Origin of the sequence: Vagococcus martis, from assembly GCF_002026305.1 — a bacterium.
In the GTDB taxonomy this organism is placed as follows: Bacteria; Bacillota; Bacilli; order Lactobacillales; family Vagococcaceae; genus Vagococcus; species Vagococcus martis.
Genome location: NZ_MVAB01000001.1, coordinates 1,445,858 through 1,503,528 on the forward strand (window position 1 = coordinate 1,445,858; position 57,671 = coordinate 1,503,528).

At 33.4% G+C, this 57,671-nt stretch carries 55 protein-coding genes, 1 tRNA gene, 1 pseudogene and 1 other annotated feature (2 of these 58 running past the window's edge); of the genes and pseudogenes, 15 read left to right on the top strand and 42 right to left on the bottom strand.

Annotated features, from left to right (window positions below):
• The 6 genes in view from allC to BW731_RS07065 are tightly spaced (at most 27 nt apart) and all read right to left on the bottom strand, a layout consistent with a single transcriptional unit that may run on beyond the window.
• Window positions 1–712 carry the 5' portion of an allantoate deiminase gene (gene allC / locus BW731_RS07040; RefSeq protein WP_079346864.1) on the bottom strand. 518 nt of this gene lie to the left of the window's left edge, so the window shows 712 of its 1,230 coding nt (coding positions 1–712); the start codon lies at window positions 710–712; its stop codon lies off the left edge, out of view.
• A gap of 21 nt (window positions 713–733) precedes the next feature.
• Window positions 734–1,099 (bottom strand): cupin domain-containing protein, encoded by a 366-nt coding sequence (locus tag BW731_RS07045; protein WP_079346866.1) that lies wholly within the window; start codon window positions 1,097–1,099, stop codon window positions 734–736.
• A gap of 12 nt (window positions 1,100–1,111) precedes the next feature.
• Window positions 1,112–2,251, bottom strand: coding sequence for a glycerate kinase family protein (locus BW731_RS07050; protein WP_079346868.1), 1,140 nt, complete (start codon window positions 2,249–2,251; stop codon window positions 1,112–1,114).
• A gap of 20 nt (window positions 2,252–2,271) precedes the next feature.
• On the bottom strand, window positions 2,272–3,231 hold the full coding sequence (locus tag BW731_RS07055) for a D-2-hydroxyacid dehydrogenase (protein ID WP_079346870.1): 960 nt from the start codon (window positions 3,229–3,231) through the stop codon (window positions 2,272–2,274).
• 22 nt (window positions 3,232–3,253) lie between these two features.
• A complete protein-coding gene (locus tag BW731_RS07060) occupies window positions 3,254–4,150 on the bottom strand; it encodes a sugar phosphate isomerase/epimerase family protein (protein WP_079346872.1) in 897 nt (298 codons plus the stop codon).
• A gap of 27 nt (window positions 4,151–4,177) precedes the next feature.
• Window positions 4,178–5,848: a thiamine pyrophosphate-dependent enzyme gene (locus BW731_RS07065; protein WP_079346874.1), complete on the bottom strand. Its 1,671-nt coding sequence runs from the start codon at window positions 5,846–5,848 to the stop codon at window positions 4,178–4,180.
• Between the two features lie 168 nt (window positions 5,849–6,016).
• Here BW731_RS07065 and BW731_RS07070 point away from each other — a divergent pair, with 168 nt between their 5' ends.
• Window positions 6,017–7,621, top strand: a complete 1,605-nt coding sequence (locus tag BW731_RS07070) for a PucR family transcriptional regulator (RefSeq protein WP_079346875.1) — start codon at window positions 6,017–6,019, stop codon at window positions 7,619–7,621.
• Between the two features lie 104 nt (window positions 7,622–7,725).
• On the opposite strand, the gene BW731_RS07075 is transcribed toward BW731_RS07070, so the two are convergent.
• Window positions 7,726–8,388: an HAD family hydrolase gene (locus tag BW731_RS07075; protein WP_079346877.1), complete on the bottom strand. Its 663-nt coding sequence runs from the start codon at window positions 8,386–8,388 to the stop codon at window positions 7,726–7,728.
• Window positions 8,389–8,877: 489 nt separating this feature from the next.
• Between BW731_RS07075 and BW731_RS07080 the strand changes: the two genes are divergently transcribed.
• From BW731_RS07080 to BW731_RS07100, 5 genes are all read left to right on the top strand, one after another.
• A complete protein-coding gene (locus tag BW731_RS07080; RefSeq protein ID WP_079346879.1) occupies window positions 8,878–10,263 on the top strand; it encodes an ISNCY family transposase in 1,386 nt (461 codons plus the stop codon).
• A gap of 363 nt (window positions 10,264–10,626) precedes the next feature.
• A complete protein-coding gene (locus tag BW731_RS07085; RefSeq protein WP_079346881.1) occupies window positions 10,627–12,945 on the top strand; it encodes a hypothetical protein in 2,319 nt (772 codons plus the stop codon).
• An 18-nt stretch (window positions 12,946–12,963) separates the two neighbouring features.
• Window positions 12,964–13,494 (top strand): hypothetical protein, encoded by a 531-nt coding sequence (locus BW731_RS07090; RefSeq protein WP_079346883.1) that lies wholly within the window; start codon window positions 12,964–12,966, stop codon window positions 13,492–13,494.
• A gap of 23 nt (window positions 13,495–13,517) precedes the next feature.
• A complete protein-coding gene (locus BW731_RS07095) occupies window positions 13,518–14,201 on the top strand; it encodes a hypothetical protein (RefSeq protein WP_079346885.1) in 684 nt (227 codons plus the stop codon).
• Window positions 14,202–14,228: 27 nt separating this feature from the next.
• Complete coding sequence (locus BW731_RS07100) at window positions 14,229–14,456, top strand: LPXTG cell wall anchor domain-containing protein (protein ID WP_079346886.1); 228 nt, start codon at window positions 14,229–14,231, stop codon at window positions 14,454–14,456.
• Between the two features lie 60 nt (window positions 14,457–14,516).
• On the opposite strand, the gene BW731_RS12530 is transcribed toward BW731_RS07100, so the two are convergent.
• From BW731_RS12530 to BW731_RS07155, 12 genes are all read right to left on the bottom strand, one after another.
• Window positions 14,517–14,654 carry a FeoB-associated Cys-rich membrane protein gene (locus BW731_RS12530; protein ID WP_143592750.1) on the bottom strand — a complete coding sequence of 46 codons (138 nt, stop codon included), beginning with the start codon at window positions 14,652–14,654 and terminating at the stop codon, window positions 14,517–14,519.
• A gap of 10 nt (window positions 14,655–14,664) precedes the next feature.
• Window positions 14,665–16,809, bottom strand: a complete 2,145-nt coding sequence (gene feoB / locus BW731_RS07105; protein ID WP_079346888.1) for a ferrous iron transport protein B — start codon at window positions 16,807–16,809, stop codon at window positions 14,665–14,667.
• A 2-nt stretch (window positions 16,810–16,811) separates the two neighbouring features.
• A complete protein-coding gene (locus BW731_RS07110) occupies window positions 16,812–17,282 on the bottom strand; it encodes a FeoA family protein (RefSeq protein ID WP_079346890.1) in 471 nt (156 codons plus the stop codon).
• A gap of 200 nt (window positions 17,283–17,482) precedes the next feature.
• Window positions 17,483–18,925 (bottom strand): glycoside hydrolase family 1 protein, encoded by a 1,443-nt coding sequence (locus tag BW731_RS07115; protein WP_079346891.1) that lies wholly within the window; start codon window positions 18,923–18,925, stop codon window positions 17,483–17,485.
• Window positions 18,926–18,937: 12 nt separating this feature from the next.
• Complete coding sequence (locus BW731_RS07120) at window positions 18,938–20,818, bottom strand: beta-glucoside-specific PTS transporter subunit IIABC (RefSeq protein ID WP_079346893.1); 1,881 nt, start codon at window positions 20,816–20,818, stop codon at window positions 18,938–18,940.
• Window positions 20,819–20,822: 4 nt separating this feature from the next.
• Window positions 20,823–21,683 carry a BglG family transcription antiterminator LicT gene (gene licT, locus BW731_RS07125; protein WP_198931931.1) on the bottom strand — a complete coding sequence of 287 codons (861 nt, stop codon included), beginning with the start codon at window positions 21,681–21,683 and terminating at the stop codon, window positions 20,823–20,825.
• 229 nt (window positions 21,684–21,912) lie between these two features.
• Window positions 21,913–21,986, bottom strand: a tRNA-Arg gene (locus tag BW731_RS07130).
• Between the two features lie 62 nt (window positions 21,987–22,048).
• The gene (locus BW731_RS07135) at window positions 22,049–22,372 is read right to left on the bottom strand and encodes a PTS sugar transporter subunit IIB (protein WP_079346895.1); all 324 of its coding nucleotides are present in this window, start codon (window positions 22,370–22,372) and stop codon (window positions 22,049–22,051) included.
• 21 nt (window positions 22,373–22,393) lie between these two features.
• Window positions 22,394–23,689 carry a DEAD/DEAH box helicase gene (locus BW731_RS07140; protein ID WP_079346897.1) on the bottom strand — a complete coding sequence of 432 codons (1,296 nt, stop codon included), beginning with the start codon at window positions 23,687–23,689 and terminating at the stop codon, window positions 22,394–22,396.
• Between the two features lie 3 nt (window positions 23,690–23,692).
• On the bottom strand, window positions 23,693–24,721 hold the full coding sequence (locus BW731_RS07145) for a Gfo/Idh/MocA family protein (RefSeq protein WP_079346899.1): 1,029 nt from the start codon (window positions 24,719–24,721) through the stop codon (window positions 23,693–23,695).
• 197 nt (window positions 24,722–24,918) lie between these two features.
• A complete protein-coding gene (locus tag BW731_RS07150) occupies window positions 24,919–26,682 on the bottom strand; it encodes an ABC transporter ATP-binding protein (protein WP_079346901.1) in 1,764 nt (587 codons plus the stop codon).
• On the bottom strand, window positions 26,679–28,409 hold the full coding sequence (locus tag BW731_RS07155) for an ABC transporter ATP-binding protein (protein ID WP_079346903.1): 1,731 nt from the start codon (window positions 28,407–28,409) through the stop codon (window positions 26,679–26,681). The genes BW731_RS07150 and BW731_RS07155 overlap by 4 nt, the downstream gene beginning before the upstream one ends.
• Before the next feature lie 385 nt (window positions 28,410–28,794).
• Here BW731_RS07155 and BW731_RS07160 point away from each other — a divergent pair, with 385 nt between their 5' ends.
• Window positions 28,795–29,010, top strand: a complete 216-nt coding sequence (locus tag BW731_RS07160) for a DNA-directed RNA polymerase subunit epsilon (protein ID WP_071457585.1) — start codon at window positions 28,795–28,797, stop codon at window positions 29,008–29,010.
• A gap of 2 nt (window positions 29,011–29,012) precedes the next feature.
• On the top strand, window positions 29,013–30,692 hold the full coding sequence (gene rnjA, locus BW731_RS07165) for a ribonuclease J1 (protein ID WP_079346905.1): 1,680 nt from the start codon (window positions 29,013–29,015) through the stop codon (window positions 30,690–30,692).
• A 47-nt stretch (window positions 30,693–30,739) separates the two neighbouring features.
• Here rnjA and BW731_RS07170 read toward each other — a convergent pair whose 3' ends face one another.
• From BW731_RS07170 to BW731_RS07235, 15 genes are all read right to left on the bottom strand, one after another.
• Window positions 30,740–31,177 (bottom strand): GNAT family N-acetyltransferase, encoded by a 438-nt coding sequence (locus BW731_RS07170; RefSeq protein ID WP_079346907.1) that lies wholly within the window; start codon window positions 31,175–31,177, stop codon window positions 30,740–30,742.
• Window positions 31,174–31,713 (bottom strand): DUF2179 domain-containing protein, encoded by a 540-nt coding sequence (locus BW731_RS07175; RefSeq protein WP_079346908.1) that lies wholly within the window; start codon window positions 31,711–31,713, stop codon window positions 31,174–31,176. Before BW731_RS07175 ends, BW731_RS07170 begins: the two co-directional genes overlap by 4 nt.
• A 141-nt stretch (window positions 31,714–31,854) precedes the next feature.
• On the bottom strand, window positions 31,855–32,055 hold the full coding sequence (locus BW731_RS07180; protein ID WP_071457588.1) for a cold-shock protein: 201 nt from the start codon (window positions 32,053–32,055) through the stop codon (window positions 31,855–31,857).
• A gap of 155 nt (window positions 32,056–32,210) precedes the next feature.
• A complete protein-coding gene (gene radC / locus BW731_RS07185) occupies window positions 32,211–32,903 on the bottom strand; it encodes a RadC family protein (protein WP_079346910.1) in 693 nt (230 codons plus the stop codon).
• Between the two features lie 52 nt (window positions 32,904–32,955).
• Window positions 32,956–33,621 (bottom strand): HAD family hydrolase, encoded by a 666-nt coding sequence (locus BW731_RS07190; protein ID WP_079346912.1) that lies wholly within the window; start codon window positions 33,619–33,621, stop codon window positions 32,956–32,958.
• A 3-nt stretch (window positions 33,622–33,624) separates the two neighbouring features.
• Window positions 33,625–34,911, bottom strand: coding sequence for a bifunctional folylpolyglutamate synthase/dihydrofolate synthase (locus tag BW731_RS07195; protein ID WP_079346914.1), 1,287 nt, complete (start codon window positions 34,909–34,911; stop codon window positions 33,625–33,627).
• A 19-nt stretch (window positions 34,912–34,930) separates the two neighbouring features.
• Complete coding sequence (locus tag BW731_RS07200) at window positions 34,931–37,573, bottom strand: valine--tRNA ligase (protein WP_079346916.1); 2,643 nt, start codon at window positions 37,571–37,573, stop codon at window positions 34,931–34,933.
• A gap of 58 nt (window positions 37,574–37,631) precedes the next feature.
• Window positions 37,632–37,827: a binding site (T-box leader), on the bottom strand.
• 42 nt (window positions 37,828–37,869) lie between these two features.
• Window positions 37,870–38,361, bottom strand: a complete 492-nt coding sequence (gene tpx / locus BW731_RS07205) for a thiol peroxidase (RefSeq protein WP_079346918.1) — start codon at window positions 38,359–38,361, stop codon at window positions 37,870–37,872.
• Window positions 38,362–38,439: 78 nt separating this feature from the next.
• Window positions 38,440–39,102, bottom strand: a complete 663-nt coding sequence (locus BW731_RS07210; RefSeq protein WP_408645936.1) for a redox-sensing transcriptional repressor Rex — start codon at window positions 39,100–39,102, stop codon at window positions 38,440–38,442.
• 73 nt (window positions 39,103–39,175) lie between these two features.
• Window positions 39,176–40,663 (bottom strand): helix-turn-helix domain-containing protein, encoded by a 1,488-nt coding sequence (locus BW731_RS07215; RefSeq protein ID WP_079346920.1) that lies wholly within the window; start codon window positions 40,661–40,663, stop codon window positions 39,176–39,178.
• A gap of 59 nt (window positions 40,664–40,722) precedes the next feature.
• Window positions 40,723–40,872 carry a hypothetical protein gene (locus BW731_RS12620; protein ID WP_158080176.1) on the bottom strand — a complete coding sequence of 50 codons (150 nt, stop codon included), beginning with the start codon at window positions 40,870–40,872 and terminating at the stop codon, window positions 40,723–40,725.
• A 91-nt stretch (window positions 40,873–40,963) separates the two neighbouring features.
• Window positions 40,964–42,439: a helix-turn-helix domain-containing protein gene (locus BW731_RS07220; protein ID WP_079346922.1), complete on the bottom strand. Its 1,476-nt coding sequence runs from the start codon at window positions 42,437–42,439 to the stop codon at window positions 40,964–40,966.
• 116 nt (window positions 42,440–42,555) lie between these two features.
• Window positions 42,556–43,569, bottom strand: a complete 1,014-nt coding sequence (locus BW731_RS07225; protein WP_079346924.1) for a sortase domain-containing protein — start codon at window positions 43,567–43,569, stop codon at window positions 42,556–42,558.
• A 452-nt stretch (window positions 43,570–44,021) separates the two neighbouring features.
• Window positions 44,022–44,720 carry a hypothetical protein gene (locus BW731_RS07230; protein WP_079346926.1) on the bottom strand — a complete coding sequence of 233 codons (699 nt, stop codon included), beginning with the start codon at window positions 44,718–44,720 and terminating at the stop codon, window positions 44,022–44,024.
• 31 nt (window positions 44,721–44,751) lie between these two features.
• Window positions 44,752–45,804 carry a hypothetical protein gene (locus tag BW731_RS07235; RefSeq protein WP_079346927.1) on the bottom strand — a complete coding sequence of 351 codons (1,053 nt, stop codon included), beginning with the start codon at window positions 45,802–45,804 and terminating at the stop codon, window positions 44,752–44,754.
• Between the two features lie 299 nt (window positions 45,805–46,103).
• On the opposite strand from BW731_RS07235, the gene BW731_RS07240 reads away from it, so the two are divergent.
• Window positions 46,104–47,162 carry an IS30 family transposase gene (locus tag BW731_RS07240; RefSeq protein ID WP_079346507.1) on the top strand — a complete coding sequence of 353 codons (1,059 nt, stop codon included), beginning with the start codon at window positions 46,104–46,106 and terminating at the stop codon, window positions 47,160–47,162.
• Between the two features lie 57 nt (window positions 47,163–47,219).
• Here the strand turns inward: BW731_RS07240 and BW731_RS07245 are convergent.
• Window positions 47,220–47,750, bottom strand: a pseudogene (locus BW731_RS07245) (ClbS/DfsB family four-helix bundle protein).
• Between the two features lie 388 nt (window positions 47,751–48,138).
• Here BW731_RS07245 and cysK point away from each other — a divergent pair.
• Together cysK and epsC are read left to right on the top strand one after the other, a co-directional pair.
• Complete coding sequence (cysK, locus tag BW731_RS07250) at window positions 48,139–49,071, top strand: cysteine synthase A (protein ID WP_079346929.1); 933 nt, start codon at window positions 48,139–48,141, stop codon at window positions 49,069–49,071.
• Between the two features lie 10 nt (window positions 49,072–49,081).
• The gene (epsC, locus tag BW731_RS07255; RefSeq protein ID WP_079346931.1) at window positions 49,082–49,828 is read left to right on the top strand and encodes a serine O-acetyltransferase EpsC; all 747 of its coding nucleotides are present in this window, start codon (window positions 49,082–49,084) and stop codon (window positions 49,826–49,828) included.
• Between the two features lie 13 nt (window positions 49,829–49,841).
• Here the strand turns inward: epsC and BW731_RS07260 are convergent, their stop codons facing one another.
• The 3 genes from BW731_RS07260 to spxA all read right to left on the bottom strand — a co-directional run bounded on the left by BW731_RS07260 (window position 49,842) and on the right by spxA (window position 51,712).
• Window positions 49,842–50,363 (bottom strand): GtrA family protein, encoded by a 522-nt coding sequence (locus BW731_RS07260; RefSeq protein ID WP_158080177.1) that lies wholly within the window; start codon window positions 50,361–50,363, stop codon window positions 49,842–49,844.
• A 58-nt stretch (window positions 50,364–50,421) separates the two neighbouring features.
• Window positions 50,422–51,114 (bottom strand): adaptor protein MecA, encoded by a 693-nt coding sequence (locus BW731_RS07265; protein WP_079346935.1) that lies wholly within the window; start codon window positions 51,112–51,114, stop codon window positions 50,422–50,424.
• A 199-nt stretch (window positions 51,115–51,313) separates the two neighbouring features.
• Window positions 51,314–51,712, bottom strand: a complete 399-nt coding sequence (gene spxA / locus BW731_RS07270; protein WP_071457601.1) for a transcriptional regulator SpxA — start codon at window positions 51,710–51,712, stop codon at window positions 51,314–51,316.
• A 318-nt stretch (window positions 51,713–52,030) separates the two neighbouring features.
• On the opposite strand from spxA, the gene trpS reads away from it, so the two are divergent.
• A complete protein-coding gene (gene trpS / locus BW731_RS07275) occupies window positions 52,031–53,050 on the top strand; it encodes a tryptophan--tRNA ligase (RefSeq protein ID WP_079346937.1) in 1,020 nt (339 codons plus the stop codon).
• Between the two features lie 67 nt (window positions 53,051–53,117).
• Window positions 53,118–53,687, top strand: a complete 570-nt coding sequence (locus BW731_RS07280; protein WP_079346939.1) for an ATP-dependent Clp protease proteolytic subunit — start codon at window positions 53,118–53,120, stop codon at window positions 53,685–53,687.
• A 43-nt stretch (window positions 53,688–53,730) separates the two neighbouring features.
• Here BW731_RS07280 and BW731_RS07285 read toward each other — a convergent pair whose 3' ends face one another.
• From BW731_RS07285 to BW731_RS07300, 4 genes are all read right to left on the bottom strand, one after another.
• Entirely contained in the window at window positions 53,731–54,198 is a 468-nt protein-coding gene (locus BW731_RS07285) for a low molecular weight protein-tyrosine-phosphatase (RefSeq protein ID WP_079346941.1), read from the bottom strand.
• A gap of 58 nt (window positions 54,199–54,256) precedes the next feature.
• Window positions 54,257–54,514 carry a Veg family protein gene (locus BW731_RS07290; RefSeq protein ID WP_071457605.1) on the bottom strand — a complete coding sequence of 86 codons (258 nt, stop codon included), beginning with the start codon at window positions 54,512–54,514 and terminating at the stop codon, window positions 54,257–54,259.
• 143 nt (window positions 54,515–54,657) lie between these two features.
• Window positions 54,658–55,200 carry a sigma factor gene (locus tag BW731_RS07295; RefSeq protein WP_079346943.1) on the bottom strand — a complete coding sequence of 181 codons (543 nt, stop codon included), beginning with the start codon at window positions 55,198–55,200 and terminating at the stop codon, window positions 54,658–54,660.
• A gap of 141 nt (window positions 55,201–55,341) precedes the next feature.
• Window positions 55,342–55,782 carry a MerR family transcriptional regulator gene (locus BW731_RS07300; RefSeq protein WP_079346945.1) on the bottom strand — a complete coding sequence of 147 codons (441 nt, stop codon included), beginning with the start codon at window positions 55,780–55,782 and terminating at the stop codon, window positions 55,342–55,344.
• 144 nt (window positions 55,783–55,926) lie between these two features.
• Between BW731_RS07300 and BW731_RS07305 the strand changes: the two genes are divergently transcribed.
• Together BW731_RS07305 and BW731_RS07310 are read left to right on the top strand one after the other, a co-directional pair.
• Window positions 55,927–57,402 carry an MDR family MFS transporter gene (locus tag BW731_RS07305; RefSeq protein WP_079346947.1) on the top strand — a complete coding sequence of 492 codons (1,476 nt, stop codon included), beginning with the start codon at window positions 55,927–55,929 and terminating at the stop codon, window positions 57,400–57,402.
• Window positions 57,399–57,671: the 5' end (the start) of a DUF4811 domain-containing protein gene (locus BW731_RS07310; protein ID WP_079346949.1), read on the top strand. The gene runs 444 nt beyond the window's last position; the window shows 273 of its 717 coding nt (coding positions 1–273); it begins with the start codon at window positions 57,399–57,401; the stop codon falls past the right edge of the window. The genes BW731_RS07305 and BW731_RS07310 overlap by 4 nt, the downstream gene beginning before the upstream one ends.

Below are 57,671 nucleotides of genomic sequence, written 5' to 3' on the forward strand. Positions count from 1 at the left end.
AAACAGCATCTCTTCTATAATTCATTGGTGTGGTTCCAGCATGATTGGCTTCACCTGTTAATGTCACCGTGTAACGCTTTTGTCCAACGATATCTGTGACAACACCCACCGATTTTTCTAATGTCTCTAAAACATTCCCTTGTTCGATATGTAATTCAACAAACGATTTAATATCTGTGCGACGATCAGTTGATTGTTTAAAATCAAATCCTGCTTTATTCATAGCTTCAGAAAAAGATACGCCGTCAATATCTTTTGCATCTAAAACATCTTCTTTTTTGGCTAGACCCCAAACATTTTTACTTCCCCAAAAAGCATAAGGAAATCGACTTCCCTCTTCTTCTGCGAGTGATATCACTTCTAGACTACGCAGTGGTTGTCCGTAATTATTTTTCAAATAGTCTAGTGCTAAATATGCCGCAATTACCCCAAATTGCCCATCTAATTTTCCACCTTCAACTACTGTATCTATATGCGAACCTGACATGATGGTTTCATCGGGATATTTACTACCTTCTAATCTACCAAATAAATTTCCTACTTCATCATAAGTAGCCTCAAGCCCTATCTTTTCAAAATGCTCTTTTAAATTATTTTGCGCTGTTATCCATTGATCATCATACAAAAGTCTAGTGATACCACCTGACTTTGTCCCACCTATACTAGACAACCACAATATGTTTTCTTCTACTTGTTGTTGCAGTTCATCCATACCCTTACTCCCTTATACATATTAGTCTTCGTGAACGATTAAATCCATTGGATGTGGGCCTGCTACTCCAACAAAAATAAATCGCTCATTCCCTGTATTTTCCATTCCATGTTGTTCTCCGGGTCGTGAAATGATCATATCACCTGGCTCAATGTTTATCGCTTCACCGTATCCTGGATAAAAAGTTCCTTTACCTTGGATACAAATCCATAAATCATCTGATGTAGTATGAGAATGTTTAAAAACAGATTGTCCTGGCTCTAAACACCATAAGGCTCCTGCTGTTTTTTCTGTCTCATAAAAGAAAGTTTTTTTGCCTTCAGATGAATCAAAACTGGCAATTTCATCTATTTTAAATAATCTTTCTTCAATATTTGACTTTGACATTGTACTTTCTCCTTACTTATTTTTTATTGCTTGATAAAATCGGCCTAATTGTTCAGCTGCTTGTTCTAAACTAACCAATGTATTTGATTTACTCAAAATCGTTTCTTCATCTGCTATTTGTCGAATAATAGGAAAAAAAGCATCTATTCCATGTTCATTACACTGTCCCGCATCATCTGAAACACTCCCACAAATTGCAAGCAATGGTTTATTTGATTGTTTAGTTAACTCAGCTAGAGCTGATGGTACTTTTCCCATGACAGACTGAGCATCAAGTCTTCCTTCACCTGTAATGACCATATCAGCTTTTTTCACTTTATTTATAATGTTTTTTTCTTTAGCTAATAAATCAAATCCCGAAAATAGCTCCGCATTTAAATATGACATGAAGGCAAATCCTAGTCCTCCTGCTGCACCAGCTCCTGCTGTCATCATAAAATCATTATTAAGGTATGAGCTACTCATCACACCAAACTTTTCAATTAGTTTATCTAACGTATTAACATCTGATTTTTTTAATCCTTTTTGTGGACCAAAAACGGCAGTCGCTCCGTTCTTTCCGACTAAAGGATTGTTAACATCACTCGCTATAATAAACTGACATTCTTTCAATTGATTGGATACTTTTGAGTCATCTATTTTCGTTAAGTTACTTAATTCACAAATGTTTTCATCTATAAACGAACCATTTTCTGTCATAAAACGATAACCCAAAGCTCTTAACATCCCGATACCTGCGTCGTTTGTCGCACTTCCACCCAAACCAATAATAAAACGTCTATAACCACTATTCATTAAACTCTCAATTAATTCACCTAAGCCATATGTTGTTGCCTTAAAAGGATCTAACTCTTCTTTGTTTACGAGAGTAATACCAGACGTTTCGGCGACTTCAATATAAGCTGTCTCTTTGTAAATACCATATTTAACATAAACTTCTTTTCCCAAAGGTCCTGTTACCTTTTTTATCATTGTTTTTCCGTCTGTTTTGTATAAAAAAGCTTCAACTGTCCCTTCGCCACCATCAGCCACAGGAACTATCTCCGTATGAGAAGATAGTCCTGATTTGCTTAATCCTTGACTGACAGCCTTTCCTGCTTCTAATGAACTGACACTACCCTTGAACGAATCCATAGCTATTAATACTTTCATTGCATTCCCTCGTTTCAGTTTTAAGGATTGACTACATTTGTTGGGGTTCCTTTTTTAAATTGTTGAACATTCTCTACTGCAATATCCATTAATCGACTGCGAGCTTCTTTAGATGCCCAGGCAATGTGTGGTGTAATCAATATATTATCTGCTTTTAATAACGCATTGTCTTTATTAATTGGTTCAGTTGACACAACATCAACTGCCGCTCCCCCGACTTTACCCGAATTTAAGGCATCTCTTAAATCATTTTCATTAATAAGTGGCCCACGAGATGTGTTAACTAAGAATACTCCATCTTTCATTTTAGCAATGGTTTCTTTATTAATCATGTTCTCTGTTTCTGGAAGTAGTGGACAATGTAGAGAAATCACATCTGCTTCAGCGTACATATCATCTAAAGAAACCATACGTGCGCCAGCGACAATATCGGACTTACTTCCACGATCATTTGCGATAACTTTCATTCCCAATGCTTGACAGATTTGCCCCACTTTTTGTCCAATACGACCAAATCCGATAATTCCAATTGTTTTACCTGCCAACTCTACTTGAGGGAAATGCCAATAGCACCAATCAATACTATTTGTCCAGTCACCTTTTTTGACAGAATTAGAATGAGAGCCAACATGATGACACAATTCTAATAACAACGCTACAGTATATTGTGCAACCGTATCTGTTCCATAAGTTGGAATATTCGTTACGACAATCCCTTTTTCTTTAGCCGCTTGCGTATCAATCACATTAAAACCTGTCGCCAATACGCCAATGTATTTTAAGTTAGGAACCTTTTCTAGTGTTTCTCTACTAATAGGTACTTTATTTACCAAAATAATTTCAGCGTCACCAATACGTTCAACAATATCTTTTTCGTCTGTTCTATCGTAAACAGTTAACTCTCCTAATTGTGCTAAACTATCCCAAGTTAAGTCACCTGGATTTTCTGTGTAACCATCTAGTACGACTATTTTAGTCATCCTTATCACCTATCCTTCTTTTTTATAATTGTGCCCAAGCTCGTTCGATAACACGTTTTGTATTGGCGACAATAATATCTGCATCTTCATCAGGACGAGGCAGTACTTCAAATGATAAAACCATTGGATTATTGCAATCTAATATATTTTCTTGTTTTAACACTTGGAAAAAGTCCAATAGTTCAGCAGTATCATTGGCACTATTTGGAAAACCAAATCTTGGATGTAAATCACCATATGCCTCACACCCTTCTTTTACTACGGCATTACCAATATGTAAATGAGTAATATATGGTTTTGTACATTGAATAGCAAATTTACTCGTTTCATATGTCGTTGGGAAATGAGATAAATCCATAATCAAACCAAAGTTAGAGTGTGTTAACCTAACATCGCTAGCAAATTGAGCTGCTAATGGTGCTGGACCAATCAGTGAACATTTATCCATATCAAAGTCAAACACTTCTAGTTCAACCATCATACCTTTTTTATACGCATATGAACAAACATTTCGCGTTGTTTTTAATAACTGTTGGTAAGCTTCATCTTTTGTTGCTTCTTCCCATTTACCAGATAAGAAGGCAATTCCTTTAGCCCCAAGATACTCTGCTTCATCTACTGCTTCAATCAATGTTTTTTCAGCTAGTAATCGTTTGGCTTCATCCAAATCATTTGGATTTAATCCTGGTCCAAGTAATCTAGGTTGTGCGCCATAACAAACTGTCATATGACTTTGAGCTAATAAATCTCTTGCTGCTTCTCTTTCTTTGTCATCATGGATTTGTGTCATTTCAATCGCATTAAAAAATGGATCTCTTGATACTTTGGTCACTGTATCTAATAATTCGTATCGTTGTGGTGGATAACTCATCCATTGAATTAATCCTAAGTCAAAATAATTGTGAATACTCTCTTGCATCTTTCTTCCTCCTAATTGTCATCTTTTTTATGCAAAGCTTTTGATTTTATCTAATGATGGTCCCATATCGCAAAGTTGTTCTTGCACACAAATGGCATCAATCACATAGGTTTTACCTGAATTTTTTGCTCTTTCTAACGCTTTTTCTAATTCTTCTGGTGTAAAGGCACGCTCAGCTTCACAGCCAAATCCTTCAGCCACTTTTATGTAATCCATTGTGCCATCTTGGTTATAAGGCATATCTACACCGTACTCAAAATCATAAGCACCGATTTGATTTTGTCGAATTAATCCTAAGTAAGCATTATTAACAATCACTACTATGATTGGTTTATTTAAAGCTGCTGCTACGGCGATTTCTTCTACCATAAATGTAAAGCCAAAATCTCCTAACACAGTCACTGAATGTACTGATGGGTCAGCCACTTTTGCTCCAAATGCTGCTGGAATTTCATATCCTAGTGTTCCTGCTCCACCTGAAGGTAAGTAACGACGAGGTTTATTAATCTCTTGTAATTGACCACTCCAGATTTGAGTAATACCACAGCCTGCTGTAAACATCGTATTATCATCAAAGGCTTTATTCATCTCATAAAATACTCTGTGAGGCATCATTGGTGTGTCATCGTAATCTGTTTTTCTAGATAATTCTTTGCGTAAGGTTGGTAGTTCAGCTGCTCTTTTGGTGTTGATTGGTTGGCTATTTCGTTTTTTAGCTTCTTCAATTAAAGCTAAAATCCCTTTTTTAGCATCTGTTACAATCCCTAAATCAGGCTCAAATACTTTTCCAATTTGCCCTTTTTCTATGTCCATATGAATGAATTTTCTTCCTTCACAATACACATCTAAACTTCCGGTGTGACGATCTGTAAATCGATTTCCAATACCAATTACCAAATCTGAATCTAAAAAGTATTTATTTCCAATCGGTTGTCCAACTTGAATTCCAGCATGGCCTGCATTTAACGGATGGTCTACTGGTATACCACCTTTAGCCATATAGGTTGTGATGACCGGAATCTCTAGTAATTCTGCAAATTCAATGAGTTCTTTTTCAGCATGAGATAAAATCACACCACCACCCATGATAATAACAGGTGCTTTCGATTGTTCGATTAAATCCATTGCTTCTTTAATTTTTGGTAACTCAGGTGTCACTTCTTCAATGATTTGTGGTTCATAATCATCTATATCAAATTCAATTTCTTGTTGTTGAATATCTAAAGGTAAATCAATTAAAACTGGTCCTGGTTTTCCAGAACGCATTAAGTAAAAAGCTTCTTTCATAACGTCAACTATTGTGCTACCGTCTAACACACAAAAGACTTTTTTACACACAGTTTCTGCAATACTGACCATATCAACACATTGGAAAGCATCTTGTTCCATTTGCCAACTATTGGCTTGACCTGTAATTGCTAACACCGGAATTGAATCAATATTTGCCGTATACAATCCCGTAACAAAGTTTGTAGCTCCTGGACCAGATGTACAAAGTGCCGCAGCTATTTTATGCGATGCGCGATAGTAGCCATCTGCTGCATGCATACAGGCTTCTTCATGACGCATACAAAAATGCTCGATTGGCGCGCCTTCTAAATATTTGTACACAGGATTAATACCAGCTCCAGGTATTCCAAATGCATCCGTAATTCCTTCTTTAACCATAATTTGAACAATTGCTTCAGCGACTTTCATTTTATCGACCTCTTTCCATTTCACTTAGTGATATTGTGTTTCACTTGAATTCATGTTAACTTATTCACATAAGATTATAAATGTAAGCGATTCACTTTTGTTTATCACATATTTTCTTTTGTCCATAATAGACAAAAGAAAACGACATCACTTTAAAGGGGGATTGACATGACAACATTAAAAGAAATATTGTCCATGGATTTTTTTTCAAACTTACAGCTATTAAATAAAAAAGGAAATTTAGAAAAATCATTAGATACGGTGGAAATAACCGAAACACCTGACGTTAGTAACTTTATATCAAAGAATGCTTTCGTTTTAACAACCGCTATGGCTTTTAAAAATAATAGCCAAGGTTTGTGTGAATTCATTCGCTCTTTATCTAATGCATCTGCTGCTGGTCTAGGCATTAAGGTGGGTAGATTTCTTCCGAATGTTGATCCGTGTGTCTTAGATTTAGCAAATGACTTAAACTTCCCTATTGTTCAAATTCCTACAGAAAATACACTAGGAGACATTGCTCATAGAATATTGGGTTATTTATGGGACAATCAACATGAACAGTTTTTTTATTCTCAAGAAACCCAACAAGAGTTAGTTAATCTCATGATTCACGGTGCTTCAGTTGATGAGTTGATTCGTCAATTAGGATTGATGACTAAGCAAACTATTTTTTTAATTGATCCTTGTGGTAATATTTCTTCTGCTTCTTTTCTAAAATCAGATAAAACCATGCCTAAAAAACAAAAAAAACTATTGGAAAAAATTAGACCTTATCAAACAGAACAAGTTACTAATAATTTTTCTTTTAGCTTAGAAGATGTGGACCAAACTATTGTTAATGCTTACCCAATTCAGTCAACTGTTTACTTTCCTTATATACTTGTAATTTTTAATGTTGAAAAAATGCCTTATCCATTATCTCAACTTGTCATTCAACAAGGCATCACTGTGTTGACCCTTACTTTATACAATGAGCATAAAGCTCGGATTAAACAGAAAAGGGAAAGAAAAGAACTGCTAAATTATCTACTACATCATGACTCAAACAAGAACGAATCAGAATGGCTAGATTATAAAAAGCATTTTCCTATACTCAATGCCACTTACTATCAAGTCATCACCATACAAAATAGTCAGTTTGGTAACAGTATCTCAAATAATCCAAACCTAGATGCCTTTATTTATGATTACTTACTAAACTATACCCAAAATAGTAAACATGATATTGCGCTATTTCCAACAGAAAATATAGATGAATTTATTTTTATTTTGTATGAAAGAATTCGTCTCACTGAAATTTTAGTTGCACTACATAAGGACATGTATGAACAATTTAATATATGGTTACGCTTTGGTATCGGGCACTCTGTCGCAACGATTGAACTTTTGCATTATTCATATGATGAAAGTAGACGATGCTTAGAAGAAGAGACTCACAAACAGTCCATTATGATAGAAAGTAGCGAAAATTCTTTTAAATCACTTTTAAAGGACATACCAAACAAAGACATCCATTATTTTTGCACCTCTGTCTTAAAGGGACTTGCGTTTCCAAAAAACCAAAGTGAATATGACTTGCGAAACACACTTGATGTGTATCTATCAAGACAATGTGAAATCACTAAAACATCAGAAGTGTTGTTTGTACACAGAAATACCGTTAAATACCGTCTAAAAAAATGTGAAGAATTGTTTAATCAGTCTATTCATGACCCAGATTTTTCGTTACAACTTCGTATTGCGTTGTATTTATCAGAAGAAATTAATTAATAATCATATATTGTTATTTTTAAGCTAAAATTTTAACGTTTTAACTTTTAATAACAAAAGAAAAACATCACGGGATTAGTTTAATAGACTAATCTCATGATGTTTTATGAAATAACTTGACCAAGATAGTGTGGTGTCAATATTCTCAAATCATCGGTTATGTTGTTTGCTTTTGATTGATCAATTCGATCGTATTCAGGATTTGAAAATGCTAAACAGTACATACCAGCATTTTTAGCTGCCAAAATCCCATTAGTTGAATCCTCTACAACTAAACAGTTACCAGGTGTTACACCAAATTCTTTTGCTGTTTCCAAAAATATTTTAGGATTAGGTTTTGATACCCCGACTTCTTCAGCTGATTTTATTAAAGAGAAATACTCTTTTATTCCTAGATGGGTCAAATGTTCTAAAATCAATTTTTTACTTGTCGACGAAGCAACTGCCATAGGGATATTTCCCTCTTTTAAGCCTGTTAATGTTTCTAAGACACCAGATATCAGCTTAACTGGTTCTGTTTCAAATAGATATTCTAACGATTTTTTACCTTGGGCTTTTAACTCATCAATACTTTCGGGTAAATCAAAATCAGATTTTATCCCACTCCAAATGTTTGTCTGAGTCATTCCACAATATTTTCTAAAATCACTGATACTGGCTTTTTTTCCAAAAGATTCGACCACACGTTGCTCACTTTTCATGTAAAACTTCTCTGAATCAACCAATACACCATCCATATCAAAAATAACTAATCGATTATTGATCATTGTCTTCCTCCTAGTAGTTACTCAATAGAATACTTGTTATATAAACTAAACCAATCATCTCTAAAGTCTGTTATCGCTTAATCCACAGATGACAACTTCATTCCACTGTCTAATATATCCGGTCCAATTGTAACAGCATGAGCGCCTGAATAAATAGCCGAATTCACCTGTTAAATATTTTTAAAACTGGCAGCTAACATTTTTGTTGATGATTGACTTGTTTTAATAACCTCACTTAATTCTAACAAGACATCACTAGATTGAACACCTAAATTTTCCATTCGATTATAGTAAGGAGCGATATAGGAAACTTCTATAATTATCCTGAAAACAACAAAATTTTTGTATGATACTCTAATCAATTAGAACTAAATACAGTTTAACAAGTAATTATCGCCTATCATTCGAAAGTGATAATGTCCTAAGTAGGTCGAAAGACAAAATGTCCCAAAATGATAAAATAACTTTATGAAAAGGATAAATCTAACAATGAATGAAACCAAAAAGTATCAAGTTATTAAAGCTGTCGCTGAAAATAAAAAACAAAAAAAAAGAGCTAGTGTTGAACTTAATTTATCTATACGACAAATTAACCGTTTAGTGAAATCATACAGGGAAAATGGTAAATCAGCATTTGTCCATAAAAATCGAGGGAGAAAAAATAAGCACTCTGTGCCTGAAAAAGTAAAACAACAAATAATCACTAGTTATCAATCGTTTAGTATTAAACCAAATATTAAGCATTTTACTGAAATACTGAAAAACGACCATCATATCTGTTATACAGATACTACAATTAGAAGCATCCTGTACAAAGAAAAAATACTTTCACCAAAGGCTCAAAAAAAGATAAAAAGAAGACTCAAACAATTAATAAAGCAAGAAGGTCAACAAACCAAACAATCAGAGAACCTATTGGTTCCAAGAGCTGAAGACTACCTAGAACTCCCTGAAAAGACCCATCCTAGTCGACCTAGAAAAAAATACAAAGGAGAATTAATTCAATTAGATGCTAGTTCATATAATTGGTTTGGAAATCAAATAACTCATCTTCATTTAGCTATTGACGACGCATCAGGTAATATTGTTGGCGCTTATTTTGACCAACAGGAAACGCTCAATGGTTATTACCATGTTCTTCATCAAATTCTGACAAAACAAGGGATTCCTGCCACTTTTCTAACAGATAAACGAACCGTCTTTGAGTACAACAGAAAATCAACAAAAGCTGTAGAAGAAGATACGTTCACGCAGTTTGGGTTTGCTTGTCATCAATTAGGTATTGACATAAAAACATCCTCTATTCCTCAAGCAAAAGGTCGTGTAGAACGTTTAAATGGGACAGTGCAATCAAGATTGCCTGTTGATCTTGAGATAGCAAATATACATTCTATAGAGGAGGCTAATCAATTTCTATCTGTATGGATTCGAAAGTTTAATCGACAATTTGGTCACAAAACTGCAGAAAGTGTTTATGAAACTTCTCCTACAACAGCTGAAATTAATTTATTACTAGCTACTGTCTCTCATCGTATAGTCGATAATGGCCATCATATTAAGTATCAAAATAAATTTTATCTTCCAACGGAAGGTGGTAGCGACAAATATTTTACAAGGAAAACGAAAGCATTAATTATAAAAGCTTTTAACGGGGAGATTTATGTTAATATAGCAGAAAAAATTTATCCTACTAGACGATTAAAAAACCACGAGACCTATTCAAAAGAGTTTGATGGGGTTTCTTCAGATATAAAAAAAGAAAGACGCAAGTACATTCCACCACAGTCACATCCGTGGAAACTTGAGTCTTTCAAAAGGTATCTTCAAAGTATTGACCGTACTATCGAAGAATATGAGGCTGAAAAAACAGCCTGAAACAAAAAGTACCTTATTTTACCAATAATGGTCACATTAGTGCAAGTTTTACGCAGTAAAGATTGCGCTAATGTGAGCCCTCATTTTGGGACATTTTTATTTTCGATTGACAAATACAGTTTAACAAGTAATTATCGCCTTGTATTGTTCTATAAAACGATTATTTAAAATACAAATAACCAAAATTATATATATAAATACCATTTTATTTAAGATAAAACATGGTATTTATAACAAATATCGTTTATAATATATTTCAAAACCATTTATTGTACTATTACAAAAAATATTTATAATTATAATCACTATACTTGGGATTATAACCAAAAAGGTCAGTTACAGATTGAAAGAGTGGTGAAAAAAATGAAAAAAATCATTTCCATTAGTTTACTTATCAATTTTTATATTCTTTGTCCGATATTTTCTTTTGCTGAAAATATAACTGACACAACTAGTACAGCAGATGGAAATACGTATTATTCTTCAAATAACTCTATGATAGAAACAAAAAATTCATTAACTACGGAAACAATTAATGATAAAGAATCTACCCTATCAAGTTCTTCTGATTATTTATCTAAAGAAAAAAAAGCTTATTTCGAACAAGCCAACCTAGTGATGAGTACATCTCTAACCGGAAACGGAACAGTAGCCTCACCGTTTAAAGTATATAATGCAGATCATTTAGCTACTGTAGCCAAGATGATTAACGACTCTAGCTATACAACTACCACTAATTCTGGTACTGTCTATATCAATCTAATGTCTGATATTACACTAGATGGAAACATGATTAACTTTATCAATAATCGCAACCCTATCATTATTGATGGAGCGACTAACCACAATAATGTAAATAATTTTTCAATATTTTTTACTGGTAACTCAACTTCTGGATACGGATTATTTTCATTAGGTTCAGCAAATATGACCATCACCTTCAAAAATATTAATTTTGGTTCTAAGGAATTTGCAAAAAATAACTACTATGGCTTTTGTCAAACAACAAAAGCAAATAATACAATAAATATTCAAGATGTTAATTACTACGCAGAAGAAGGTGGACAACCTTTTTATTCAACAGGATCAAATAGTGTACTTAATTTCATTGGATATAACACGTTTGTTGTCACATCTAATGGTGTTTCCAACCAGGAATTTGCAGAATTTTCAGGAGCTATCAACTTTAAAGAAGATAGCAAAACAGCAATTGTTCAAAAAACAAATACCTCTTTAGCTTTTATCTGGATACATTCAAACTTAACCATGAATGTAGAGTCAAATGCAGAAGTCTTTATACAATCGGGAAAAACGGAGCTGTTTTACCCAAGTAAACCAGCTAGCTTAAACATTGATAGCAAAGCAAAATTTACTTATTTATTTGATAATAAGCTGACATATATTGACCCTTCAACAGTTTTTGCTGATCCATCAACTTATCAGTATATTACAGTCACAGGAAACACAGGGGCCACATCAAATAACTTTTTCGATAGTAACAGCACTCTCGATATTTTTATAGATGAACAGGCTCAGTTGAACTTTATAACATCTAACCTACCTTTTCAGACAGGAAAACTTGTTATTAATTCCCAGGATAGTTCTAGTGTCAAATTTATGAATCAAACACAAACTAATCCAGCCTTAAATTCTAAAAATACAAGCATAGACATAAAAAATAGCACAACCAATAATACGATTTATAATTTTAGAAAGTCGCCTAATAAAAATGGAGATCCTATCAGTGAATTAGTCTTACCTAATAAAAGTAGTGAAACATTAACAAATAATTTATCTAATTATAATGTACTAGCTTTCGAACCGGCTGTTAAAGTTGGCGGAGTATCAGCAATGGGATCGTCTGGATTTGATGTCGAGTCTAAAACACCTTTTAGTAAAATTACAAGTCAACTAACCGATGTTTCAAGTACATTAGATTCACATTATACTTATAAAGCACAATATTATATAACTAGTGATACTAATAATATACTAAGTGATACCACACTTAATAATCTATATAAAGACACGGTACAAGTAGCAACTCATATAGATGGCAGTATTAATAAACCTGTTAATACAATTCCTTCTACACCAACCATAACAAGTGATAAAACGACATCAGCAACTTTAAATCATTTGTTTTCTGGGATGTATATAATATACGGTAGACTAGCTGTTATCAATACATCTGATAATCAAACTTTTTACACTACTTGGAATCATTTATCAACAGAAATTAAACCTTATCAAGCAGTGACACTGCCAACTTTAATTGATATAAATGCTGATGTTAATTATCGTTCTGTCAATAATAAACCAGAACTAATTTTCAATAACAAAACCACCTATCCAATCTCAAATCAAAGTAATCAAATTATAAATATTAAACCTACTTTATTAATTGAAAAAAATCAAAATAATATTGACATCGTACCTGATAAACCAAATATCAATAACGATAAGAAAAAATTGCAACTTCAACTAATATCAAATCCCTATAATCTTCAATGGAACTTAGGTGATTTAACATCTCTTCAATCATTGGAATTACAACCTTACTGGGATACATCACACAATAAAACAAATTTTAATCTAGGTGGAGCATACAGTGGTCCTTACTTAACCACTTCTCCAGCAACTCTCAATTATACTGTTGTATTTTCCATTAATCCAAAATAAATGAAAGGAGTTGGTTAAATGAAAAAAAAAAATAATAACAATAAAAAAAAATCTCTACTGATACTTTTATTGTTGTTATTATTTCTAATTAGTGGTTTTTTTGTCTATAAGATATTTTTTGATAAAAACACTGAGATTGCAACCGTCGTAGCAGGGGATTTTTTACCTGAGGGAAAAGATGCTTCAAAAATGACTGAAAAAGAATTAACTCAATATGCACAGAAAGCTGTTGATTCAACTAATTTTAACATGAGAATTGTTTCAGAAGCACATTTTAACAAAGAGACTATGGAAGGTGGATTAGCCATACAAAACCCACCTCAGAATTCTCAACCTATTAATGTCGTTGTTACTCTTAATAGTGATAATTCAATCATTTACGAATCTGGTGCTATACAACCTGGTGAGGAAATAAAAGAAGTCACACTCAACCAAAAATTGATTCCAGGAACCTATCCAGTGACTGCTACTTTTAATATTTACAACCAAAATACTAAAAAGAAGCAGGGAGAAGTTAAGGCAGTATTAACTTTAATAGTTGATAAATAAAAAATAAAAAGGAGAAAAACATCATGAAAAAAACATTATTTGGAGCATTACTATCAATCAGTGTCATAACACTGACACCTATAGTAGTCTCAGCTGATCAAACCGGAGATAATCTTAACACAAAGAATGGTTCTAGAACCTATATCGGCGAATCAGAAGCAACTGTTCCAGTACAAGGAACATTAGGTGTAGATAACACAGATCCTGATTCACCTATTGATGAAGGAGATGATGCTTGGATAAATGTCACTGTTCCGACACAAACTTATTTCTATTCAGCTGGTAAAACCGCAAATTCAAAAATCACATCTCCAAAATACACTATCACTAATAATTCTGCTAGACCTGTTAACGTTAGTTTTAACGGCTTGACCGAAGCAGAATCTCCAGTCCAAAGTGGTGGTAAAAAAATTAGTACCACAACAGAACAAAATAATGTCGTCGTTAATCTTAATGCAACAGGAGGAGTTTCAGCAACTGCTTCTACAAATATTATTAGTAATGGGAAACCTGTTTCATCTTTAACAAGCCTTTTAGGAAGGTTAGCTAATAATAAAGGCAAAGATTCTTTAAATGGCGCTGAAAATTCTGGTACTAATGCTTTAACATTTGATTATAGTGGTAATATTGGCAGTAATTTAGATGGTGTATACAGCAGTAACTATTCACTTGGTCTAACTTTCTCAGTTCCTAAAGATTGGAACTAACCAAATTTAGGAATGGAGGAATGATCTATGGCAAATCAAATTGATGTCATAGGAATTATTGGAGAAACGAACACTTCACAATCAGATAAAAATGATACTAATCCAACGAGTACCCCTTCCTCTACTTTACAAATTTACTACCAAGAACTTCCAAAAACAAACGACTATATGAATAGTTATTATTTAGGATTAGGTGTTACTATTATTCTACTTATAATGGTGATAAAATCGCTCAAAACAAGCTACTATAAATAAAATCAAAACCTCACCTTGACATATAAATGTTTAGGGTGAGGTTTTGATTTTTGTCATCACTTATTTTGATATTGTTTCTTTTTTTATCGGACACTCTGCTGAAGAACAATCACATGTTTTTTCTTTTTTTATACCATACTTATATACAACCCTAGCTACTCCTAAAAAAATAATTCCAGCTAAAATAATTGTACCCATACTATCACTCCTATAATATACTGATACCTTCTACACCGACTGATTTTTCTTTTCTAGGTTTTCTTGTTATTAATATAATCATCCCAATAACTAACATACTTGCTAACACTTGTCCGATACCAAACGTTCCACCTTCAAATAGGAAATGACCAAATTGATAGACAACTAAACTAACGGCATAAGCTAAAAGACATTGATAACTTATCGCCAGCGTTGTCCATCTCCAATCATTCATTTCTCGACGTATTGCCCCAATCGCAGCAAAACATGGTGCACATAATAGATTAAATAATAAAAATGAATATCCAGCTACTGGTGTTAAACTAGCACTTAATAATGGCCAATATTCTTTTCCAGTTTCTGAGACTTCTTGCAAATGACTATACAAAATACCAAACGTTCCCACTACATTTTCTTTAGCAATCAATCCTGTTATCGTTGCAACGGTTGTTCTCCAATTTCCCCATCCAAGTGGTACGAAAATAAATGAAATCGTTTGACCTAAAGACGCTAAAATACTTTGATCCGTTTCTACCATTTGTCCTCTAAAGTTAAATGAAGATAAAAGCCAAATCATAACAGAACTCGCAAAAATAATCGTCCCTGCTTTTTTTACAAAAGATTTTGATCGCTCGATCATTTGTCTAAAACTATTTTTAAATCTTGGCATGTGATAATCAGGTAATTCCATAATAAATGGTGCTGTGTCTCCGCTAAACAATGCTGTTTTCTTTAATATAATACCTGACAAAACAATAGAACCAATTCCCACAAAATATGCTGACGGTGCAACCCAAGAGCTACGTGGAAAAAAAGCACCTGCAATAAGACCAATAATGGGTAATTTAGCTGAACACGGCATAAACGTTGTGGTCATAATCGTCATACGGCGATCTTTCTCATTTTCTATTGTTCGACAAGCCATCACTCCTGGAACACCACAACCTGTTGAAATCAACATTGGAATGAATGATTTGCCAGATAAACCAAAACGTCTGAAAAATCGGTCCATGACAAACGCAATACGTGACATGTATCCACAATCTTCTAGTAAAGATAAACATAAAAATAAGACCATCAACTGTGGCAAAAATCCTAATACCGCACCTACTCCTGCAATAATGCCATCAAGAACAAGGGATTGTAGCCAAGGGGCAATAGCCAGCATCTCCATTAATTTTGTGACATTATCTGGAACAATTTTTCCAAATAATACATCATTTACCCAATCAGTCCCAATCGTTCCGATAGTTTGAATGGATAGATAATAAACTAACCACATCACAAACGCAAAGATAGGTAAAGCTAGCCATCTATTCGTTACTATTTTGTCGATTCGATCACTCATACTTAGTTTGTAATCTGTCTCTTTCACACAACACAAACTGACAACTTGACTGATATAATTATATCGTTCATTGATAATAATACTCTCACTATCGTCTCCAATAATTTCTTCTGTCATACTGATAATGTCTTCAATTTCTTTTTTCACGTTATCAGGCATGATGTTTCGTGAACAAACTGTTTGATCTCTTTCAAATAACTTGATACTGTACCATCTTTTTTGATGAATTGGTATACTATCTGGTAACAATTCACTAATTTCAGACAAAGCCACTTCTAAGCGATTATCATATAGAGGAAAATCCGGAATTCTTCCATGAACAAATAATTTATCTATTTCTACAAGGGCATGGGTTAACCCTTCTTTTCTGGCAACACTCATTTTTACTACAGGAACCCCTAAAGAGTATGACAATTTTTCTTCATTTAACCGAATCCCTTTTTTCTCAACGACATCCATCATATTTAATGATAGAATCATAGGAATGCCTAATTCTAACAATTGTGTCGTTAAATAAAGATTTCTTTCTAAGTTACTTGCATCAACGATATTTAACATACCAGAAGGGTTATCTTCCAACAGATAATCGCGTGCCACCACTTCTTCTGGTGTATAAGGTGACAAGGAATAAATGCCTGGTAAATCTTGTAACACTATATCTGTATTCTTTTTTAGTTTACCTTCTTTTTTTTCTACTGTCACACCTGGCCAGTTTCCGACTGATTGATTAGATCCTGTTAATTCATTGAATAAACTCGTTTTTCCACTATTAGGATTTCCGACCAATGCCATTTGTTTTTTTGTCATAGCTACACCTCTTTAACTAAAATGAGTGATGCTTCTTGTTTTCTCAAGCTGAGTTCATATCCTCTAACGGTAATTTCAATCGGATCACCTAAAGGAGCATATTGTTTCACCTGAATAAGTACACCCTTTGTTAATCCCATATCCATCAACCGACGTTTTAGTGCTCCTTTTACAGTAAAATCAACCACTTGTGCATGTTTTCCAATACCAATTTCATCCAATGTTTTAAGATTGGTAGAATTTTTTTCTATATCTTCACTAACTTGGATAAATTCTGCAATAGTATCATCTATTCCTATTTTTGTCCCTTTAAATAGAACAATAAATGGTTGATTTTTTTTATTCGATAATAAAACTATCTCTGTTCCTGGTAACAACCCCAAATTTTTTAAATGTTTCGCATGAGATTCTTGACCATTAAATGCAACAAATTGATAGACTTTATTCATTTGACAATCCTTCAATTTTTTCATTTTTTCACCTACGTTTATTTTTCCCTACTAACTAGCAATGAAAACCATTCTCATTTAATAAACTAATCATACACTCGTCAGGAATGAGCGTCAATCTATATTGTGAAAAAAATCATTTAAGTGTTTAAAAATACACCATACTAAAAAAATCCTATGAAACTGCTACTTAAATAGTAAGCAATTCATAGGATAATAATGAGTTACTCAAACAAACTGGCACCATTTGTTTCAATCACTTTTTCATACCAATAGTAACTATCTTTTTTATATCGTTTTAAGCTACCACCCTTTTCATCACGATCAACATATACAAAACCATAACGTTTTTGATACCCATTTAACCAACTTAATAAATCAGTAAATGACCATGTACAATACGCAATCACATCACAGCCTTCATCAATCGCTTTAATCACTTCTTTTACATGTTCTTCTAAGAATGAAATACGATACAGATCATGAATGCTACCATCACTTTCCAATGTATCAAAAGCACCTAATCCATTTTCCGAAATAACAATTGGCAAATTATAACGACTAGTAATTTCTTTACAGGCATAACGTAACCCTTCAGGATCAATCGTCCAATCCCAATCTGTTGTGGTTAAATAAGGGTTATTAGCTGTTTTATATACACCTGGAATACCCGTTTGTTCATTTGTTCCTTTAACACCAGTTGTATTCATTTTCGCGTATGGTGTTACACCATCTAAATCATTGTATTCACAAACTGTTGTCTGGTAATAGTTAACACCCATAAAATCAATTAAAGAAGCAGCTTTTTTAAATAAGCTTTCATCTTCTTTTGTGACAGATGGAGCAACGCCTTGTTTTTCTAGATAAGTCATAGCATTTTTAGGATAACGACCATACGCATAAACGTCCATCCACCAAAAGTTTTTCAAATTGTCAAAGTCAACTTTTGACATAGCGTTATCAGGATTACAATCTAGAGCATAACTTGGGCTATAAGCAAAACTTGCACCGATTTGTCCATCCGGTATAATCTTTTTAAACGCAATCACAGTTTTTGCATGTGCTAGAAAAGCATGATGATTGACTTGGTAAAATGTTTTTTGATCATCAAATTTTCCTGGTGGATGCATCGCTGTTAGCCATCCCAAAGAGGTAAAGATATTTTGTTCATTCATTGTAATCCAATATTTGACTTTTCCTTTAAATTGTTCAAATAAAAATGTCGAATAATCAACATAATCATCTATAACTTTTGGATTTTCCCATCCGCCATACTCTTCAACTAAAGCTTGTGGAATATCCCAATGATACAGTGTCACCATTGGTTCAATATTATATTTTAAGCATTCATCTATAATATTTTGATAAAACTCTAATCCTTTTTCATTTACTTCTCCTCGTCCTGCTGGAAAAATTCGGGTCCAAGCAATTGAGAAACGATAGGTTTTTAATCCCATATCGGCCATTAGTTTAATATCTTCTTTATAACGATGGTAATGATCAACTGCTGTTTCACCAGTTGATCCCTCGAAAGTTTTTCCTGGAATTTTAACAAATTCGTCCCAGTTTGACACACCTTTTCCATCTTCTAAATGTGCACCTTCGATTTGATAAGCTGCCGAGGCGCTACCCCATAAAAAATCTTTTGGTACTTGATACTTTGTCATGTTTTCACCTCATTAAATTATTGTCAATATTTTATCTGATTCATTAACTGAACCAGTTTTATCTACATTAACTTCTTTAAAATCATTTGAATTAGTAATTACTACAGGGGTTGTTGTATCATAGCCTTTTTCTTTTATTTTTTCTAAATCAAATGTTAGTAACACGTCACCTGTTTTCACTTTATCACCAACATGAACTTGTGGTGAAAAATGTTTGCCATTTAAGTTAACTGTTTCAAGTCCAACATGAATTAAAATGTCTAATCCTGTTATTGATTTTATTCCTATGGCATGTCCTGTTTCAAAAAAGACGTCAATCGTTCCATCACATGGTGCGACTACTTCACCTTTTTCAGGAATAATGGCAATTCCTTGTCCTAATAAATTATCTGCAAATGTTTTATCGTTTACTTTTGCTAACTCAATTGCTTCACCTTTTAAAGGACTAAATACGTCTTTAATTTGATTCAATGGTTCAATAGTTGCTTCTTCAACTTCTTCTTCATAAGAATCATCTTTAATGTCTTCAAACCCTAGTAAATAAGTAGCGATAAATGAAACAGCGATAGTCACACCCATTGTAATTAGTGCGTAAAGAATTGATGAACTGTTTCCTTTTTCAATGTATTGTGGGAACGTAATAATAGCTGGTGTTGCTATCCCGTAAGCTTTTAACTGAAATAATCCACCAATAATCCCACCAGTTGCTGCCCCAATACAAGCTCCTAGCATTGGACGTTTTAATCGAATGGTTACCCCATACAGAGCTGGCTCAGTAATCCCTGCAAGTAGCGCAGAAAAAGCTGAAGAACCGGCAACTTGTTTCAAATCTTTGTCTTTAGATTTAATGGCAACGGCTAATGACGCTCCACCTTGTGCTAAGTTCGAACATAATTCAGCAATACACATAAAAGCTTCATAACCTGTTGTAGCAATCATGCTTAACTTAATTGGCATAAAGACATGGTGCATTCCTACCATAACGATAAATGGGTAAACTCCTGCAACTAACCCTATTGCAATAAATCCTAGTTTATCATGAATAAAGTATATCACGTCTGATAAAACATTACCGATAATAGCCCCAATTGGTCCAACAATGACTAAAGCTAGTGGTGCTGTAATAAGTAATACTAGCATTGGTTTTAAGAAATTTTTTGTAATAGCTGGTGTAATTTTATCAACAAATGGTTCGATATAAGATAAAATCCATACGCTTAGAATAATTGGAATAACAGAGTATGCATAGTTTGCATAAGTCACTGGAATAATATTAAAAAACTTAACTGTTTCGCCCGCGTCTTTTGCAGTATTCATCAATGTTATAAAGTTAGGGTGAAGCATAATGGCTGCTAACGTCGCAGCGTAATAAGGATTGGTTTTAAATTTAGATGCCGCTGAAATTCCAATTAAAATTGGCATGAAAAAGAATGCTCCATCACCAATCACTGACAGTAATTGATACGTTTGACTGCCTTCATTTAACCAACCAAGCATTGGTAAAACAGTCAGAAGAACTTTTATCATCGCCGCACCAATCAGTGCAGGAATAACTGGTGCCATACATCCAGAAATGACATCTAATATTTTAGAAAAAATGCCTTCATCATTTTCTGGTTTAGGTGCATCATCATTGCTATCAGTTTTGAAGTTTCCTAATTTAACGATTTCTTTATAAACAGCTCCAACTTCATTGCCAATAATAATTTGATACTGTCCACCTTTTTTCATAATACCAAGAACCCCTTTTATACGTTCCACTTTGGCATCATTGACAATCGATTCATCTTTTAACACAAATCTTAGACGTGTCATACAATGAACCACACTAACAATATTTTTCTCGCCACCTACTTCTTTTAAAATTTCTGAAGCTACTTTCTGATAATCCATTTTATCAACCTTCCTCGCTTATTATTTTCGCATTTTTTGTAATTTTTTCTATATGTAACAATAAATACAATTGTTCATCCGAATTTAAATGATAATGATAATTTTTAGATAAATAATTATCGATTTTAACCACACACTCATAACTCTCCACATACTTTTCTTTAAATAAATCAAACATATCGTCATTTTCACTCGTGTAAACTTGCTTATCAATAACCCGTTGTGCAAAAAATTTTAAATGCGTCACAAATCGATAGTAATATATTGATTCTTCATTAAACTCCATCCGAAATGTAAACTTGATAATACTAATAATTTCTTGCATGAGTTTTGACATATCGTTAATATCGACTAGATTATCTAATTGTCCGTTTATTAAATGTTGTGCAATATAGGCAGCTTCATCTTCTGAAAACACCACTTCAAATCGTTGATTAACTTCTTTAACACCTAGCATTCCCACTTCAAATTCATCTTTAAATAAGCGTTTGATATCCATCAGTAGTGGATTAGCAACCTCAATCCCTTTATTAATACGTTCGACTGCGCCATGGAGATGTTCTGTTAAAGAAACATAAATGATATCGTCTATTTTTTTGCCATATTCTTTTTCCATAACAAAAATAAGTCGCTCAGTTATTTCTAAATAATCTTCTGGTATATCTGAAAACACATTTTTAAAGCGATCAATAATCTTTGAATTAATATTTGAAAAGATTTTGTATCGATTACTTGGCTCGACTATTTGACCATTCTTTTTACCAAATGCTATACCAACACCCATTACAACCACTTCATTCCCTGCATCGTCTTGAGAAATGAAGGCATTATTATTTAGTATCTTGATAATTTTAATGACTATCACTCCCTTTCTGAAAAGCAAAAAAAGCAAAACCTCAAACAAGCCGTCATCTCTATTTAGAGAACACGCCTTCGTCTGAGGTTTTGCCTGCTTGACCAGTTACAATCCTTATTTGACTTCATCATACCATGTGTTTTTATTTGCTTCAACACATTTTTAATCTTTTCATACAATATTCAAACATAACTAGCAACTAAAGCATAATTAATTTTATTAGCTTCAGTAAATTAAACGTCCCTGATACGATTTGAACGTACGACACCCGTCTTAGGAGGACGGTGCTCTATCCAGCTGAGCTACAGGGACATCAAAGATATTATGATTTTCTCACTTTTATCAGTAAAAGTCTAGTCACAATATCTTGCGTATTAGTTTACACCATCCATCAATTTCTCTGCATATTCAAATACTTTAGAGCCATCCATCAATCCATAATCTGTCATATCTATGTTTTTAACTGGAATATCTGAATTATTTAATGCTTGCTTGATGTCATTTTTTAAATACCTAACTTGTGGGCCCAAAAGATAGACATCTGTTTGTTCATTTTTAATATCTTTTTCAACTTCTGGCGCTGAGATAGCAACAATTTCTACATCTCTATCTTTCATATCCGCTGCGCGTCTCATACGATTTACTAATAAGTTAGTGCTCATTCCCGCTAAACAAACTAATACGATTCGTTTTTTCATGCCTTCCCCCTCATAAAAAAATTATTTCCACTTCGCTCCTTTGTTCTTTTGCTTTTTGGTGCGATTTTTTTTCTTTTTCTTTTTAGGCGTTTCTTGTTTACCACGAACTGTTTCTTCTTTAAAAACTGTCGCTTTTACTTTTTCTTCTTTCAACGGCTTAAGCATTTCTATTTCTTCGTCATCAGAACGTGAATCAGGTTTTTCTGTTAATAATTTCCCATGAGTAGCAAAATACTCTATTCCTGTTTTTCCAACTTCTTTATATAACTTGTTTAGTTCTCGTTTCTCACCATCATTGACTAAACTAATCACTGTCCCTTGTTTTCCCATACGTCCCACTCGTCCAGCACGATGTATATAATCAGGAACTGTTTGAGCCAAATCATACTGAATAACGTATGCTAAGTCAGAAAAATCTAATCCTCTTGCACCTAAATCTGTTGTTAAGAGTAGTGACACTTGCCCTGTTTCAAAATCATGAATAGCACGTTTTCTTTCTACTTGGTGCTGATCTGAAGCAAGAGTCTGGTGCTTAATACCTAAATAATTCAATCTTTCAGATACCGCTCCAAGTTCACTCACCTGATTAAAGAAAACTAACCCTTTAAATCCTTCTACGTGAGCTAATCGACGTAACACTTCTGAACGTTTTCTAACAGGTGTCATAATAAATCCATGCTGAATCGTTCCTTTGGTATTATCATCCTCTGTGACATCAATGACACGCAATTCTGCTCTAAATAAAGTGTCCATTTTTGGTAATATTTGTTCCCCTGTTGCTGATGTAGCAACAACTTGAGTATCAGCTTGAACACTTTTTATAATACCTTTTGTTGAGTTAAACTCAGCATCACTTAACAAATCATCTACTTCATCAAGAACTAACGTCTGAATTAAATGAGCTTTAATTTTCTTTTGTTTAATCAATTCTAATACACGACCTGGAGTTCCAACTAATACTTCTGGACGTTTTTTTAGTCGTTCGATTTGTCTTTTAACATTAGCTCCCCCAATAATTGCTTGAATATTTAAGTCTAGGCCTTTTGCCCAAACTCTAGTTACTTCTGCTACTTGGCTCGCTAGTTCTTGTGACGGCAAAATGATTAATAATTGATTGCCATTTCCTTGTACCACTTTTTGCAACAACGGTAATAAATAGGCCACTGTTTTACCTGAACCTGTTGGAGAAATCCCTAACACGTTCTCGCCTTCTAATAACAAAGGATACAGAGTACTTTGTATCAAGGTTGGGGCACTGTATTCTTGTTTTTCCCATTCATTTTGCCAAACCTCTGGCAATAATTCTAATATACTCATCTTCTAACCTCTAATTTCTTTTGCATCCGCTGCAAAAATAATATCCGTTTCTTTTCTCATTTTTTCCATTAAATAATGGACATCTCTTGCTAATTGAACCCAGTCTTGGTAAATCTTTTGTTGTTTGATTCCCATTGGATTCACCATAATATTGGCAAACGCTTTTGCTTCTTCAATCATCACTTCATCTGACTTTTCTGTTCCAAAATTCACTTCAGTTAGCTGATTATTCTCACGTTTTTTTTGTACAATACTTCCTATGCTATTAACTGCATCTAAACACAGTGTGCTGTCACTTAAATATATTTCTGATGGTAAAAAACTATCCACATTTTTTCCAACTGACATGGTCACATCAAACGTACCATAACGAAAAATTATGGTTCCTAATCCATCAACACCAGTAGGCAATTTTTGGTTAAAGTAATAGACAGAGTTTGGTTTTCCAAACCAAGCTACTGCTGTATAAACTAAGTATACGCCTAAATCCATTAAAGCTCCACCCGAGTATTTAGCAGAAAAAATATTTGGTTCTTCTCCTCGTAAAAGAGCATCATAACGTGATGAATATTTCATAAACGTTAAATTAGCCCCCAGTATATCTTCTCTATTTTTCAAAAATGAAGCAACTCGTTGAAAATTATCTTCATGTATGTGTCTTGCCGCTTCAAAAAAGAACACTTCTTTTTCTTCAGCCAAATCAATTAATTCTTCTAATTCTTCTAGCGTTGAGACTGCTGGCTTTTCAACAATCACATGTTTACCATGTGTCATCAGTAATCTTGCTTGCTCATAATGTAAACTATTAGGAGATGCTATATATACTACATCAATGTCTTCTGACTCACTTAACTCTGATAATTCAGTCATAATCTGAATGGTTTCTGAATGATCGTATTTTCCAGCAAATTTTTCTGCTTTTCCCTTAGTACGTGAGTATACAGCACTAAGTTCATACTCTTCACTTTTTACGGCTGCATTAACAAATGCATGAGTAATCCAATTCGTTCCAATAACACCTAGTTTCAACATGACGTATTCCCCTTTATTTTCTTTTGTCGCGTAAATAGTTTTAAATCCTTATACTTCGTAGTCAAAAGTATATCATTTTTCCTTCATTTATGTCTGACTAAATTAAAAATAAAAAACCACCTGTACTATAATCATAATGACTAATAGCAACTACGTCTACTACTAATCATTGATTATCTGACAAAGTGGTTTACTTTTTATTCGTCTAAATCTTCTGCAAATTGACTATTATATAGTTTTTCATAAAAACCTTTTTTCGCTAACAAACTCTCATGTGTTCCCTGTTCAATAATTTGTCCTTGATCCATCACCAAAATCAAGTCAGCTTCACGAATAGTGGATAATCTGTGGGCAATAACAAAACTAGTTCGCCCTTCCATTACTTTTTCCATTGCCTTTTGAATAAGTCCTTCTAATCTTGTATCAACTGAACTGGTTGCTTCATCTAAAATTAAAATTTTAGGATCTGAAATCACTGCTCGAGCAATAGTAAGTAGTTGTTTCTGACCTAGTGAAATATTGTCACCTTCTTCGTTAATGGCCATTTCGTAACCACTAGGCATGGTTCGAATGAAATGGTCCACATTAGCTGTCTTAGCTGCATCAACTACCTCGAAATCTGTCGCATCTAGTTTACCAAATCGAATGTTTTCAGCAATTGTATCGTTATAAAGCCACGCATCTTGTAACACCATACCAAACAACGAACGAACATCACTACGATTCATTTTTTTTGTATCAATGCCATCAATTTTAATCGCTCCATCTGTCACATCGTAAAAACGCATCAACAAATTAATTAAAGTTGTTTTCCCTGCCCCTGTAGGCCCAACAATAGCAACCGTCTGACCACTTTTAACTGATACACTAAAATTTTGGATTAAAGGACGATCTGGTTGGTAACTAAATGATACGTTATCAAATTCAACGTCTCCATGGAAAATTTCCGGCAACGGAATATCTGATTCGTTTTCAATAGATTCTGGTTCATCTAATATCGTAAACACGCGTTTGGTGGCAGCTGACGCACTTTGTAGCATGGAAGATAATTGAGTGATTTGCCCCATTGGCTGACTGACTTGCCATACATATTGGATAAAGGCTTGTAAATTTCCTAAAAGTAAAGTTCCAGAAATGACATAAAATGATCCTAATACTGCTACCCCTATATATGCACTGTAAGCTGTTAAATTAACTAATGGCATCATAATACCCGAAATAGCTGCTGCCTTAAAACCATTAGTCGTCAAACGCTTATTGACATTTTTAAAGCTATGAATAGTTTCTTCTTCCTGACCATAAAGTTTCAATACGTTAAATCCTGTTAAATTTTCTTGAACAAACCCATTCAACTCACCTAATGAATCTTGCTGACGTTTAAAATATGGTTGAGACCAATTAACAACTAATTTAGAAATAATCATAGATAGTGGAATAATCAACATAACCAGCAACGCTAACTTGACATTAATCGTTAGCATCGCCACAACAGCCATCGTTATCCCTAAAAGTGCATTAACAATGGCGATTAAGCCTTGTTGCAACGCGTTACTTACCGCATCAACATCATTAGTCACACGAGATAAAACATCTCCAAATTGATGTGTATCAAAATAAGAAACTGGTAATCGATTAATCTTTTGTGAGATATCTGTTCGTAAATCTCTCATTGCGTGCTGAACGACTTTTGTCATAAACCATTGAGCAAAAAAACTTGCTAAACTATAAATTAGTCCTATTAAAAATAAGACAAGGAGTACGTTTAAAATATATTTAAAATCAAGCGACTCGCCATTTTTTATATTTTCAGCTATTTTAGTTGTTGGTAAACCCGTTACAAAAGGCATTAAAGCATTCATAATTACTGCAATAACTGCTAAAAATAGTGCTCCAATAAAACCAAACTTATAAGGAGAAATATATTGATACAGTCTTTTTAATTGTTTCAATGAGTGTGTCATTTTAATTCCTCCTCTGTCAATTGTGATGAAGCAATATCATAATAAACTTGACAATTTTTCAATAACTCTTTATGTGTTCCCATGCCAACAACGTCACCTTCATTTAGAACAATAATCTTATCTGCGTGCATGATTGTACTAACTCGTTGTGCAACAATAAGTACAGTTGACTCGGTTGTTTCTTTTTTCAAGCGTTGACGAAGCATGGCATCTGTTCGATAATCCAGTGCTGAAAAACTATCATCAAATACGTAAATAGCAGGCTTTCTAATAATTGCTCGTGCAATAGCTAGACGTTGTTTTTGTCCCCCTGAGAAGTTAGAACCACCTTCTGTTATAGGTTCAAACAACCCTTGTGGTTTTTGAGAAACAAATTCCGTTGCTTGTGCGATATCTAGTGCTTCTCTCATCTCTTCTTCAGTAGCATCTTGTTTACCAAAACGTAAGTTATCAGCAATTGTCCCAGAAAAAAGTACTGCTTTTTGAGGGATATAACCGATTTTTTCTCGTAAACTTTTTAATTTATAATCGCGTACATCTACCCCATCAATTTTTATAGAACCTCGGCTCACATCATAAAACCTTGGAATTAATTGAATTAAAGTGGATTTACCACTACCTGTACTTCCGATAAATGCTACTGTTTCTCCTGGATTAGCTGTAAAACTAACGTCTCGTATGACAGGACTTTCACTATGTCCTGGATAAGCAAAAGATACCTTATCAAATTCAATGACACCTTGTGTTTTTGTTTCTGTGATGCCAGATTGATTATCTTGAATAGCAGGTTCAACATCTAAGACTTCTTGTACACGAGCAGCTGAAATTGCTGCACGTGGGTACATCATGAAAACAGAAGCAAACAACATAAATGAGAATAAGGCATGGAATATATATTCTATAAATGCGATTAAATTTCCCACTTCTAAGCTACCATCATTAATTTGGATACTTCCAAACCAGATAACCAACACCATAATAATATTAAATAGAAAGAAAAATGCTGGTTGAGCTGAAGCCATTAATTTAAATAATTTCATTGAACTTGTTGCATATGCATTATTCACTTGTTCAAAGCGTTTTTCTTCAAATTTTTCATTAACAAACGCACGAATCACTCTTAATCCAGATAAGTTCTCACGCAATATCAGGTTCATGTTATCAAGATTTTTTTGTTGACGTCTTGATAATGGTTCTGAAAACTTAGCAATCACTAACATGCCTAATATTAAAAATGGTAACCCGATAAACACAAATATAGTTAACGAAGGACTCGTCCTAACAATCATATACAAGCTTGCAATAAACATGATTGGGGTAATAAATCCCATTCTTAAAATCATACCCATAAAATTCATCACTTGAAACGCGTCGTTAGTTGTTCTAGTAATCAGTGACGACATACCAAAATCTTCATATTCTTTATGAGAAAATCGTTGAATATTCTCCATCATATCCTCACGCATATGTTTAATGATTCCCGTATTAAGTTTTGCACCTACCACGGCTAAACTAATATTTAGAATAATACCAACTGCTGTTACTAATACCATTTGCCAACCAACTTGTTTCACTACCGACATATCATTATTTGCGACACCCTGATCTAACATCTTAGCTAGTAAAGTTGGCAACCCTAGTTCTATTAAAATAAAGCCAAATACGCACAAAAAATTTAGTAATAATAACTTTTTTTGTTTCATCGCGTAATTCCACATTGTTTTCATTTATACACCCTCTTTTTCATTTAATAGGTATTTAATGCACTTCATTTATCATAACTGATTTTCGGCTAAAATGTCAGTGATTTATTGCGAATTATCTTATTTTTTTGATGTAATCGTTATCCTTTTTTTGTCATGATGAATGTTTCTATACAATTATTTGCAATTATGATAAAATAAACCTAATTGTTGGAGTAGTATGCTCCAAAATACGACGGTGAAAAAGATAGTGAACATCCGTGGAATGAGACAAGATTCCATGTTATTTTAAATCAAGTATTTAGGATAACTATTACTTCAAAAAGGTGTCTACTTGCACCTAATTTTGTCGTGTTTTTACAAATTAATTAAAGATAAAATGTCATTTATTATAAAGGAGAAATGTCAAATGATTTATAAAGTATATTACCAAGAGGATAAAAAATTTAGTCCACAAAGAGAAAAAACACAATCTCTTTACATCGAGTCGGATTCACCTATTACTGCTCGCCGCTTAATTACTGAGCACACTAATTACAATATCGAATTCATCCAACCCCTAGAAGGAAACCACTTAGAATATGAAAAAGAGCACACTAATTTCGAACTTGTGGAGTTTAACTAGTCATGAAACCCCAAATAAAAAACAATGAAACTGGTGTTTTCGGGATAGGTGGACTAGGGGAAATCGGTAAAAACACTTATGGTGTCCAATTTCAAGATGAGATTATCATTATTGATGCTGGGATTAAATTTCCAGAAGACGACCTTTTAGGAATCGATTATGTCATACCAAATTACCAATACATTGTTAAAAATATTAAAAAAGTAAAAGCATTAGTCATCACTCATGGTCACGAGGATCATATTGGTGGTATTCCGTTTCTTTTACGTCAAGCAAATATTCCAATCTATGCTGGACCTCTTGCTTTGGCACTTATTCGTAACAAATTAGAAGAACATGGATTGTTACGTGATGCTGTCTTACATGAAGTCAATGAAGACACGGTTATAAAATTTAGAAAAACTCAAATTAGCTTCTTTAGGACTACTCATAGTATTCCAGAAGCTAATGGTGTGGTTGTTAAAACACCGTCAGGTAATATTGTGTATTCTGGTGACTTTAAGTTTGACTTCACACCAGTTGGCGAACCTGCTAATTTACATAAAATGGCTCGCTTAGGAGAAGAAGGTGTCCTTTGTTTACTATCTGATAGTACCAATGCTGAAGTACCTGAATTTACAAAATCTGAAAAAGTAATTGGAGAATCCATTACTAAAATCGTTGAAAAAGTTGAAGGTCGTGTCATATTCGCAACGTTTGCTTCAAATATTTTCCGGTTACAACAAACAGCTCAAGCTGCAGTGAAAACAGGAAGGAAAATTGCTGTTTTTGGTCGTAGTATGGAAAATGCTATTGTAAATGGTCGTGAGTTAGGACATATTACTGTCCCTGATGATACATTTATTGATGCGCGTGATATTAACAAATATCCTGCTGATGAGATTATGATTTTATGTACGGGGTCTCAAGGTGAACCAATGGCTGCGCTAAGTCGTATTGCTAACGGAACTCACCGTCAAATTTCAATTCAACCTGATGATACTGTCATCTTTTCAAGTTCACCAATTCCTGGAAACACAACAAGTGTGAATCGTTTAATCAACTTGTTATCTGAAGCTGGGGCAAACGTGATTCATGGAAAAGTAAACAATATTCATACTTCTGGGCATGGTGGTCAACAAGAGCAGATGCTATTCTTGAGATTGCTTAAACCAAAATATTTTGTGCCAGTTCATGGTGAATACCGTATGTTAAACATCCATGCCAAATTAGCTCAAGCAACAGGTGTCCCAAAAGAAAATTGTTTTATTTTAGAAAACGGAGATGTCCTAGCTTTAACGAGTGATAGCGCAAGACGTGCTGGGCACTTTAACGCTGAAGATGTGTATGTAGATGGTAGCGGAATTGGGGATATTGGAAACATCGTCTTAAAAGATCGACGAATTCTTTCTGAAGATGGATTAGTATTAGCTGTTGCCACAGTTGATTATAAATCACAAATGATTGTGGCCGGACCTGATATTTTATCTCGTGGGTTTATCTACATGAGAGAATCTGGTGAACTAATTCAAGAAACACAACGTCTTTTATTTAATGCGATTCGAAAAGCCTTAAAACATCCTGATTGTGACGAAATCATGTTAAATGAAGTCATTGTAAACACTGTTCAACCTTTCTTAATTGAAAAAACCGAACGTCATCCAATGATTTTACCAATGGTTTTAGAAACATCTGATAAATAATCAAAAAGCCAATGACTATCTAATACTAGATAATCGTTGGCTTTTGTTTACACTTTTTTAAATTCCATATCAATGTGTGGAATATTATCTTCTAAATATACTTCTGATACTGGTTGAAAACCAAATGATGTATAAAAACGTTGTAACCTCTCTTGAGCTTGTGCTTTTATTAGATACCCACTGCTAATTTGGGATAGTCCAAATTCAACTAGAAGCCTGCCATAATTTGCTTGGCGTTCCTCTTTTTTGACTATGACACGACCAATATACCAACAAGTATCACTCGTTTCGTAGATTCTCATATAAGCAATCAACTCGCCGACCTCATTTTTACCTAAAATATGAGTCGCAATTAAATCTGTATCATCCACCTCTTGATAAGGACATTTTTGTTCGACTACAAATACTGATACTCTTAATTGATACATTTCAAAAATTTCTTGATTAGTTAATGACTCAAACGACTTATTTTCAAATGTTATCATTTCCTTCGATTCCTTTCCCGTACTTTTTTCGTCCAAAATCCACCAGATATATATTTGGGTTCATATGAAATAATAAAGGCTTTGTCATTAAATTCCTTGATTAATTTGTATAATGAACGTTCAGATTTTCTGGCTGATAAAATTTCTAAAACTAACCTTTCACCTTCACGACCATGAGCTATAGTTTGTGTGACGCCATACCCTTCCTCTCTTAATATTTCTGGAAGTTGATGATTCTCCTCATTTAAAGGAACAATTGCCGTCACCATAATATATCCAAGAGCTAAATAATCCTCTATTTTTATACCTACGACAATACCACATGCATATCCTAAAGCATATACAAATAAATTGAGTGGCTTATCGATTTGATTTAATACAAGCGATAAACCTACAACATAAATTGAAATTTCCACCATACTAAGTAATGGGGCAACCACTCTAGACCCCTTCATCGTTAACATAAAACGAATCGTATTCAATGTAACGTAACAAAAATTAATCAAGAAGATCATTAATAACGTTTTAATTTCCATTTACTTTACTCCTCCTTCTATTCTATACTCAATTATTTATCCATATTATCTAATATTTATATCTGATGCAACTTATCTCTATAAATAAAAAAGTGTAAGTAGATTATCCTACTTACACTAAACATTTTCATTAAAAATTAATTACGCTTTAACAACGTTTGCTGCTTGAGGTCCACGATCTGTTTCTTCGATTTCGAATGTTACAGCTTGACCTTCTTCTAATGTTTTAAATCCGTCGCCTTCGATAGCTGAGAAATGTACGAATACGTCATTTCCTTCTTCTTGTTGGATAAATCCAAATCCTTTTTCTGCGTTAAACCATTTTACTGTTCCTTGAGCCATGTTACTTCCTCCTCGTGCCGTAGCACATGTTAATTTTTGTAATACTTGCTTTCGGTCGATAGAGGGTGTTTCATACAACATCTATTGAAATCCAAAACCATATTACATATTCATGATAACTCATGTCTGTTTTAATTGCAAGTAAAGTCCCGTTTTTACAATGATAATCTCTGCGTTTCTCGAAAACTGATATAATCGGATTCTCCTACAACAATATGATCTAACACTTCAATTCCCATCATTTCACCACAAGAAACCAAACGTTTTGTGAATACTTCATCCTGATCTGACGGTTCTGGGTTTCCCGATGGATGATTGTGAACTAAGATGAGACGGGAGGCTGAATACCTCACTGCTAGATGGAATATTTCACGAGGATGGGCAATAGATTGGTTGAGTGTTCCGATAAAAATAGTCTCTTTTTTGATAATCTCATTTTTAGCATTTAAGTAAAATACCACAAAGTGTTCTTGCACTAAATCTTTCATTTCTTCAACTAAACTCTCACCAATTTGTTGACTTGAACAGATTCTACCATATTTTTCTTTTGTTGATTGATTCAATCTTTTACTTAACTCAACGACCGCTTTTATTTGTACGGCTTTTACTGGTCCGATCCCCTTTAAGCTCATCAACTCTTCAATTTTTATCGTCTTCATGCCGTATAAACCATCGCAATAAGTCAAAATATTTCCAGCTAACTCCATGACAGAATTTGACTTATTACCTGATTGAAGAATCACTGCTAGTAACTCCTCGTTAGATAATACTTCTGCACCATGTTCTATCAAACGTTCTCTTGGTAACAACTGATCTTGGTAGTCGAATGTGTGTAGTATGTTAGTCATATAAAAAACTCCCTTCTTCACTCAAAACATACGTGAAAAAGGAGTTTTTGATTTAAACTGATTTTATGTAGTCTAACACATCATACAAACTATCTTTAATAGTCAGTGTTTTTTCTTTTGCTTCGTCATTTGGTAAAATCAAATCCGGTACCATAATGACTGGCACACTAGCAGTGAAAGATGCTCGAATACCATTCAATGAATCTTCTAGCATTATCGTTTCTTCTTTTGGTGTACCCAATAATTCGACAGCTTTTTCAACAATTTCTGGATGTGGTTTAGCATGCATCACATCATTGCCACTGACAATTCCACTGAATTTATCCATAAACCCGGCTTTATCCAGTAGCATATCAATCGCTTCACGGTTATTACTTGAAGCAACAACACACTTTACGCCGTGATTGTTTAAATACGTTAACAATTCTTCCACACCTGGTTTGATTGGTGCTCCCACTGTTGAAAATTCTTCCCATGTACTAGCTCGACTTTCTTTAAAAAATTGGTCAATCTCATCTTGTCTCAACATTGGAAAATCGTTGACATATTTTTGGTAAACTGCCTTCTCACCTAAACCAACTTCAGATTTATAATATTCCTCATCGTAGCCAGGCATCTTGAATTTTTGTGCAATCTCAATATTATTTTTTGAATAGACTGCTTCTGTATCAAAGATTAGGCCGTCCATATCAAAAATAACGCCGCTTATTTTTTTCACACGTCACTCTCCTAATAAAATTTGTCTTACTTGGGAAATAAAATACAACGATCCGGTAATTAAAATCAAATCGTCCCCTGACACTTCTTTCAATGTATCTGATAGTGCTTCTTGCCAGTGATCGTATGCTATTAGTCCCATCTCTTCATATAACTCTTTCGTACAAGCTTTTGGGTAATCAAACGTGGTCACTTTCAAGTCTAGATTGTTTACTGACTGCAATAACTTAATCATGCCTTGAATATCTTTAGTAGTTAACGCCCCAAAAATCGTATGAATTTTTTTATCTGAAAATTCTCGTCTTAGATTGTCTACTAATACTTCCATCGCGTGATCGTTATGCGCCCCATCTAATACAATAAATGGTTCAGCAGAAATTCTTTCCATACGACCAGGCCAAAATGCCTGTTGCAATCCTTTTTGATAATCACGATTAGACACTGGTAAATGAAGCATATCCGAGACTTCATTAAATGCTTCAATGGCGACACTTGCATTATCTACTTGGTGTTTTCCAACCATATTAATGGATAATTGTTTTAAATCAACTTTATCTGATTTAAAATGGAATGTTTCTCCCCAATTATCGGTTGGTTGTAAGTATTGACTATCAAAGTCAACCCCATAACGTTTGATAGGAGCATGTAAGGAGTTTGCTTCTTTACTAATCACATCAAACGCTTCATCTGAGACGTTCCCCACAATAACTGGCCTTCCTTCTTTAATAATACCAGCTTTTTGACTAGCAACTTGTTCAATCGTATCTCCTAATATATCGACATGATCTAAACCAATTGTCGTAATCACTGATACAAGTGGAGTCATCACGTTCGTACAGTCAAAACGTCCGCCCAAACCAACTTCAACTAGAACAATATCAACTTTTTTATCAACAAAATAATCAAACATCATAGCTGTTAATACTTCAAATTCCACAGTATGAGCTAACTCAGGTACCTCATCCATCTTATCCACGATAGGGATCACTTTTTCACATAATTCAACCAAATCTTCATTAGGAATTGGTTGACCGTTAATCGCAATGCGTTCGTTAAATGATTCGATATACGGTGAGGTAAAGGTTCCGACCGTTAAGCCTTGTTGCTCCAACAGGCAACGTAAAAACGTTGTTGTTGAGCCTTTCCCATTTGTTCCACCGATATGAACAATTTTTAACTTATCTTGCGGATTGTCTAATTGTTCTAATAAATAATTGATTCGTGTTAACCCCGGACGAATACCAAACTTTGTGCGTTCATGTATCCATGAAATAATTTCTCCATACTCCATCTTGTACAGCCACCTTTATTTATTTTTTCAAAGAAGCAAGTCTTTCTTTCACAGAGGCTTGTTTTTCTAAGTAATCGTTTTGTTTCTCACGTTCTGCTGCAACAACTGCTTCTGGTGCATTCGAAACAAAACGTTCATTGCTTAATTTCTTCTCAACAAGTGCCACTTCTGACGTCCACTTGTCCAACTCTTTTTCCAAACGAGCAATTTCTTCGTCAATATTGATTAAATCTTCTAATGGTAAATAGATTTCAGCTCCAGTAATCACTGCACTCATGGCTAAATCTGGTACATCAAATTCTTCTTTAATTTCTAACACTTCTGGATGACAGAAACGTTCGATATAATTAGTATTTGTTTCAAAGAAGTCTTTAACTGAATCTTTTGATGTTTTGATTAACAATGTAATTGGCTTAGACATTGGTGCATTCACTTCTGAGCGAATATTACGAACTGAGCGGATTAATTCTTTTAATACTTCCATACCTTCTGCCGCTTGTTCATCTGTCCAAGCTTCATTTACTGTTGGGTAAGCTGCCACTACAATTGATTCACCTTGATGTGGAATTTTTTCCCAAATTTCTTCGGTCACAAATGGCATGATTGGGTGTAGTAAACGTAAAATATTATCTAATACATGTACTAAAATACTACGCGTCATTTGTTTTTGTTCTTCATTTTCACCATAAAGAACTTCCTTACTCATCTCAATATACCAATCACAGAAATCGTCCCAAATAAAGTTGTATAAATGACGACCTGCTTCACCAAACTCAAAGCGGTCAAAGAAGTTCGTTACTTTTTCAATCGTTTCATTTAAGCGAGTTAAAATCCATTTATCTGCAACAGTCTTATCACCATCAAGAGAAATATCATCGTACGTCATTCCTTCAACGTTCATTAATACAAAACGAGAGGCATTCCAAATTTTATTGATGAAATTCCAAGCAGCATCCATTTTTTCATAACTAAAACGCATGTCTTGACCTGGTGTTGAGCCATTTGATAAGAACCAACGCAACGCATCTGCCCCGTATTGATCAATGACATCCATTGGGTCGATACCATTACCAAGAGATTTACTCATTTTACGGCCATCTTCCGCACGAATTAATCCGTGAATCAACACATTTTCAAATGGTCTTTCTCCAGTAAATTCTAAACTTTGGAAAATCATGCGACTTACCCAGAAGGAAATAATGTCATAACCAGTTACTAATGTATTCGTTGGGAAATAACGTTTGAAGTCATGTGACTCAGTATCCGGCCAACCCATTGTTGAAAATGGCCAAAGAGCTGAACTGAACCATGTATCTAACACATCTTCATCTTGATGCCAGTTTTCAATGTCTTTAGGTGCTTCTTCTCCAACATAGACTTCGCCTGTTTCATTATGGTACCAAGCTGGAATACGATGTCCCCACCAAAGTTGACGAGAAATTACCCAGTCATGTACATTTTCCATCCATGTTAAGAATGTCTGATTAAAACGTGGTGGATAAAAATCAACGGCGTCATCTGTTGCTTGGTTTTCAACAGCTTTTTTTGCAAGTGGCGCCATTTTAACAAACCATTGCGTTGATAATCTTGGCTCAACCACGACTCCAGTTCGCTCAGAGTGACCAACACTATGAGTCATTTTTTCAATGCCTTTAAGTAGTCCTAACTCATCTAAATCCTTAATGACTGCTTTACGCGCAGTGAAACGATCCATACCGGCATATTTACCAGCTAAATCATTCATTGTCGCATCATCATTCATCACGTTAACACGAGGTAAATCATGACGATTACCCACCTCAAAGTCATTAGGGTCATGCGCTGGTGTAATTTTTACGACACCTGTTCCAAATTCCATATCAACATAATCATCAGCGACAATCGGAATTTCTTTATCCACTAATGGTAAAATCACTGTTTTGCCAATTAAATGTTGATAACGTTCATCTTTAGGGTGAACGGCAACTGCTGTGTCTCCAAGCATGGTTTCTGGACGTGTTGTCGCAATTTCTAATTTTCCACTGCCATCAGCTAATGGATAATACATATGATAAAACGCACCTTCGATGTCTTTATGAATGACTTCGATATCAGATAGAGCGGTTTTTGCTTGTGGGTCCCAATTAATAATGTACTCACCACGATAAATAAGACCTTTATTATAAAGTGTCACAAACACTTTTTTCACCGCATCAGATAACCCATCATCTAAAGTAAATCTTTCTCTAGAATAATCTAACGATAACCCTAATTTTGCCCATTGCTCACGAATATGTCCGGCATATTCTTCTTTCCATTCTTTCGTTGTTTCGATGAATTTTTCACGACCTAAATCATATCGTGACACCCCTTCACCACGTAATTTTTCTTCAACTTTCGCTTGAGTCGCAATTCCAGCATGATCCATACCAGGTAACCATAATGTATCAAAGCCTTGCATTCTTTTTTGACGAATAATCATATCTTGCAGCGTTGTGTCCCATGCATGACCTAAATGAAGCTTTCCTGTCACATTTGGTGGTGGAATGACAATAGAATACGCTGGTGCACTTTCATCCCCACTTGGTTTAAATAAATCTTTTTCTAGCCACTCTTTATAACGCCCTTTTTCAACAGCTTTTGGGTCAAACTTTGGCGCTAAGTTTTGTTGTTCATCTGTCATATACATTTCTCCTTATTTTTTATTTTTCAAAACAAAAAAGCCCTAAAGTTATTTCTAACTTTAGGACGATTATCTCGCGGTACCACCTATCTTATAAGCATACAAATACGCTTATCTCTCTAGGTCATATAACGTTGACAATACGGTTCCCACTCCTAGGCTACCTTCATACTCTTAAATGGAAAATCTTTCAGCCGATGGATTTTCTTTCTGCAACACATCCAAGTATTACTCTTCCTATTCTTTGTGGTTGTTTATGACATTCATTTTACCTTGATAGCATCATTTCGTCAAACTTAGATTAGTGCTTTTGCAGCATCTAATGCTTTAACATAATTTGGTTCACTTGATACTTCTGGTACGATTTCTTCATATGTAATGACGCCATCTTTGTCTAACACAAAAATTGAGCGTGCTAAACGATTAATTGATGGAATTAAAATACCATATTCTTTTCCAACAACACCTTCTTCATCTCTTAACATTGTCATGTCAACTGATTCAGCTGCACACCAATTAGCTAATTGTTCTTTTGTGTTATTTGAAATCGTTAAAAAATACACGTCTTTCATTGTCGCGGCTTCTTTATTAAAGTGTTTTGTCTGTAGTGCACAAACACTAGTATCAATATCAGGTACCACACTAATAATAACTGGTTTTCCTTTTAATTCCTCTAATGAAATCACATTATCTGACAAATCTTTTAAACGAAATAATGGGGCTTTTTCTCCAACTTTTGGTGGTGTCCCTACTAATTCTACTGGGTTTCCTTTTAACAATACTTCCATGTCGACACATCCTTTTCATGACTTTACTTCATTATAGTTAAATAAAGTCAAATATACAAAGTTCATGCCTCGAAAAAACTAAATCAAGTCAACATTTGCATGATTATAATTTTCATCGTAATAAATTAACGTTTGTAATTCTGTTGTTAAATCAATGTATTGGACTTGTACGTGAGATGGGACTTTCAACCGTTTAGGAGCAAAATTAAGAATAGCCGTTACACCTGCGTCTACCACTTGGTCAATGACCTGTTGGGCTTTACTACTCGGTACAGTCATAATAACTGTCGTGATTCCTTCTTTTTTCACAATACTTTTTAACTCACTCATATTTTTTACTGTGATACCATTGATTTTTTCTCCAATAAGTTCCGGATTTGTATCAAACGCTGCAACGATATTTAAGTTAGTATCTCGTCTGAAATTATTTTTAATAAGCGCTTTTCCAAGATTACCAGCCCCAACAAGTGCAATACGTTTTTCAATATCTGTTTTTAGAATATCACTAAATACTTCTATCAAATAAGGAACATCATACCCATATCCACTACGTCCTAATTCACCAAAATGAGAAAAATCTCGTCTAATAGTCGCTGATGGGATTTGAATCATTTTACTAAACTCATTTGATTTGATGCGTTTAACACCTGCTTCATGTAATGTTTTCAAATATCGAAAATAAAGTGGTATACGTTTAGTTGTTGCTTTTGGGACCATTCTAATATCCTTTTGTTCCTCCACAATCGACCCCTCCTAAAGTTGTGATGATTTTCACATTTAGTTTATCATTTTTCACAATCTTTTTCAATCACAGTTATGCGTTATCCATCGACTCTTGTCTAGTATGTTTCATTAAGATTAAATTGATTGCCCTCTTAATTTCTTCTAGACGATATGTTTCAATTACATCATCTACTATAATATTATGATTTAACTGGTGGTAAAACGAATGATTACTGATTACAAGATCCACTTTTTCTAATCTATTTTTATTCTCTTCACTGTTAAATAATGTCTTTCCATATTCTTTGAAAACAATATCTAGTTTAGATTGAAACGTTTGTTTTAACATGTAAGCCAAAATATCTGCATGATTTTTATCTAAAGTTGTCGAAATAGCAAGAGAAACTGGTTTTATTTTGGATAATTTTTCAAATGAACGATAATCCCAATAGCGAAATACTCGACTAATTAATAAATAGTTATAATAGGTAAGCCAAGTTACATCTTTTGCCAAAACCTCTATGCTATTAGTGACACTCTCATAAAAAACAGGATAACGTGATTGTATTGATTTTGCATTTAACTCACTTCTCAGACTAACTAAATTCATTGGGTAAGGATATTCTGCATTCATAAACGTGACATAAGCTAGTTCTTTTTTAATCCCATTAAAGTCAAGTACACTACTCTCAACTTGCATTCTTGTTGTAATTAGTTGAATAAATTGCGTGGTTAGTTCATGTGTTGCATCAGAATGATAATGTTTAGCCAACTGACTAAATAAATCATAAATAAATTCCAAACTATCTTTGTATTGATCATTAGTGGTCAAAAGAACATCTAAACTATCCTGTTTTTTTAATGATTTCATTAATTTTTCTAATTGCCTATTAAATTCTTCAGGAACAGTGGTAGTTGTTTGAATATAATGACACTGACTGGATCTTGTGACAGATATATAGATATAAAATGAAAAAATATTTTTTTGTACAATATTTAAAGATAAATCAAAATAAGACTCACATCTCTCGATAATAGAAAACAATGCTTGTTGGTCTATATTAATATCTGTCCACTCATAAATAGATCTTTTTTCAATACTCAATAAGGAATAAAAAAATCGTAATAATTTCTCATCTTTCACGGTCATTTTCCCTGTGGAGACACTGATGGATATACCAATATCTTTTAATGTTCGATTTATTAGTGACAACTGTCTTTTTAGCGTTGTTTCACTGATAAAATAAGTATTATAAAAATAATCAATACTGTCATTTTTATCCAAAAAACAATCAGATAATATAGAAAAAAATAATGACTCCTGAATCCATTTTAAGTAAATTTCTAAAATATTACGGCCGTCAATTGTGTGAAATCGATACCCACGCTGTTTAGAATACTCAATTGATAATATATCTGAATATTCTTCTTCTAAATCCATAATATCCTGTCTGACCGTTTTAATATTACATCCTAAATAATCAGATAACTCTTGTGCTGTTAGCCATTTATAGTTCTTAGCAATATATAGAATAAGCTTTTGCTGTCGTTTTGTACTTTTGTTTAGAATTGACTCCATTATCACACCTCTTTTTTGTGTGTTTTTTGAACATATCTATAAATAAAAACAACTGGTAATTAAGACAGTTGTTTTAAATATTTAATAAATTGTCGATAGATGTCGATTGTTTCCATAATAGCTAAGTCATCATAAGGAAATCGCATTTGATCTTGTAGTAAATGGTTAATTTCTTTTTCATAATAACTAAGTAATTCTCTGACGTTCATCTCGTTACCTCATTTCACTATACTTCACTTTATAGTGTATTAGGATAAGCTCTCTTTTCTCAAGCCAATAATTGGTTTTTATAAAGATAAATTAGGTCGAAAATTGCGTCGTTCGAATACGATCTATGGTTTTATTAATATGATATAATGCTGCATCATCGATGATGTCATCTACCACAATAACATTGGTTAAATTTGAATAAAACTGATGATTGCATATAATTAAATCAGCTTGATTCAATAGTTCATTTGTGTTTTTTACCGTAAAATGTGTTTGGTTATACTCATAACCTATTATTTTTATTTTTTGCTGGAACATTTTTTCAAAAAGATATTGATTTAATTTAACTTGGTTTTCATTTAATGTTGTGGATAGATAAACACTCACTTGATTAACCTTTATTATAAAATCATAATCACTGGCTTTCCAATAACGAAAGAAACTATTAATTAGTTCTGATTTATAACTGCTAATCCATACATATTCTCTAGGTAATTCAGAAAAACTATCCATGACCGCTTGAAAAAATACAGGGTATTTTAATTGAATGGCTACATAATTAAAATATCCTCTATGATTGATATAGCTCATTTTATATGGATAATACTCTTTTATAAATAAAACATATGCCACATCTTTTATAACAAGATCTTTATGAAATACTTCGGAGTTGGTTTTCATTTTGTTTGATATATTCGTCATCAACATTTCACTAATATCTCTAGCTATATCAGAATCATAATATGTTTTTAATCGGTTAAAAAGGATTTCTAAAAATAACAATGTGTCGTTCACTTGTTGTTTTGAATTAAGACATAGACGATCAAAAACTGGATGCTTAAATTGAGACAATAAGTTCTGACACTTTTCAACCGTTATGAATTTGCTTTCTCTACTATCATCCATAAAATAATTACCAGAAGACCTAATTACTGAGCATAATACAAAGTAAGCCATCATATTTTTTTGTAACACGGTTAATGACAAATTATATTCCTTTTCAAGCAACTCTATTAAATCGAACGCTAAACGCTGATTATCCAGTTGATCTGGGTCCCAATCATATATTGACCGTTTTTCCATTTCACGATTGCCAAAAAATAATCTTGCAACAAACTCATCTGATACTTTAAATGTCATCTTACTCAGACTAAGAGACATACCAAACTCTTTTAAATGATAATTAATCAACGATACTTGTCTCTTTAATGTTGTCTCACTAATAAAGTACGTATCAAAAAAATAATCCTTATCATTTTGATTTTTTTCATAAAAAACATCAGTTACAATTGAAAAGAACAAAGAATGATTAATCCAATCTAAAAAAATTTCCTGCACACTATGTCCAGCATTCAAATGAAATTTATATCCTAGATTTTTTGAATACTCACATGTTATAACGTCCTCGTATGTAGAAGTTAAATAATTTATATCCTGCCTTAGTGTTTTTACATTGCAATCAAGAGTATCTGAAATATATTTAGCAGATTTCCACGTATCATCTCTAAACATCAACATAAGTAAACGTTGTTGTCTTTCAACATCTTTATTTAATATATGTATCACTTCATCACCTCTTTTTAATAAACGTTTATTTTAAATACATACTATCACATTTTATTTAATATAGGTATATTTAAAATAAAAAAAACACGATATTTTATAGAATACCGTGTCAATTATTATTGTGCTGAAGCAAAAATGATTAAATTACAATCGTCATTGATACATGATTGTAACGTAATTCTTTCACCTCCGCCAGTACCAGTAATACTATCAAATAAAGCTTCACCAGAGTTTACATCAGTGCCATCATCATATACTTGACGAATACTGTTCACAATATAATTCTTTTGTGAACCAATTCCATCAGTAACACTAATCTGATTACCGATTGATAAACTAAATATAACACTAAAAGCTCCTGGATTATGTCCAATAAAGTGTGTATTCATGCCATCACTACCTGAAAAAACTGAGGATCCTCCCCAAGTAGATGCCATAGACTCTGAATTAGCATCAATCACACTTTGACCAGCAGATTGTCCGCCATTTTGATAATGAATTAACTGGCCTAAAATATTTAACGTCATCTCTGGTTGAACATCTGATATTTTTTCGTCTCGATACTCAGGTTCTTGAATTGGCTCAACTGTAGCACTTGTCTCCGTTTGTTCTTGATAGTCAGTCGCATTCGAGCTACTTATTATCTCTTCAGGTTCTTGTTGAAGTGAGTTATCTATTTCTTCTTCATGAGATTCCTCTACTGTCGGTTCTTCTTTTTTTGAAGAATCATCCTTTTCTTTTATCGCGTCACTATAAGTAGCATCTGGGGTGTATTCTTTTACTATAAGATGCTGATTTGATTTAGGCTCCTGTGGTTTTTGATGTGTTTGGCTTAATGCGATAGCTGTTGTACTTAGTCCTAGTGTACCAATCAAAATCGCTGCGGTACTTAATCGTTTCACTATTTTTTTATGTGCTTGCTCTTTCAGTTCTTTTTTTGTGACTTTCATCGGTGTTACGTTTTTATGTGAGTGTTTATTTTTATTAGAAGAACGTCTTTTCTTTTTCTTTATCATCACTTTTCCATCTTTTATTACTTTAACAGATGATTTATTGGTCTTCTTTCTTTTTTTCTTTATATCCGAGTTAGTTGAACAATGTTTTACAGATTGTTTAGTGTTATTAGTCATTTTAATTACCCCTTTTTCAATGTATTGTTGCTTACAAAAAGAAGTATATGACGTTCAATAATCTTTTATAATGTGCAAAAATAACTCCTATATATCCAATTTTTGACCAAAAAACAGTTTTTTATTATACGAACAATTAATAACCATTGATACTACAGGATTCTTTAGATTCCATCTATCAATAAATTCAATTTTTACCTTACTTATGCTAATTTTTGACCTTTTTTCATTGAATTATTTTTGATTCAATCGATTATTTGTCTAATTATTCACTCTTACTTCTTCAACCAAAAAACCCTTTATATAAGTCATCATCTGACTTATATAAAGGGTTTTTTTACACTGGTAGGTTGTTCTGCGTGAATCCACTATCATTTTACTATTTATTTAATACAAATTAATGACTCTTTCTCATTCTTAGAAGATTTTCTATCCAAATATGTCATGTAGCACTAATGAAAAACCGCTAAAATATTAAGAGACAGTTTTAGTCTTTCGGTCTCATGATCATGGCTAGTTATATTAGAAACGTTCACTGTGTCAAAAGACAAACCATCTACTTTGATATGTGATAAGATACCACCATTATCCACAACAAGTTTAGGCCATTCACAATCTGTGTGGGTATGGATTGATTGACTATTGATTATTTTCCCCACTTCATCTGACAAAATAGCTGCACCGGCAGTAACATCTAAGTTTTCTATATCAAAAAATTTAGAAGCAACAAAATTCGTCACACGCTCTGTTTCTTGCCAACTTAAAGGATGCGTAGAAAAAGCTTTGTCTGTTCGTCCTACAATCATATAGTCTATCTTTTCTTTATGATTGACCAATTGATGTAATTCTTCTGGATTAGTATTTAACCACGTTATAACACGATCAAAATCACAATACATCAGATTACACGGTGACTGTTTAGTTGTTAAGGCATACGATAGCACTTGTCTTCTTGCGTCTGCTGCGCCATTTTTAGGAATCACTTTTACTCGTTTAAACTGATTTGATACCTGATGAATGACCTCTTGATGAGTGACATCACTCACACATAAATAGACTTCAGAAAATAGTTGTTGTAGTTTTTTACCTAAACCATCACATGAGCTTAATAACTGTCCTGATGGATCATGAACTGTTGCCATTAAAATCATAAATGCCCTCCTAACTATTCTTAAGTTCAGTTTACCATATCTTGTTGATATCTAACTGTTGACGCAGTTCGTTATATGTTTGATAAGATGGATGTTTTTTAAGCTCCTCATTAGCTATATCAAGTGTTTGATTATCTTTGATTTCTTTCGTTAGCTTATCAGCAAATTTAATAAAATCTTGATTTGTTTCCTTATTGTAGTCTAACGAATAATATTTTGACTGACGATAGTATGGTTTCAACGATTCATCTGTCATCTTCTCAGGTTGATCAGCAAAATACTCGTCATACCTAACATCTGTTATTTTATCTTTTGTCGTTACTACCTGTAATCTTCCTATCAATCCATTCGGCAATTCTTTTGCAAAACCAAAATACTTATTCTCATAAGGTTCACGAATCCAATCTTTCATTTGTTCAGCTAGTGGCATAAACCCTTCTCTAGCAGAAGTTGAAGAACCCTTTACCGTTAAAAAGTCCCCCGTCACTCGATTTTCATCACGCATTTGTTTTTCAACATAGGTTATGCCATTTACAACCGTAACCAATGTTTCATCCGTTCGAGTATTATCTGCCTGAAAAAAAGCATAGTCTGATAATCGTTTATTGGCCCCTGCATATTTAGGTTCATAATAACTCTCACTAGCAAATTCTGTAAACTCGACATTCAAAATACCTGCTGTTTCGGGATGCGTAACAACTTCAACAATACCATAGTTATTTCCTTTAAATAGACCTTCATTTTTATAATAATAACCCTCTAATAATCCCAATGGTGGTTGATTTGACCAAAACATTTTTTTCATTTTTTCTTCTTTTGTATATATAGCTGGTGGTGTCGAGCCAAATGTCGTCTGTGTTGCACCAGTAACCACATCATATGTATACTCATGATTGTCAAACGACACATCTTCTTCATGCTTGTTTGTATCTTCTTTAGTCTCTGTATTTTTTACCACAACTTGTTTTTCCTCCAAATCTTGTTTAGCTGATTTTGTCGTCTCTTTATTGGAATTGTGAGAACAACCCACTAACATCATGATCATTGAAGCAACTAACCCATATTTCAAACTTTTTCGTTTCATACTCATCATCTCTTTTCTTATCCTAATCATTGTTACATAACAATATCCTACTCAAATAAACTATAGATTAATTTCCTATTAATTATTCTAAATTTTTATGAACAACTATGAACAAAAAAGCCAGCAATCATTAAATGATTACTGACTCTTTTGATTAGTTTAAATATTTTTTGTATTTATTTATTTTTTTAAGGTTAATTGTAGAATCAAGTTAGCCACCCTAAAATAATAAAAAAACACCATGGTAAAAATTCATGTATCATTGAAGTATCTACCCAACAACGAAAGGAATTTTTATCATGGCGCAAATTCAGAATACCACACAAAAATTGACTTATAAACATCTTTCCTTTGAAGAAAGACAACTTATTGAAGTTTGGCATAATAGAGGTGATTCTAATAGAGCAATCGGTAAACGATTAGGTCGACACCATCAAACAATAAACAATGAGCTAAAACGTGGTACAACAACGCAAATCAAAGAAAATAAAAAGCCTAGACAACTCTATTTTGCTGAGACAGGACAAGCTAAATATATAGAAAATAGAAAGCGTTGTGGTGCTAATTCTAAGCTAGCCAGTGCTGTTGACTTTATTAATTATGCCTGTAAACAGATTATTGATTTTAATTGGTCACCAGATGCAATTGTTGGTTTTACCAAGTCCATGAGGACCTGGAATACACCTACTGTCTCTACTAAGACACTTTATAATTATATTGATAGTGGCTTTTTACCTATTAGAAACCATCATCTCAAGATGAAGATCAGACTCTCACCTAAAAAGAAAAGAAGTCGTAAGCATAAAAAAGAACTAGGAAAATCGATTGATGAACGACCAAGTACAGTTGATGATAGAAAAAACTTTGGTCATTGGGAAATAGATAGCGTTATTGGTTCAAAATCTAAAGATGATAATGCTATACTTACTCTTGTTGAAAGAAAAACGCGTTACATGATCACTGTTGTTTTAGATGATCATACAGAAGAGTCTGTTTGTTATACTGTTAATCAATTAAAATCTGAGTTCGGACAAGTTAATTTTAGCAAGATGTTTCAATCAATTACTGCTGATAATGGTAGTGAATTTAGCTCGCTTCATGATACTCTCCAACAAATAACGGATGTCTATTTTGCTCATCCTTATTCTTCTTGGGAACGAGGTACAAATGAAAGACATAATGGTTTATTAAGACAATTTATTCCGAAAGGAACTCCAATCTGCAACTACTCAAAACAATTCATTCAACTGGCTACTGAAAAAATTAATCTTTTACCACGTAAAATCTTAAATTATAGACAACCAGCTACATTATTTTTAGAAGAAATTCAAAAGCTTAAAATCAAAACATGTTGGTAAGGATGGATTTTAATAGAATAACACAAAAAATTAGATGTTTTTACCTAGGTGGCTAACTTAATATTGCAATTTAGAATTTATTTTTTTAATTGCCCAATCATAATGGCTCGATGTGGTTGAAACACCGTAACTGCCTAATGTTGTTCCACCTGTCCAAGCGAAATATCCTTTACTAAATAAGGTATCATTATCAAAAGACTCGATACGTTTCATGACTTCTTCATGCGACTTATCTAAATTTTGTTTGGCAATTTCATAAGATGTACTAGCATGTTCTTTGGTAAACTGTTCATTCATTTCACCATAAGAACGTCAATTGGACGGGCTTGGTAAAAATGATGTGGTCTCACCAGAAACATTACTATCAATCCAACGAATTAGTAGTTGATGCCATTCATATAAATGAATCAAGACATCTTTGATATTTTTATCTCTATCCCAATGTGCTTCTTTTCCAATCTTTTGATTACTCCAGTCAAACGTTCCATTTATCTCTTCTTCAGTTAGGTCGTTTAACACCGTCATTAGTCTTTGACACTGTTTCGTTGCTGCTTCTAATAAATCTACTTTCGTTGTTGGTCGCGCCATTTTTGTCCACCTTTGTATTATTTTAGTTACTGGATAATACTTACCACAATGTTTGTACATTAATTTTTACGTTTACTAATATAAGTTAATTATCTAGAGTACTAGCAACCGTTATTGGTAGCTCTATCTGTGACACTAAAAAATTAATATCCTCCCTGTAATACTACTCTAAAGATTATTTTTAATCATTTGATAACTAATAAAATTTCTCAATTTAAATCATCTAACTCTTATCATAGAATGAAGAGACAAAATAATTCCTATACAATTATTGTCGAGTAACTTTTTCCTAAGATTTAGACTTTATATTTTGAATAGTAGCTTAAACACGTTATAATTTATATATTATAAAAAAGTGATAAATTAATTAATAAAAGGGAGATATTATATGACACAAATTTATACTTCAATTGATGAACTTATTGGCAAAACACCTTTACTTGAATTAAAAGGGATTGAAAATAAACTTGGCCTAGATGCTACTATTTTAGCTAAAGTAGAGTACTTTAATCCAGCTGGTTCGGTAAAAGATAGAATTGCCAAAGCGATGCTAGATACCGCTGAAAAAAGTGGTGTATTAACAAAAGAAACAACCATCATTGAACCTACTTCTGGAAATACTGGCATTGGTTTATCTATGATGGCTGCTGCACGGGGCTACAAATTAATTATCGTTATGCCTGAAACAATGTCGGTTGAACGCCGTCAATTAATGAAAGCATACGGTGCAGAACTTGTCTTAACTGAAGGGGCTAAAGGAATGAAAGGTGCGATTGCCAAAGCGGAAGAACTAGCATCTGAAATTGATAATAGTTTTATTCCATCTCAATTCTCAAACCCTGCTAACCCTGAAATCCATTATCAAACAACTGGACCAGAAATTTGGAATGACACTGAAGGTAATGTTGATATTTTTGTCGCTGGCGTAGGAACGGGGGGAACGGTAACTGGTGTAGGCACATACCTTAAAGAAAAAAACCCTAACGTCAAAGTCATTGCTGTTGAACCCACTGACTCTGCTGTTTTATCTACTGGTGTGCCCGGTAGTCATAAAATCCAAGGAATTGGTGCTGGATTTGTTCCTTCTATTTTAGATACATCTGTTTATGACGATATTATCACTGTATCAAATGAAGATGCTTTTGAAACAGGTCGTTTACTCGCTGAAGATGAAGGTGTGTTAGTTGGTATTTCTTCAGGTGCTGCAACGTATGCTGCTATTCAATTAGCAAAACAACCTGAAAATAAAAATAAACGTATTGTAGTATTGTTACCAGATACTGGGGAACGCTATTTATCTACACCAATGTTTACAGAATAGGAAGATTATTATGTCTAGGAATTATGTTGGAATGGAGCAAGCAATTGAAAAAGTGATCTCTGACTTCTTTTCTTTGCTCTTTCCAAATTTTTTTAGTTCACACGAACAAACGACAACAAACGACATGTTTCAAGAATCCATTATCACAGGATTAACTTATGTGATAGAAGATGAAATGGCAATCAAGACTATTTCTGAAGAACTAACCAATAAACTGCCTAATATTTTTGAAATGATAAAAACCGATGTTCAGGCTGCTTATGAAAGTGATCCCGCTGCAAAAAGTAAGGATGAAATCATTTTAACTTATCCTGGTTTTAAAGCCATTAGCATCTATCGTCTTGCCCATGAACTCTATCGACTCAAAGTCCCTATCATCCCTCGTATGTTAACCGAAAAAATGCATAGTCTAACTGGGATTGACATTCACCCAGGAGCTCAAATTGGTGCATACTTTTTCATTGATCATGGAACAGGTATTGTCATTGGTGAAACAACAGTGATTGGTGAACACGTGAAAATTTATCAGAATGTCACGCTTGGTGTAAGAAGTTTTGAAATAGCTGAGGATGGCACACTTGCCAAACATGGAAAGAGACATCCTAATATTGGAGATGGTGTGGTTGTCTATGCGGGTGCTACTATTTTGGGTGGAGATACTTTTATTGGAAAAAACTCTATCATTGGAAGTGGCACATGGATTACTAGATCTGTCCCTGAAGATACTCTTGTTGTAAATAAAAACTCAACCTATTAAACAAAGAAAAGAGTTATGAAGAAGAGACCAGCTCTCCTTCATAACTCTTTTTTGCATTAAATACAATACGTTTTGATACAACATAATTGATAATTGTTGCAAGAACTTGAGATAGTACGGTAAAAATAAATTCATTCAACAAGTAGGCATTTCCCATATATGGGCCAATTAGAGGATGGCTAAATACAAATTGCTGGTAGTTAACTTTTTGTAGATGAAACAATGAAATCATTATTCTATTATATTTTTCTACAAAAAAATAAGCTATCCCTAAATCAAGCATGATGACGAAAAAACGCCCTGCTATAAACTCAACAAATTGTTTCAATGAACGGTAAAATCCCAAACCAGTATTTTTAAATACGAAAAACTTATTAGCAAAGAATGAAAAAACAATCGCTACCGTTTGTGCCAATGCAACCGTTACAAGAACATTATCTGTCCATCCTTTTGACATAAATCGTATAAAAAAATAGATGAAGGTTGCTGTCGTACCAAACACACTATACCACAGTAATTCTCGACGTCTAATCATTCTGTCACCCCTTAACATTTTTCGTTTTAATAAAAAAAGAATGTCCGAAAACATTCTCTTACTTAAAGTAATACTTCATAATACTTAATGCATTTCTGTCAATAATCAATTCACCATATTCATCCAAAACATCTCGTGTAATGCTTGTTAATTCCATATACTCATAGATTTTAGATACATCGTTTCTTGCTTGTCCTTCTGTGCTATCTTCCAATAAGAATGATAACTGTAAGTAGTAATTATTATTATAAAAATACAATGAGGATAAGGCATTTAACAACTGGATATTATTAGCCAACTCAACAACACTTTCAAAGTCAGATGTTCTAAACACTGTCTCATAAGTTGCACCAAAAATACTATCTTCTAAATAATTAAACTCACCAACATCAGATGATGATTCCTTTTCTTTTTGAGTCGATTCTGGAGGTGTCATTTGATTTCTTAAATAATCAACAAATCCTTCTGCTTGAGTATTATCAAAATCATTGAAATCCGAATCATCTTCAATCGCCGTATTTTTACTAATAAACAATTCAAGTCCATCATGGTTGGGTAGCACTTGGAACGTTACAGCGTCTGTTCCTTGGAATTGATCATCTACATCGACCTCTTCTAAAATACTATAAAAGAATGTCTCTATTTGCCTTTGATTACCAAGCAAATCTAAAAAAGTGATTCCGCGTTCTGCAAGATCATCATTCCCAATTGATACTCGAATCGTATTCTCATTAATTCGTTCCATTTCCATATGGCTACACCCCTTTTCAAAAGTATTTATATAGTTCCATTGTAAAGCATATTAATAAAAAGTAAAGAAAATCACCTTTATTTAGTCCGTTTTACCTACGAAAATTAGTGAATTTTAAGAAAAAAAGATACATTTGAACAACTAGTCAAATCCATCTTCTTATAACAAGTATTTTTATTAATTTTTGTAAACTTATTTATTAAATTCCTGCCATTAATTGAGCTTGTTTTAATTCAATGGCTCTAACTTCTCTTGGCAAGAATCGACGAATCTCGTCTTCATTAAATCCTACTTGGAGTCTTTTTTCATCAATCATAATAGGACGACGTAGTAATCCAGGATTTTGTTGTACTAACTCTAATAACTCTGGAAGTGATAACTCGTCTAAATCAACATCTAACTTTTGAAATACTTTTGAACGAGTAGAGATGATTTCCTCTGTACCATCTTCGGTCATTCTTAGAATTTCCTTTAGTTCATCTTGTGTTAACGGCTCTGAGAATATGTTGCGCTCAACAAATTCTATTTGATTTTCTTGTAACCAAGCACGTGCTTTTCGACAAGATGTACAGCTGGGTGAAGTGTATAATTTTAGCATATATGTCACTTCCTTTCACAAGTAATAAGTAGAATAAATCTATTAACTAAAATCTATCATATACAAATTGTACTATAAAAAACCTATGATTACTAGGTTTTTTTAGGATTAACTAGTCATTCTTAATACTTTTTTATAATATCCGATGCATAAAAAAACATCTTTTTTATCTTTTTATTGAATTTTTCACATATTGGTGTCTCTTTTCATAACACATATTCTTTCAAGATAAAAAATAGCATTTTATCCACTATTCATTATAACTTTCTAGTATAATACTATTATAACTAAAAAATTTTACGGAGGCATGATTATTTTATGAAAACTATTTTTTCAGGTATTCAACCAAGTGGTATTCCAACCATTGGAAACTATATTGGCGCGATGAAACAGTTCGTTCAATTACAAAACGACTACCATTGCTTCTTTTGTATTGTAGATGAACATGCGATTACCGTTCCACAAGATCGATTAAAACTAAGAAAACAAATTCTACAATTAGCCTCTTTATATCTTGCTGTGGGGATTGATCCAGAAAAAGCAACTGTCTTTATCCAATCAGAAGTGCCAGCACATGCTGAAGCTGCATGGATTGTACAGTGTAATACATCTCTTGGTGAATTGGAACGTATGACACAATTTAAAGACAAATCACAAAAAGTAGGCTCCACATCAGTCAGTGCAGGTCTTTTAACATATCCACCTTTAATGGTTGCTGACATTATCCTCTACAATGCTGATTTAGTTCCTGTTGGAGAGGACCAAAAACAACATTTAGAATTAACGAGAGACTTTGTTGAACGCTTCAATTCTCGTTACGCAGAAAATCAAAATCAACCACTTCTTGTTCTTCCTGAGGTGAAAATTCCAGATAAAAATGCTGGTGGACGCGTGATGAGTTTACAAGATCCTACTAAAAAAATGAGTAAATCTGACAGTAATAGTAAAGGATTTATCTCAATGTTGGACGAACCAGATGTGATACGCAAAAAAATCCGTTCAGCTGTCACTGATTCAAGTGGAAACATTGAATATGATGTTGAAAATAAACCAGGCGTATCTAACTTACTAGTTATCTACTCATCTCTATCAGATTTCACGATTGATGAATTAGTCGAAAAATATGCCAATGCTGGATACGCTGAATTCAAAAATGATTTAGCTGAAGTGGTAGTAAATACACTTGAACCTATTCAAACACGTTATAACGAATTATTAACTTCTGAAGAATTACAAATAATACTTGATGAAGGTGCTATTGAAGCGTCAAAAATAGCAAATAAAACATTGCGTAAAATGAAAAACGCTGTCGGATTAGGACGAAAAGCAAAACGCTAATTTCTTTATAAATTACATATTTATGCTAAACTAATACTAAAGAAATACTTGAAAGGAGAGTTTATATATGTCAGATAAAACACCCATGGATACCAATGCCATGTTAACTCAAAAAATGATTGAAACTCGTACGATTTTAATTTATGGAGGAATCAATCAAGACTTAGCAAAAGAAGTAAGCAGTCAATTACTATTACTTTCTGCTTTGAATGATGAACCAATTACAATTTATATCAATAGCCAAGGTGGCCATGTTGAAGCTGGCGACACCATTCACGACATGATTAAATTTGTAAAACCCGAAGTAAAAATCGTTGGAACTGGTTGGGTCGCAAGTGCCGGGATTACTATTTTCTTAGCTGCTAAAAAAGAAAATCGCTATTCTTTACCTAATACACGTTTCATGATTCATCAACCAGCTGGTGGCGTACAAGGTCAAAGTACGGAAATTCAAATAGAAGCACGTGAAATTGTTAAAATGCGTGAACGCATTAACCGTTTAATTGCTGAAGCAACTGGTCAAACGTATGAAAAAATTTCTGAAGACACAGATAGAAACTTTTGGATGTCAGTTGATGAGGCAAAAGACTATGGTATTGTATCCAACATTATCTCATCATCTAGCGAATTAAAATAAACACAAATATCCCCGTATTGAGTTAATCGATACGGGGATATTTTTATAATTCTTCTTTAATTTTTTCTAACCACTTAGTTGTCCCTTTGTCTATTAATTCATAAGTTAAATCAAAATCGCCTGTATAGTACGGGTCAGGAATATTCTCCTTTTCTAATTTAACTTCCTCTGATAATAATAGATGAATTTTATGTAATAAATCAATCTCTGGTGATAATCCTTCTAAATCGCGAATATTATTTTCATCCATACCAATAATATAATCATATTCATGAAAATCATCTGAAGATATTTTCTCAGCAAATAACCCATCACATGATAAGCCAACTTCTTTTAGTTTATCTTGTGTACCTTTATGAGGTGCATCTCCATCATTCCAGCTGCCTGTGGCTCTTGACGACACTTGTATCTGATCTGCTAATCCACTATCCTTAACTTTTTCTCTAAAAACTATTTCTGCCATAGGCGAGCGGCAAATGTTCCCTAAACAAACAAATAATACCTTCTTCATCCATTATCCCCCTTAAAAAAAATAAAAAGCCTTAGGACTTCTAGGCTCTATATCTTTATTATCCTATTAATTCCTCTTCACTGTCGTGAAATAAAACTTCAACTGAATGAGTTAAAATATCAGTATAACTATATGATACACGTTCAAAAGCATTTTCTTCTTGATCTAATTGTACAATAAACACTGATGGATATAATTCGGCTAAAACGCCATGACGCTCAGTTTGCTTTTTACGACCAGTTTGAGCGACCAATTTTATTCTACTACCAACTTTATTTTCTAATTCTTCTTTTATAGTGGAGATATTTATAGACATTTTATTCACCTCTTTGCCTAAGTATACCATAGACGAACAAAAAATACAAATTTTACCATAATTGTTTTTATTTTTCAATACTATTTTTATTTTTTCATAGAATAATTAGTATTTTTTATTAAGAGAGATAACTACTTTATTTTTTATGGATTAATACAATAGCGCATAAACTTTTTCTTCACACGGGATAACGCTCGTTTATCCTTTAATTGACTACACTCTTCTATAGTATTTTTAACAAACACTTGTCTTTCATATTCAGATAACGACTCAGAAAATAATAACGCATTTTCCTTATAAAAAATATACTTAAAGTTTTCTGATGATCTTTGTTCTACTAAAGCTTTCGTTCCATCGATTTCTTCGACATTGATCGCCCCAGTTTCTTTATCTGTTCTTCTTTTATACGCTTCTTGGTGTCTAATCAATGAAAAAACATGATGTTTAAAATTCATACGAAAAAAACTACCAAATGTTGCACCTTTTTTACGATCAAATGTTTGAATTGATTTATAACAACAAATCCGACCTTCTTGTAACCAATCATCTGTATCAAAATACATCAAATGATAAACCCGCTTCACACGATAAACGATTGGCTGATACGTTTCAAAAATATAAGCGAAAGAATATGAACAACCTTTTTTCGCTCTCTCAATAAGTAGTTCTAAAATCTCTTCTTCCATAAAGCCTCCTTATTTTTTTGAAAGCGTTATCTCTCTTCGTGTTTTATTATAACACCTTTTTTTATAATGTGGGTTTAATATTTTTTGAATTTTATATGAAAAATTCGTTTCTTTTGTTTGCCCAAAATATGGTTTTTAAAACTAATTATCCTCTATTTGTTTAATACTATAACGTAATAAATTATTCTTCGAATCATGAGTAATCGTTATTTTTTCATTTGTTTCATCAAATGGTCCTATGGTAAATACTTCATACTGATCATCTAATATTTCAACATCTTTAATATAATTAGAAAAAACCTCACGGAATCTTTGCATCTTACTTAACTTTTTAATTGCTTTCTCGTAAGCCATAGAAAGCGTATACCCACTATCTAAGTATTCTTTTATTAGCTCTACTTTTATAATATCACTTAACTTATAAGCTCTTGGACTATTTGGATCTGGTTGAATTGACTTGATATATCCTTTCTTTTCCCAATACCTTAGTTGCCTTGTTGTTGCTCCTGTTTTTTTAGTCAATTCGCTGATCCCCATACGTATATCTTCATGCTCTATCCACTCTTTAAACTTTGACACCATATAACCTAATCCCTACTTTCTAGCGACTTTTATCTCTTCCTAATATACACCTAGCGAACATTTGTGTCAATGTAGTTGACAAGGTTGTCCGCCAGGTGTATATTATTTTTTGTTGTAAAAATAAACTTACTAGGAGGAAATCTCATGAGTGATACACATCCCTTAGATATTCATGGTAACACGTATAAACGTAGTCTACTCGTTGCTGTACTTTTAATTGGAACTTTTTGTACAGTATTAAATCAAACACTACTTACTACTGCTTTTCCAACATTAATGGAAGATTTTAATGTTTCTGCTGCTACTATTCAATGGTTAACAACAGGATTTTTATTAGTTAACGGAATTATGATTCCTATTTCTGCGTGGCTTATGAATAAATTCAACTCAAAGAATTTATACATTGGTGCGATGAGTATTTTCTTAGTTGGAACGATTCTTTGTGCGATTGCCCCAACATTTTCTATGCTACTAACTGGCAGACTAGTCCAAGCTGCTGGGGTTGGTGTGTCAATGCCTTTAATGCAAAATATTATGTTAAACATCTTTCCACCAGAAAAGCGTGGTGCCGCGATGGGCGGAGCCGGAATTGTTATTGGACTTGCTCCAGCTTTAGGTCCAACATTATCTGGTTACATTATCGATCATTATGTATGGCGTGATTTATTTTATATGGTCATTCCTATTGTTGTTTTAGTTATCATTTTGTCATTTTTCGCTATGAAGAGCGTGTTAGAACTTTCTAATCCTGCTATTGATGTTTTATCTATCTGTCTTTCTACTCTAGGATTTGGTTCATTACTTTATGGATTTTCTAGTGTCGGCAATGATGGATGGGGTAGCACAAAAGTTATCGGCTTTTTAGCTGTTGGGATTGTGACATTAATGATTTTCACTTGGCGACAACTAACCATTGAAACGCCATTCTTAGAGCTTAGAGTGTTTAAATCAAAAACTTATACGATTGCAACAATTCTTTCCAGTTTAGCAAACATGGCAATGATTGGAGCTGAAATGGTTCTTCCTTTATACATTCAAAATATTCGAGGCGAATCTGCTTTTCATTCTGGTCTAATGTTATTGCCTGGTGCGTTAGTCATGGGATTCATGATGCCAATTACTGGGAGAATTTTTGATAAACATGGAGCAAAACGTTTAGGTATCATGGGGATGTTTTTACTGACAAGTGCGACCATTCCTTTTATGTTCCTAACTGAAACAACTCCTGTTATTTATATTATTACGTTATATGCTGTTCGTATGTTTGGTATTTCAATGGTTATGATGCCTTTAACAACTCTTGGTATGAACTCATTACCAAAACACTTGATGACACATGGGACCGCCGTAAACAGTACCTTACGACAAGTAGCCAGCTCAGTTGGTACAGCTATTTTAATCAGTGTCTTAACAAATCAAACAAAAAATGCGTTACCTGAGAAATCATTATTAAAATCATCTCCTCTTGAATACAAAGAATTAGCGACTCATGCTACGTTAACAGGTTACCATGCAGCATTCCTAGTAGCTGTTTTATTTGGGATTATCGGTTTAGTCACCACATTCTTTATTCACGAAAATTCTAAAAAAGCATCTCAAAGTAAGGAGGTCATCTCATGATTGTCATCTTAGTTATTCTTAGTGTGTTACTATTTGCTTTCACATTTATTTTCGCAAAATCAACATGGCAATACATTTTAACCGTGATTTTCGGTATTGTTTTTATCGGAAGTGTTGTATTAATGGAAATGAATTATGCTCATCACTTTGGAATGGAGAAAGAAACAACAACGAAAGAAGTTTCTCTTGTGAGTTCAGCTGATGCAGAGAATTTAAAGATTCTATTATACCAACCTGTAGGAACAAAAGGTGATAAAGTCTACTTATAT

Bases quoted from the DNA above. Each gene is read 5' to 3' on its own strand.
- BW731_RS07045 (WP_079346866.1), bottom strand. From the start codon at position 1,099: ATGTCAAAGTCAAATATTGAAGAAAGATTATTTAAAATAGATGAAATT.
- BW731_RS07050 (WP_079346868.1), bottom strand. From the start codon at position 2,251: ATGAAAGTATTAATAGCTATGGATTCGTTCAAGGGTAGTGTCAGTTCA.
- BW731_RS07055 (WP_079346870.1), bottom strand. From the start codon at position 3,231: ATGACTAAAATAGTCGTACTAGATGGTTACACAGAAAATCCAGGTGAC.
- BW731_RS07060 (WP_079346872.1), bottom strand. From the start codon at position 4,150: ATGCAAGAGAGTATTCACAATTATTTTGACTTAGGATTAATTCAATGG.
- BW731_RS07065 (WP_079346874.1), bottom strand. From the start codon at position 5,848: ATGAAAGTCGCTGAAGCAATTGTTCAAATTATGGTTAAAGAAGGAATT.
- BW731_RS07070 (WP_079346875.1), top strand. From the start codon at position 6,017: ATGACAACATTAAAAGAAATATTGTCCATGGATTTTTTTTCAAACTTA.
- BW731_RS07075 (WP_079346877.1), bottom strand. From the start codon at position 8,388: ATGATCAATAATCGATTAGTTATTTTTGATATGGATGGTGTATTGGTT.
- BW731_RS07080 (WP_079346879.1), top strand. From the start codon at position 8,878: ATGAATGAAACCAAAAAGTATCAAGTTATTAAAGCTGTCGCTGAAAAT.
- BW731_RS07085 (WP_079346881.1), top strand. From the start codon at position 10,627: ATGAAAAAAATCATTTCCATTAGTTTACTTATCAATTTTTATATTCTT.
- BW731_RS07090 (WP_079346883.1), top strand. From the start codon at position 12,964: ATGAAAAAAAAAAATAATAACAATAAAAAAAAATCTCTACTGATACTT.
- BW731_RS07095 (WP_079346885.1), top strand. From the start codon at position 13,518: ATGAAAAAAACATTATTTGGAGCATTACTATCAATCAGTGTCATAACA.
- BW731_RS07100 (WP_079346886.1), top strand. From the start codon at position 14,229: ATGGCAAATCAAATTGATGTCATAGGAATTATTGGAGAAACGAACACT.
- BW731_RS12530 (WP_143592750.1), bottom strand. From the start codon at position 14,654: ATGGGTACAATTATTTTAGCTGGAATTATTTTTTTAGGAGTAGCTAGG.
- feoB (WP_079346888.1), bottom strand. From the start codon at position 16,809: ATGACAAAAAAACAAATGGCATTGGTCGGAAATCCTAATAGTGGAAAA.
- BW731_RS07110 (WP_079346890.1), bottom strand. From the start codon at position 17,282: ATGAAAAAATTGAAGGATTGTCAAATGAATAAAGTCTATCAATTTGTT.
- BW731_RS07115 (WP_079346891.1), bottom strand. From the start codon at position 18,925: ATGACAAAGTATCAAGTACCAAAAGATTTTTTATGGGGTAGCGCCTCG.
- BW731_RS07120 (WP_079346893.1), bottom strand. From the start codon at position 20,818: ATGGATTATCAGAAAGTAGCTTCAGAAATTTTAAAAGAAGTAGGTGGC.
- BW731_RS07135 (WP_079346895.1), bottom strand. From the start codon at position 22,372: ATGAAAAAACGAATCGTATTAGTTTGTTTAGCGGGAATGAGCACTAAC.
- BW731_RS07140 (WP_079346897.1), bottom strand. From the start codon at position 23,689: ATGAGTATATTAGAATTATTGCCAGAGGTTTGGCAAAATGAATGGGAA.
- BW731_RS07145 (WP_079346899.1), bottom strand. From the start codon at position 24,721: ATGTTGAAACTAGGTGTTATTGGAACGAATTGGATTACTCATGCATTT.
- BW731_RS07150 (WP_079346901.1), bottom strand. From the start codon at position 26,682: ATGACACACTCATTGAAACAATTAAAAAGACTGTATCAATATATTTCT.
- BW731_RS07155 (WP_079346903.1), bottom strand. From the start codon at position 28,409: ATGAAAACAATGTGGAATTACGCGATGAAACAAAAAAAGTTATTATTA.
- BW731_RS07160 (WP_071457585.1), top strand. From the start codon at position 28,795: ATGATTTATAAAGTATATTACCAAGAGGATAAAAAATTTAGTCCACAA.
- rnjA (WP_079346905.1), top strand. From the start codon at position 29,013: ATGAAACCCCAAATAAAAAACAATGAAACTGGTGTTTTCGGGATAGGT.
- BW731_RS07170 (WP_079346907.1), bottom strand. From the start codon at position 31,177: ATGATAACATTTGAAAATAAGTCGTTTGAGTCATTAACTAATCAAGAA.
- BW731_RS07175 (WP_079346908.1), bottom strand. From the start codon at position 31,713: ATGGAAATTAAAACGTTATTAATGATCTTCTTGATTAATTTTTGTTAC.
- BW731_RS07180 (WP_071457588.1), bottom strand. From the start codon at position 32,055: ATGGCTCAAGGAACAGTAAAATGGTTTAACGCAGAAAAAGGATTTGGA.
- radC (WP_079346910.1), bottom strand. From the start codon at position 32,903: ATGACTAACATACTACACACATTCGACTACCAAGATCAGTTGTTACCA.
- BW731_RS07195 (WP_079346914.1), bottom strand. From the start codon at position 34,911: ATGGAGTATGGAGAAATTATTTCATGGATACATGAACGCACAAAGTTT.
- BW731_RS07200 (WP_079346916.1), bottom strand. From the start codon at position 37,573: ATGACAGATGAACAACAAAACTTAGCGCCAAAGTTTGACCCAAAAGCT.
- tpx (WP_079346918.1), bottom strand. From the start codon at position 38,361: ATGGAAGTATTGTTAAAAGGAAACCCAGTAGAATTAGTAGGGACACCA.
- BW731_RS07215 (WP_079346920.1), bottom strand. From the start codon at position 40,663: ATGGAGTCAATTCTAAACAAAAGTACAAAACGACAGCAAAAGCTTATT.
- BW731_RS12620 (WP_158080176.1), bottom strand. From the start codon at position 40,872: ATGAACGTCAGAGAATTACTTAGTTATTATGAAAAAGAAATTAACCAT.
- BW731_RS07225 (WP_079346924.1), bottom strand. From the start codon at position 43,569: ATGACTAATAACACTAAACAATCTGTAAAACATTGTTCAACTAACTCG.
- BW731_RS07230 (WP_079346926.1), bottom strand. From the start codon at position 44,720: ATGATTTTAATGGCAACAGTTCATGATCCATCAGGACAGTTATTAAGC.
- BW731_RS07235 (WP_079346927.1), bottom strand. From the start codon at position 45,804: ATGAAACGAAAAAGTTTGAAATATGGGTTAGTTGCTTCAATGATCATG.
- BW731_RS07240 (WP_079346507.1), top strand. From the start codon at position 46,104: ATGGCGCAAATTCAGAATACCACACAAAAATTGACTTATAAACATCTT.
- cysK (WP_079346929.1), top strand. From the start codon at position 48,139: ATGACACAAATTTATACTTCAATTGATGAACTTATTGGCAAAACACCT.
- epsC (WP_079346931.1), top strand. From the start codon at position 49,082: ATGTCTAGGAATTATGTTGGAATGGAGCAAGCAATTGAAAAAGTGATC.
- BW731_RS07260 (WP_158080177.1), bottom strand. From the start codon at position 50,363: ATGATTAGACGTCGAGAATTACTGTGGTATAGTGTGTTTGGTACGACA.
- BW731_RS07265 (WP_079346935.1), bottom strand. From the start codon at position 51,114: ATGGAAATGGAACGAATTAATGAGAATACGATTCGAGTATCAATTGGG.
- spxA (WP_071457601.1), bottom strand. From the start codon at position 51,712: ATGCTAAAATTATACACTTCACCCAGCTGTACATCTTGTCGAAAAGCA.
- trpS (WP_079346937.1), top strand. From the start codon at position 52,031: ATGAAAACTATTTTTTCAGGTATTCAACCAAGTGGTATTCCAACCATT.
- BW731_RS07280 (WP_079346939.1), top strand. From the start codon at position 53,118: ATGTCAGATAAAACACCCATGGATACCAATGCCATGTTAACTCAAAAA.
- BW731_RS07285 (WP_079346941.1), bottom strand. From the start codon at position 54,198: ATGAAGAAGGTATTATTTGTTTGTTTAGGGAACATTTGCCGCTCGCCT.
- BW731_RS07290 (WP_071457605.1), bottom strand. From the start codon at position 54,514: ATGTCTATAAATATCTCCACTATAAAAGAAGAATTAGAAAATAAAGTT.
- BW731_RS07295 (WP_079346943.1), bottom strand. From the start codon at position 55,200: ATGGAAGAAGAGATTTTAGAACTACTTATTGAGAGAGCGAAAAAAGGT.
- BW731_RS07300 (WP_079346945.1), bottom strand. From the start codon at position 55,782: ATGGTGTCAAAGTTTAAAGAGTGGATAGAGCATGAAGATATACGTATG.
- BW731_RS07305 (WP_079346947.1), top strand. From the start codon at position 55,927: ATGAGTGATACACATCCCTTAGATATTCATGGTAACACGTATAAACGT.